Source organism: Streptomyces sp. AHU1 (assembly GCF_045343905.1).
Classification (GTDB): domain Bacteria; phylum Actinomycetota; class Actinomycetes; order Streptomycetales; family Streptomycetaceae; genus Streptomyces; species Streptomyces triticiradicis.
In genome coordinates, this window is record NZ_CP174283.1 from 227,939 (window position 1) to 284,931 (window position 56,993).

The following is a 56,993-nucleotide window of genomic DNA, read 5'->3' on the forward strand; positions in this document are numbered from 1 at the left end:
AGCCGGCCCGTACCCGGCAGCGCGTCCGCCGACGGGCACCGTGTTCAGGCGCCGGGAAGGAACAGACAGAAGAGGTGGCCGTGAGGGTCGCGGAGAACCCTCACGTCCTTCTGGGGCTGATGGTCCTCCAGCGTCGCACCCAGGGCGCAGGCCCGTGCCGTCTCCGCTTCCAGGTCGTCGACCTGCAGGTCCAGGTGCGCCTGCATCTGCTGGACCCCCGGACGCTGCGGCCACACCGGCGGAGTGTGGTCGGTCTCCAGCTGGAAGCTGAGGCCGGGACGTTCTCGCTCCGGATGCCTCAGACGGACCCACTGCGGTTCGCGATCGACTTCCTGCCAGCCCAGCAGGGCCCGGTAGAAGTCGGCCAGGGCGGGAGGATCGGGAGTACCGAGCACAAAGGCACCGAGCGTCGTGGTCATGCCTTCAGCTGTTCCCCCGACATCCGCTCCGACTCATCGACGCACCCTTGTCCGATTCTGACGCCCTGCACGACGACGCCCACCGGCCCCAGGACCGGTACGGCTCTTCTCGCTGTCCATGTGACGGGCCCCTTCGACGGGAGTCCCGGCGGGGCGACAAGCCGACCGGCGGACCGGCGCGCGGAAAGCGAGAGTCCCGACGTCTGGTCAGGCGGAGGCGAAAGCCTCCTCGGGGACGTCGTCGAGGACGAATCCGTTGTCGAGCCGGACGCGGACCGTGACGCGGAGCATCCGTCGCCGGTAGGCGGCCCACTGCTCCTCCAAGGCCCCCACCTGCTCCTCCAGTTGCTTCCTGCTCGCCGGTGGCATCTGGTCGCCGAAGTCGTCGAGGAGCGACTTGAGGCGCAGGTACTCACGGACCTCGTGGCTCTGCTGCCGGTGGTGCTCGTCCACATGCTCGACGGTGCCCTCGACACCCGCCGCCAGGGCCACGGAGGCGGTGAAGGCACCCGTCTCCTCCGGGGGCTCCCCGGCCGGGGTCACCGTCCCGGCCAGCCGCAGATCCGCCGCCAGCCGCACCCGTTGGCCCACGTTCAACGTCATCGGTCCTTCGTCTTCCTCGTCGGTCACCGGCGATCCGGCACCCATGACGACGCCAGGCGCACCGGAGAGAACAGGATCATCCCATCCTCACCTCCGGCCCCGGCACGATCGAGGCCCTCGCGGACCCCGGCGGACGGGGGCGGACCCCAGGTGGGCCCGCAGAGCCCTCACGGAGTCCGCCCCCTGCCGCTCAGCTGTCGGCCCCTGCGGATTTCTCGCCGTGCCGGTCGACGACGGCGCGCCGCAGCACGGCCGTACTGCCCATCAGTGTGTCGGACGTGATGCCCTTCTGCTTGTCGTGGGTGATGAAGCCGCGCGCGCCGAGGAACGCGAGACTGTGCTTGTCGAAGATCCACTCGTCGCGCGTGGCGGAGGAGGCGTCCTCGCGGGTGATGGCGATCCCGTGCCGGCCGGCCACGTCGACGGCGTTCGGAATCTCCTCGACCCCCGGTATCCTCGCCGCCGCCTTGTACAGCGCGGCGGTGTTCCGGGGCGGCATGAGCGTCTGACTCAGCAGGTCGCCGATCAGGGAGAAGACGGCCTGTTCCCTGGACTCCCCGTCGGACACGCGGACGTCGCGGCGCAGCAGGGTGAGCAGGGCGTCGGGGTCCGTCGGCAGCGAGGACAGCCACGCGTACGTGGGGTGGTCGATTCCCGCCGGGACCGCGTCGGAGGACTCGATGGGGATGGTCTCGTCGGGCATGACGGCGTCCTTGCCGGACTCGCGCATCCAGCCGAGGGTCTTGAGCGGCCTGGGGTCCTGCGAGGTCCACGTCTCCACCGTGTGCGGGGCTCCGAGTTCCACGGGCCCTTCGAACGTTCCCTTGTTCTCCACCGTCAGGCTCCTGACGTACACGAACTGGTCGTCCCTGACCGGCGTGGCGTCACTGGCCATGGCGGCGACGGCGATCCGGTTCAGGGTGACGGAGGCGCTCCGGGCGTGGGCGCCGGCCGTCGCGGTCCGGTCCGTCGGCGCGGGACCGTGGCCGCCGCCGGTGACGGTGAGGGTCACGGCCAGCGCTCCGGCCAGCACCGTCGAGGCGAGGGGCACCAGGACGGCCGGACGCGTCAGCCGGCGGCGCGGTGCCGGGGCGGGGGTCGGGTCCGAGGCGGGAACGTGGCCGAGGTCTTGGTCGATCTGCTGCATCAGGACGTCCTTGTAGTGGAGGTGTCGTCCCGGCGGGAGGTCCCATTCGGCCGGCGCGGAGAGCAACTCCAGCGCGTCCTCGGTCCGTCGACCGTCGGCGTTCATCGGGTCTCCTCCTGCAGGAACAGGGCCGCGAACGCGGCCTCACTCTCCATCTCTCCACGGGGGCCGGGAGGTTCCGTCCCCGTGCCGCCCTGCCCGGAGCTGAGCCGGGCGAGCCGTGCCCGGGCGCGCGACAGCCTCGACCGCACGGTGCCGACGGGGACGCCGAGCGTCTGTGCGGCCTGCCGGTAGTCGAGGCCGGCCGACACGCACAGCGCGAACACCTCGCGTTCCTGGCGGCGCAACAGGCCCAGCGCCTGGTGGACCAGCACGAGCCGGCGGGCGTCGTCGATCCGCCCCGCCGTCTCCTCCGCGAAGTCCTCCACGGGACGCGGCCGCGGACTGCGCGCAAGGAAGGCGAGCCGTCGGCGCAGACTCCGGTTGGCGTTGCGCGCCTTGTGCGTGGCGATACCGAGCAGCCAGGGTCCGAGCGGTCCGCCCTCCGGCTCGACCCGCTCCCGGCCGCGCCAGGCGGCGAGGAACGTCTCGGACATGACCTCCTCGGCCTGTGACCAGTCGCCGGTCAGCCGCAGGGCATGGTTGTAGACCGCCCGCGCGTACTGGTCGTAGAGCTCGGCGAACGCCGCCCGGTCCCCCGCCCGTATGCGCGCGCGCATGGATTCCTCTGGTTCTTCATGACTCACACTCGGTACTCTCCGTGCCCCGCCCGAAGTTCCTGTGGCGCGCGTCACGCCCCGGATGCGCGGTGTTGTCCACACAAGGCGGAATCCCGGGAGCTGACGAAGCCGAGGACTCCTTGGCATCCGCACCGGCGACCGAGATCGGACGTGGGCTTCGCCGAAAGGGGCGTGCAGGGGCATCACATCGCCCGGCACCCACGACTCGGCGTGCGCCTTGAGTCCGACGAGCACGCGGTCGAGGCGGACGACGGAATTCAGTACGGCACCGCAGTGGACGTCATGGGTGAGCAGCCGCCCGGCCGAGGCGAGCACGCCGGGGTTGATGCCACGGCAGGCCGGCTGCCTCAACCGGCCTGCCAGTACGGCGACGTCGAGCGGTGGCAGCTCCGGGCGATTAACTCCCACCCCGGATCGGTGAGTTCATGGCGGCGTATCACCCCACCATGATCCACCAACCGATGATCCTTGAAGACGGACCCTGCTGCGGCCGCTGCTCGGAGTTCGCCAAGTTCCGCATCAGATCGGTGGAGACCGTCAGCCATACCCTCCGGGTTGCACGGAAGCGAACCGACAGGAGCGATGCGGCAGACGCCGCCCGCGGCGGCGCTGTCCGCCATCGCCGTGACGAACTGCCGGCCCTCCTCGGTCAGCCGGGGCAGGGCGGTTTCCAAGCCGGGCTTGAAGGGTTGGAAGCTCGGCCGAGTCAGGAACACGTCCTGGATCCCGACCATGGAAACACCTGCGGCCCTCGGCCGCTGGCGGGAGATACCGATGCGGGCGTTCCCCGTAGTGATGCCGTCCGGTCAGACGTACCGGACGGTGCTTGACGACGACTTGGAGGTTGTCCCTGTAGCTGATCGGTGGCTTCGGAATCTGCGGTTCGGGCGGGACCGGGCGGAGCTGACGACGAACTCGCCGCCGCCCGCCCCACGCCCTGAATCGGCCCAGCCCACGTCCATTGACCCTCGACAGAGGTTCTCGCAGGTCAGCTGCATGAAGCCTCGTGGTTCTCCAGAACGGTGCCGACTGACGGGGCCGCAGGGCGGGGGATCTCGGCGAGGAGGATCTCGGCGGCCCGGGTGACATTGTCGGCGAGGACCGCGCGGGCCATGACCGTGCGGGCGGCCTCGGGCATCGTGTCCGGCGGGACGACCATGAGGGAGAAGTGGTCGTTGTCGCCACGGGTGATCAGCACGGTGTCGTCGCCCACCGGGAAGGAATCGAGGTGTACGACCCGGTCGTCGACGACCAGCCGGGTCGGGATTCCGTTCCAGGCCGAGGCGTCCAGGCCGACCCGGGCGATGGGCCCGAGATGCTCGGACAGGGCGGTGATCAGCGGCGGGATCTCCCGCTCGACATCACGTGAGCGCGGCCACCAGGCACCGTCGAGGAGACTCTGCCGGGACCCCGTCGTCTCCAGCCGGAGCAGCGCGGTGCCCGGTCCGACGGCCCGGTGGACCTCGTCCGGCAGGAGACGCGGGGGTGCGGGGATCTGATGAGGAGGGATACCTGAGTCGGTCATGGTCGGTCCGCCCGTCCACGGGCGCTGCCGCTGCCGCCCGGACCGGGTGCCTCGGCGGACGCCGGGCCGGCGGGCGAGGCGACGGCCCCGTTCTTTCACCGTACTCCGGGGGGACGCACGGACGCGCCGCTCCCCGCCGGGGAACCCGATCGGCACCGTCGGCCTCGGACGTACTGTGGACGTACGGAGACATGCCCGGCCCGCTCCGGATGTCCGCGGACGCAGCTCCACTGGGAAAGGACGGTACCGTCTTGGACCGCAACGAGCCCGGAGCAGAGGCCCTGCCCCCGACGGGGTACGCCGAGGTCCGCATCGTCGCCGCCACCCCGGACGCCGCCCGGATGGTCGCCGACGTCCTCCGCCACTGTTTCGCCGGCGGTGAGCAGCGCAGCTATCCCGCCCCGGGCGGGGGGACCCGCCTTCACCTCACCGTCGACACCGCCCGTACCGCCGAACCGACCCGGTCCTGGCTGGCCACCAGCAGGCCCCCGAGCGGCACCGGGTCCCACGCCGAGGAACCCTGAGCGGACGGGCGGAGCCGACGGGCGCGTGGTGGCCCCGGCCCGCCGCGGAGCATCCTGGAAACCGCACCGCGATGTCCTCGGACCGGCCCACGGCGTCGCCCCCGCCGCCTGCCTGGAGCCCCGGGATGACCGTCGGACTGTACGAGGACCGGGATCCCGACCGCTCGGAGAGCTTCGGGGAGATGCTGCCGGGCGGGCTCCTGGACCACGCCCACGCGCTGCCGCCCGACCGAGTGGGATCGGCCCTCGCCGGTGCGGTCGCCGGGCCTCGTCACCCGTGCGACGCGGATTCGATTTTCGTCCCGTGTCCCGGGCTCACCCGCACAACCCCTGGCAAGAAACTCTGCGGTCCGGGTGAGCCAATATCTGTCGCAGCGACGTAAGAAACCGACGTCGGCGGGGTGAGTTTTTCTTGATCGACAGGCGTTGTGAGATTTTCGACCGCACACCGTCGACCGTGCCGTGCTACTGTCGATAGCAGTTGCAGTTGTGGTTCCCAAAAAACTTGCGAGCATCCACCCTGTTCTTACGGGTGGAGTTCTTTTGTATTTCCGGTCATTCATTTTCCGGCGGGGCAATCATCGCGGCGACGCGGGATTCGCACAATGCGGAACCCGAGCACCGTCCCGAAGGAGAATTGACATGGCTACTGGCACCGTGAAGTGGTTCAACGCGGAAAAGGGCTTCGGCTTCATCGAGCAGGAGGGCGGCGGCGCCGACGTCTTCGCCCACTACTCGAACATCGCCACCTCCGGCTTCCGTGAGCTCCAGGAAGGCCAGAAGGTGTCCTTCGACATCGCTCAGGGCCAGAAGGGCCCGACGGCGGAGAACATCGTTTCCGCCTGACACCGGCACGCACGGAGAGCTGGGGCCCGCACCTTGGGGTGCGGGCCCCAGCTCGCCGCTTTTCGGCGCATGACGCAGACGTCCCGGCAGTCCCTGGCGCGTTAGGCCCGCGACCGCACTTCCGGGTCCCGGATAGCCGGTCCGCCTCATTTTCCGACCTCCTGCCGCCCACGCCGATCCGGATCCACACCCGGTCCACGCCCGATCCGCTCCTGGGGCACGCCGACCCGATCCGGGTCGCCCCCGTCCCACGGCCGGTTGCCGGCTCGACGCCCGTTACCGGACCTCGTGCGACCCGTTTTTCTCTTCAACTGCCATTCCCCTGCTTCCAGGATGCCGCCACTTCTCAAGCGTCACATCCCGCGAGAATTCTTCACCGATCCGATTCGGTGCCGAATTTCATTCGGCTCGTTCATGCAATTCTCTGCGCTGGTCGTTCGCTGCAGGAATTCCTTGATACGCGCCCGTTCAAGGAAGGTTCCGCATGAACCGCACGCGCACGAACGATCGCTTCACCCGCACCCGCACGGAGGGCGCCGGCACCCGACGGGGCGGCAGCCGCTTCGGGGCCGCCTCCACCGGCCGGTCCGGCGCTCCCGCCCGGTTGAAGGGTTATGGACGTCAACAAATCTCACCGCGAGGCGAGTTCGCGCTGCCGGTGACGACCACGCCCGCTCTTCCGGCCGTGGAGGTGTTCGCCGAACTCGCCCTGCCGGCACCGTTGCTGGCGGCGCTCGGCCACGAAGGCGTGTCCGTCCCCTTCCCGATCCAGGCGGCGACCCTGCCGAACACGCTGGCGGGCCGTGACGTTCTCGGCCGGGGCCGCACCGGCTCGGGCAAGACCCTGGCCTTCGGCCTCGCGCTGCTGGCCCGCACCGCCGGACAGCGCGCGGAGCCGCGACTGCCGCTGGCTCTGGTCCTCGTACCGACCCGGGAACTGGCCCAGCAGGTCACCGACGCGCTCACCCCGTACGCCCGTTCCCTGCGGCTGCGGATGACGACCGTCGTCGGCGGCATGCCGATCGGCCGGCAGGCCGGTGCTCTGCGCGGCGGGGTGGAAGTCGTCGTCGCGACCCCGGGCAGGCTCAAGGATCTCATCGAGCGGGGCGACTGCCGGCTGGACCAGGTCGCCATCACCGTCCTCGACGAGGCCGATCAGATGGCCGACATGGGCTTCATGCCGCAGGTGACGGCGCTGCTCGACCAGGTGCGTCCCGACGGGCAGCGCATGCTCTTCTCCGCCACCCTGGACCGCAACGTCGATCTGCTGGTCCGCCGCTACCTGAGCGACCCGGTGGTCCATTCCGTCGACCCGCCCGCGGGCGCGGTCACGACGATGGAGCACCACGTGCTCCATGTGCACGCCGCGGACAAGCACCGGACGACCACCGAGATCGCGGCCCGCGACGGCCGGGTGATCATGTTCCTGGACACCAAGCACGCGGTGGACAGGCTGACCGAGCACCTGCTGAACAGCGGAGTCCGCGCCGCGTCCCTGCACGGCGGCAAGTCCCAGCCGCAGCGCACGCGGACCCTGACGCAGTTCAAGACCGGGCATGTGACGGTCCTGGTAGCGACCAATGTCGCGGCGCGCGGCATCCATGTCGACCAGCTGGACCTCGTCGTCAACGTCGATCCGCCGACCGACCCCAAGGACTACCTGCACCGCGGCGGCCGTACGGCCCGTGCCGGCGAGTCCGGCAGCGTCGTGACCCTGGTGATGCCCAACCAGCGCCGCGACATGAGCCGACTGATGGCGGCCACCGGCATCACCCCGCAGACCAGCCAGGTGCGTTCGGGTGAGGAAGAGCTGAGCCGCATCACGGGCGCCCAGGCTCCCTCGGGCGTGCCGGTCGTCATCCGCGCGCTGGTGACGGAACGTCCTCACCGTGGCGCCTCCGCCTCCTCCCGGGGCCGACGTGGCCGCTCCGGCCGGGGTCGGCCCACCGGCACCGCCACGCGCGGCTCCGCCCAGCAATAGTCCGGGTATCCGGCAGTGGCCGGGACCGAGCGGGGACCGGGCCGCGGCCCGGCGGCTCGGCCCCCGGCACGCCGGCCTGCGGATCCCGCTCACCGGTGACCGCGTAACGAAGACAGGTCACCGCGCTCCACACCACACCCACCGCGCAGGAGGCACCTTTTGATGCTCGCTCAGACGCAGCCGTGTTCCGTAGGTACCCTCCCAGCCGTCGTCGCCGACCCGGGTGACGCGTCCGGGCCACGGGTAGGGGGCGACATGACCGTCGAGGTGGCCCTGGCCGTGATGGCGGGCGCTCGTGTCGGGTGTCTCCTCGTGTGCGACGAGGACGACCAGCACACGGACTCGGTCACCGAGGCCCAGCTCACCGTCGTCCGCGCCGGGGCCGCGTACACGGACCGGATCCGTCTGCGCGATGTCCTCCGCCTCTGCCGCGCCCCGGGCACTCTCACCCTCTCCCGCTGAGGGTCCAGCCGTCCCGTCCCCGACCGTCGGTTCCGGCCCCGGCCCCGCCGGCGCTCTCCCGCTACCTGTGAGGCTTCATGCGCTGTGTCATCGCCCGGTTCCCGTTCGACCTCTCCAAGAGTGGAGTGCTGGAGTCGATGAAGGGGATCAAGCCGGAGCCGATCACGGGTGAGTCCGTGATCATCGGCCGCTGCCGTTATCCCGTCAAGCAGGTCGGCGAGGTCATCACCCGCCAGGACCGCCGCGACTTCACGAGCGGGGAAGTGACCCGGGCCATGGCCCGGCTCGGCTTCACCTGCCGCACCCCGGAGGTGGCCGCACCCCCGCGCACGCTCAGCCCCCTCCAGAACGCATCATCCCTGCTCGGCGGCCCCGTCCCGTTCGGGCTCTGAGGACGTTTCCCCTGCGCCAGGACACCATGAGGGCCCGCCGGGACAGACCGGCCGGGCCCTCGTCGCATGTCACTGGTCGAAATGCCTGAAGTCACCCACGGTCCAGGCGCTGACGTCCTTGATCGCGCCCCGATACATTCCGCCGGTCTCGGGGGCCGTTCCCCGCCCCGCACCACCCGCATCCGCCTGGCCCCCAGTCCGCCCTGGCCACAGCCATTCGGTCCTCCAGCACGCGCAGGCGACGGGTCTTGGACGCCACTCCCGCCGGCTCCGGTAACCACCCGGAGCAAGCTTCGAACCCTTCTCCCCGACGGGGGAGGGACAGCCAGTGCCGGATCATGCTCACCCCGGCTTCGAGCTGTCGGATGTGTGCCAGCCGGCCGTACCGGGCCAGCGCCCACTGGTCATGCGTGACCTTCGTCAACGACCCCGTCCACCGCGACGACGACAACCCGTCAGCTCCCGCTTGCGCGCCGCCCACGACTCACTGTTGTGCTCCAGCCCGTCCGGAACAATCCAACTCCACTTACCCCGCCCCATGAACAGACCAACGATCGCCTCACCACATAGGACACCGCCTGAGACCTGGCTCACCTGTCCACGACCTCTTCAGACAGAAAACCTGTCGTTCTTCAAACGGAGTTGGGGAAGAACTCGCGGTCGAGAATCGCGTGCACCACGAGGGGGACGACCCCGCCGAGGTCGCTCAGACGTACTCCGTCGCCGCGTCCAGCAACCAGTCCGCCAGATAGTCGGCGAAGGACGAACGGACCAGTACCCAGAACCCGGCCCTGGGTTCGTCCCGGGCGACCAGGACGACCTGCGTGCGGCCCAGGGTCGTCCGGGCGCAACGGCCGGAGCCGAAGGCCCTCGGATGCAGGTCCAGCGCGCAGCCGTGCGCCAGCAGATCGCGGGCGCGGGGACCTGTCACGAGGAGCGTGGTGCGCTGGGCGGAGACGTCGGTGACGGAGACGGGCTCGTCTCCCGCCGCCTGACGGATCCGGCGCTCCAGGTCCCGTTCGCTGCCGGTCGGGCCGGTCACCAGCCATTCGTCCGGACCGAGCCACAGCACGGTCAGTTCTCCGGCGCGTACGACGGTGCCGGGTTCGAGGGGCAGTTGCAGGCCAAGTGCGAGCCCGACGGCGTCCGCCGCCGCTCCCTTTACGTCGAGGCGCACGTCGATCTGGGCCAGGAAGGGCACTTCGGCCAGCCGGATCGCGCCCCCCGACGTGCGGGTCGCGGCGGCGAGGCGGTCCGCGACCCGCGACAAGGGGCTGCGGAGCGGGACGGTCAGGGCGGTGTCAGCCATCGCGGCGGGCTCCCTCGGGGTCGTAGAGGACGGGCCTGGCGACGGTCACCGGGACCAGTCGGTCACCGACGGGCGCGTACAGCCGCTCGCCGATGCGGTCACGGCCGCCCTTGACCAGGGCGAGCGCGAAGGTCCGGCCGAGGGCGGCACTGCGGTAGCTGGAGGTGACGTGGCCGAGCATCGGGACGGGCGGCGGGGGCAGTTCGCTGTCGGCGACCAGGTGGGTGCCCTCGGGGAGGAGGACGGCCGGGTCCACGGGGAGCAGGCCGACGAGGTGCTTGCGGTCGGGGCGGACGGTGTCGGCGCGGGCGTGGGAGCGCTTGCCGATGAAGTCGGGCTTCTTCTTCGACACCGCCCAGCCCATGCCGAGGTCCTGCGGGGTGACCGTGCCGTCGGTGTCCTGACCGATGATCGGGTAGCCCTTCTCGGCGCGCAGGACGTGCATGGTCTCGGTGCCGTACGGGGTGATGCCGTACGGGGAACCGGCCTCGTGCAGTGCCTGCCACAGGGTGAGTGCTTCCCAGGGCGACACGTTGATCTCGTAGGCGAGTTCGCCGGAGAAGCTGATCCGGCACACCCTGGTCCCGATGCCCGCGACGGTGGTCTCCCGCCATGTCATGAACGGGAAGTCGTCGTTGGCCACGGCCAGTCGGGGTGCCAGCGCGCCGAGGACGTCGCGGGAGCGGGGGCCGACGAGGGCGACGGTGGCCCACTGTTCGGTCACGGACGTGCAGTGGACCCGCAGTTCGGGCCACTCGGTCTGCAGCCACTCCTCCATCCAGTCCAGTACGACGGCCGCGTTCCCGGTCGTGGTGGTGACCAGGAAGCGGTCCTGGGTGAGGCGGATGACGGTGCCGTCGTCGAGGACCATGCCGTCCGGGCGGCACATCACGCCGTAGCGGATCATGCCGACCTTCAGGGTGCTCATCATGTTGGTGTAGAGCAGGTCGAGGAAGACGCCCGCGTCCGGGCCCTGTACGTCGATCTTGCCGAGGGTGGAGGCGTCCATGAGGGCCACGCCGTCGCGGGCGGCGGCGCACTCGCGCAGGACCGCGGCTTCCCTGTCCTCGCCGTCCCGCGGGTAGTACCAGGGGCGCTTCCACTGGCCGACGTTCTCGAAGAGGGCGCCGTGCGCGACATGCCACTCGTGGAGGGCGGTCGTGCGGACCGGGTCGCTCAGGGCGCCGCGGTGACGGCCGGCGAGCGCCGCGAAGGAGACCGGCGTGTACGGCGGCCGGAACGTGGTCGTGCCGAGCGCGGAGACGTCCACGCCGAGCAGTTCGGCGACGACGCCGCCGGCCAGGATCCCGGAGGTCTTGCCCTGGTCGTTGGCGGTGCCCGCCGTCGTGTAGCGCTTGGTGTGCTCGACCGAGCGCAGACCCGCGCCGGCCGCCCGGGCCAGGTCGTCGACGGTGACGTCGCGTTGGAGGTCGACGAAGCGGGGCGAGTCCGGGGCACCGGGGACGGCGTACACGTGCATCGCCGGCGTGGGCCGCGGCCCTGCGACCACCGTCGGCAGGCTGGGCTCCTGCGGGGTGTAGCCCTCGGCCTCGACCGCGCGGGCGCCGGCGGCGGCGCCCTGGGCCAGGACCTCGGCCGGATCCAGGGCACCGCTCGCGCTGCCCGCGACCTCGACCGCCTGCCGGCAGGTGTCCGGCACGAAGGAGCCCAGTGCCTCGTCGTAGCGCAGCGTGCCGCCCGACTGGCTGAACAGGTGGACCACCGGGTTCCAGCCGCCGGAGACCAGCAGCAGGTCGGCCGCGAACTCCCGCTGTCCTTCGGACTCCCCGTACGGGGCGACGGTCACCGCGGTGAGCCGCGCGTCGCCCTTCGTGCCGGTGACGGCGTGCCCGGCGAGCACCTCCATGCCCGCCTGCCGGGCGCGCCGCGCCCACTCCCCCGGTTCGGGGCGGGTGTCGACGATCGCCGCGATGTCCACGCCCGCGGCGGTGAGGTCCAGCGCGGCGTCGTAGGCACTGTCGTTGGTGGTGAGGACGACCGCACGGCGGCCGGGCAGCACACCGTGGCGATTGACGTAGGTACGGGCGGAGGCGGCGAGCATGACGCCGGGGCGGTCGTTGTCCGCGAAGGCCAGCGAGCGCTCGTGGGCGCCGGTGGCCAGGACGACGCGGCGCGCCCGGATGCGCCAGACGCGCTCGCGGGAGACGTGCTCGGGGGCGTCGGCACCGAGGTGGTTGGTGCGGCGTTCGACGGCGAGGAGGTGGTTGTCGTCGTAGTGGCCGAAGACGGTGGTACGGCGCAGGACGCGCACCTCGGGGGCGTTGTCGAGCTGCCCGGTGACGTCCGCCACCCAGTCGAGGTGTTCGGCCGTGCCCAGGAGGCTGCCGCCCGGCTCCGGTCGGTCGTCGGCGAGGACGACACGGGCTCCGCTGTGGACGGCGGCCGCCGCCGCGGCGAGGCCGGCCGGTCCCGCGCCGACGATCAGCAGGTCGCAGTGGGCGTGTACGGCGTCGTAGCGGGCGGGGTCCGGTTCGCCGGCGAGGCGGCCCTGGCCGGCGAGGCTGCTCGCGACCAGGCCGTCGTAGAGCTCGACGGTGGTCGCGGGGAGCATCGGCTCGGGGAAGGGCGCCTCGATCTGGACGACCGCGTTGGGCTCCTCCACTCCGGCCGAGAAGATGCCTCGGGGGCGGCCGAGTCTGATGCTGGTGCCGGCCTCGATGACGCCGTTGGCGAGGAGGGCGGAGGCGAGGGTGTCGCCCCGGAGGCCCTGGTACTCGGTGCCGTCGAAGGTGAAGGTGAGGGGGGTGTCGCGGTGGATGCGGCCGCGGGTGGGGTGACGGAACGGCCGGCCCGCGGCGGAGCCACTGCTGGGGGCGGCACCGCCACCGCTCCCGCCCGTCCCGTCCTGAAGGGGCTCCGTCCCCTTCACCGCCGTCGGCGGTGGAGGGGTCCTGTCCTCGGACTCCCCCGGAAGGGGTACCCCCGGACAGGCCGAGCGCACCGGGCGGGGCCCGGGCGTCGCCGGGCGTTCCTCACCCGACCGGTACACCGCCAGGATCTCGTTCGTGGCCGTGTCCCGTACCGCGTTGAACCACTTGCGGCAGCCCGCCGCGTGGCTCCAGCGCTCGGCGAACGGGCCCTTCGGGTTGTCGCGGAAGAACAGGTAGCGGGCCCACTCCTCGTCGGTGAGGGCCGAGGGGTCCTCGGGGTAGGGCACGTGGGCCTGGCCGCCGTAGTGGAACTCGGTCTCGTCGCGAGGCCCGCACCACGGGCAGGGGATGAGCAGCATGGTCGGGCTCCCTAGTGGGCCACCGCGGCGGCACCGTGCTCGTCGACGAGTGCGCCGGTGGTGAAACGGTCGAGCGAGAAGGGGGCGTTGAGGGTGTGCGGGGTGTCGTGGGCGATGGTGTGGGCGTAGACCCAGCCCACGCCCGGCGTGGCCTTGAAGCCGCCCGTGCCCCAGCCGCAGTTGAGGTAGAGACCGTCGACGGGACTGAGCCCGACGATCGGTGAGGCGTCGGGGCTGACGTCCACGATGCCGCCCCAGGTGCGCAGCACGTGGGCGCGGGCGAAGACCGGGAAGAGCTCGAGGGCCGCGGACATCTGCTCCTCGATGACGTGGAAGGCGCCGCGCTGGGTGTAGGAGTTGTACGCGTCGATGCCCGCGCCCATCACCAGCTCGCCCTTGTGGGCCTGGCTGACGTAGACGTGGACCGCGTTGGACATGACGACCGTCGGGTGCACCGGCTCCAGCAGCTCCGAGACGAGCGCCTGCAGCGGATGGCTCTGGACGGGGAGTTCGATGCCGGCCATGGCGGCGAGGACCGAGGTGTGGCCCGCCGAGCAGAGCGCGACCTTGCCCGCCGCGATGGGGCCGAGGTTCGTCCGGACACCGACCACGCGGTTGCCGACCAGCTCCAGGCCGGTGACCTCGCAGTTCTGGATGATGTCGATGCCGGCGGCGTCCGCCGAGCGGGCCAGGCCCCAGGCCACGTGGTCGTGCTTGGCGATGCCGGCGCGCGGCTGGTAGGTGGCGCCCAGGACCGGATAGCGCACGTCCGGCGAGATGTTGACGATCGGGCAGATCTCCTTGACGCCGTCCGCGTCGAGCCACTCCGCGTCCACGCCGTTGAGGCGGTTCGCCTCGACGCGGCGCACGCTGTCGCGGACGTCCTGGAGGCTGTGGGCGAGGTTCAGCACACCGCGCTGGGAGAAGAGGATCGGGTAGTCGAGCTCCTCCGCGAGTCCCTCCCACAGCTTGAGCGCGTGCTCGTAGATGCCGGCGCTCTCGTCCCACAGGTAGTTGGAGCGGATGATGGTGGTGTTGCGGGCCATGTTGCCGCCCGCCAGCCAGCCCTTCTCCAGCACGGCGACGTCGGTGATGCCGTGGTTCTTCGCCAGGTAGTGGGCGGTGGCGAGGCCGTGGCCGCCGCCGCCCACGATCACCACGTCGTACGAACGTTTCGGCTCGGGTATGCGCCAGAGGAAATCCGGGTGGTCCGGGAGGTCGGCGCCCGGGGTCCTCTTGCCGTCCGGCAGCTCAGCGGTCACCGGCAGTGCTCCTTGTCTCGAGGTCGGCGCTCAGCCACGGAGGCGGGACATGGTCGGGTCGAACAGGGGCTCCTCGGCGACGACCGCCTCGACGCGCCGGTCGAAGTAGCCGATGTGCACGGTGGTGCCGGGGGTGGCGAGTTCCGTCGGGAGCCAGGCGTACGCGATGCCCTTGCCGATCGTGTAGCCGTAGGCGGCGCTGGTGACGTGGCCGACGGCGCGGTCACCGTCGTACACCGGTTCCTTGCCCATGACGACGGACCGCGGGTCGTCGATGGTGAGGCAGGTCAGCCTGCGGCGGACGTCGGTCCTACGGCGCTCGAGGGCGGCCTTGCCGATGAAGTCGCCCTTGTCGAGCCTGACGGCGAAGCCCAGGCCGGCTTCGTAGGGGTCGTGCTCGTAGGTCATGTCGGTGCCGAAGGACCTGTAGCCCTTCTCCAGCCGGAGGCTGTTGAAGGCGCCGCGCCCGGCGATGACGCCGCCCAGCGGCTCGGCCGCCTGCCACAGGGTGTCCCACAGCTTCCGGCCCAGGTCGGCGGTGGTGTACAGCTCCCAGCCCAGCTCGCCGACGTAGGAGAGGCGCATCGCGGTGACGGGGACGGAGCCGATGTGGGCGCGCCGGGCGCGGAAGTACTTCAGGCCGTCGTTCGAGAAGTCCTCGTCGGTGAGGGGCTGCAGGACCTCGCGGGCGAGCGGGCCCCACAGGCCGATGCAGCAGGTGCCCGGGGTGATGTCACGGACCTGGACCGTGCCCCCGGTGGGGAGGTGGCGGGTGAACCAGTCGAGGTCCAGGTTGCCGTTGGCGCCGACCTGGAAGAGGTCGCGGGCCAGCCGGGCGACGGTGACATCGCTGCGGATGCCGCCGTCCTCGTCCAGCAGGAGGGTGTACGTGACGGAGCCGACGGATTTGTCGATCCTGCCGGTGGACAGCCCCTCCAGGAAGGCGGCGGCACCGGGACCTGTGACCTCGAGGCGCTTGAGGGCCGTCATGTCGTACATCGCGACGCTCTCGCGGGTTGCCTGTGCCTCGGCGCCGACGATCGGGGACCAGTGGCGCGCGGCCCAGTCGTTCGGGGTCGGGATGGAACGGCCCTCCAGCAGGCGCGCGTTGGCCTCGTACCACTGCGGGCGCTCCCAGCCGTTCGCCTCCAGGAAGAAGGCTCCCAGCTCCTGCTGGCGGGCGTGGAAGGGACTCGTGCGGATCGGGCGCGGGTCCCCCGACGGCTGGAGCGGGTGCAGGATGTCGTAGACCTCGACGAAGTTCCGGCAGCCGCGGGCCAGGACGTACTCGGGGGCGAGCTGGTGCGGTTCGAAGCGGTTGACGTCGCACTCGTGCAGGTCGAAGGACGAGCAGTGGCCGTCGACCAGCCATTCGGCCATGGCCCGGCCGACGCCGGCGGAGTGGGTGACCCAGACGGCCTCGGCGACCCAGAAGCCCTTGACGTCCGGGGACTCGCCGAGGAGCGGCTGGCCGTCGGTGGTGAAGGAGAACAGGCCGTTGATGCCTTCCTCGATCTTGGCCTCGCGCGTCGCGGGGAGCAGGGAGCGGGTCTCGGTCCAGGCGTCCTCGAAGTCGTCCTCGGTGAACTTCAGGACCGACGGCATCTCGTCGGCCTCGTCCACGGACAGGATGTCGTCGGCGGAGACGGGCATCGGGCGGTGACCGTAGGAGCCGATGCCGATGGCGTCGAAACGGTCGCGGTAGTAGAGGTCGGCGTCCTGGTGGCGCAGGATCGGGCGCACCGCCTCCTCGGTCTGGCCCGCGAGCGCCGGTACCGGTCCGGTCCAGGCGAGTTGGTGGGCGAGCGGGGTGAGCGGGAGGTTCATGCCGACCATGCGGGCGATCTTCGGGCCCCAGATGCCGGCGCAGCACACGACCACGTCGGCGGGGATCTCCCCCTGGTCGGTGAGGACACCGGTGACGCGGCCCTCGCTCTGGTGTACGTCGAGGACCTCGTGGCGGGCGAGGAAGCGTACGCCGCGCTCGGTGGCCCGGCGGATCTGCGCCTCCACCGCGAGAACGGCCTTGGCGAGGCCGTCGGTCGGGACGAGGAGGCCGCCGAGGACCTTGTCCGGGTCGACGAGCGGGTGCCGCTCGACGCATTCCTCGGGGCTCAGCAGTCGGGCCTCGACGCCCCAGGCGGTGATCCAGCCGTGGCGGCGGTGCAGTTCGGCGACGCGCTCGGGGGTGGTCGCCACTTCGAGGCCGCCGACCTGCAGGAAGCAGGGCTTGCCGTCGACCTCGAGGGAACAGAACTTCTCGACCGTGTAGCGGGCCAACTCGGTCATGGTCTTGGAGGGGTTCGTCTGGAAGACCAGGCCCGGGGCGTGCGACGACGATCCCCCGGTGGCGGGCAGCGGGCCCTGGTCGACCACGGTCACCTCGGTCCAGCCGCGCGCGGAGATCTCGTCGGCGAGGGCCGCTCCCACGACGCCTGCTCCGATGATCACCACTCGGGGTCCCGCCATCGCCGCACCTCCGAAATCGAAACCTTCGAGTTGCTTTCTGCGCAACATAATTCAGGTTGCGCAACTCAATGTGCCCGCCGTGAAGTGGGGGTGTCAAGGGGGCCGTGACGTCGGAGAACAGGCCTGAAAACCGCCCGGAACACGGCAATGCCCGGCGGGCGGCGCGCACCTGCACGCACCGCCCGCCGGGCATGTCCGACCGGCCCCTGGCCCCGGCCTACTTGATCCAGGCGTCCACCTTGTCCTTGTTGGCGTCCACCCACTTCTTCGCCGCCGCCTCGTCGGACAGCTTGTCCTGGGCGATGTATTCGGCGACCGTGTTCTGGTCCTCGTTCGTCCAGTTGAAGTTCTTCACCAGGTCGTAGGCGGGGCTGCCCGACTTGGCGAACTTCGAGCTGACGATCTTGTCCAGGTCGTAGACGGGGTAGTCGCAGGCGACCTTCTCCGCGGCGGCGTCACAGCCGGTCGTGTACTTCGGCAGGGAGACCTTCTTGAGCGGCACCTCGGACAGGAACCACTGCGGCTCGTAGAAGTAGCCGATCACCCACTTCTTGTTCTTCTCGGCGTCCCGGAAGGACTGGATGAGCGCGGTCTCGCTGCCCGCGTACACCACCTTGAAGTCCAGCTTCAGGTTCTTCACCAGGGCCTCGTCGTTCGTGACGTACGACGGGTCGCCGTCGAGGAGCTGTCCCTTGCCTCCCGACTCGGACGTCTTGAACTCGGCCGCGTACTTGTCCAGGTTCTTGTAGTCGAGGATGTCGGGGTGCGCCTTGGCCAGCCATGGCGGCACGTACCAGCCGATGATGCCCTTGTTGCCGGTCTCGCCGGCCTCGACGGCGGTCTTCTGCTGGGTGATGTACTTCTTCTTCAGGTCGTCGTGGCCCCAGTTCTCCAGGACGGCGTCGACCTCGCCGGTGCCGAAGCCCTGCCAGGCGATCTCCTCCTTCAGGTTCTTCTTGTTCACCTTGCAGCCGAGTTCGTGCTCGGCGACGTACGCGACGACCGCCGCGTCGGCCTCGTAACCCACCCAGGGGTTGACCGCGAGGTTGAACGTGCCGCACTTGCCCGAGCTGCCCCCGCCGTTCGAACCCGAGGAGGAGTCGCCGACCTTCGCCCCGCCGCACGCGGTGAGGGTGAGGCCGAGGACGGCCAGGCCGGCCGTGCCGGCTCGCCAGTGTCTTGCCATGGTGTCGTGCTCCTTATGCGCCCACGCGACGCGCCGCTGCCTGAGTGATCCGGTCGAACATGACTCCGAGCAGGACGATGGCGCATCCCGCCGCCAGCCCCTTGCCGTACAGCTCTCCCTGCGAGAATCCGGCCACGACGTCGTAGCCGAGGGCCCCTGCTCCCACCAGGCCGCCCACGACGACCATCGACAGCACGTAGATCAGGCCCTGGTTGGTCGCGAGCGTCAGGGCACCGCGCGACATCGGCAGTTGGACCTTGGTGATGATCTGCCAGGTGTTGCACCCGGCGGAGGCGGCCGCCTCCACGGTGGTCTCGGGCACGGCACGGATCCCGTCGGCGATGATCTTCACGGCGACCGGCGCGCCGTAGACGACCGCGGCGACGATGGCCGTGAAACGGGTGGCACCGAACAGCGCGAGGAACGGCACGAGATAGACGAACGGCGGCATGACCTGGGCCGCGTCCAGGGTGGGCCGGATCAGCCGGTCCACGAGCGTGCTGCGCCCCATCCACACGCCGAAGACGACGCCGAGCACCATCACCAGCACCGTGGCGACGAGCGTCGAGGCCAGTGTCGTCATGCCGTCCGACCACACACCCGTACCGACCAGCAGGCCCACGCACACGGCCGTGGTGACCCCGGCCTTCCAGCCGCCGAGCACCACGCCCAGTGCGACCAGCACCGCGCCGACGAGCCACCACGGGGAGTCGGTGAGCAGCGTCTGGAACGGGTTGAGCAGGCCGTTGGTGACGGCGTCACGGAAGGCGTTGGTCAGACCCGACAGGTTGTCCTGGGCCCAGTCGGTCGCGGTGTCCGCCGCACTCGCGATGTGGTGGCCGACCGTGCCGTCCCCAGGGAAGTCCGCCGCCCACACATAGGTGTGCGACAGGTAGATCAGGACCGCCGTGACCACGGCGCCCGCGCCCAGCAACGGCCGCCGCCACTTCACGAAGCGGTTCTTGGAGCGCCGCGCGTTCTCCTCGCGGACGCCGGCCGCGGTCGTGACCCGGTCCAGGACGATCGCCATGACCACGATGGCGAGACCCGCGTTGAAGGCCGTGCCGACGTCGAGCGACTGCAGTGCCTGGAGGACGTTCACGCCAAGGCCCGGCGCGTTGATCAGGGCCGCGATGGTCACCATGGCCAGGGCGGCCATGATGGTCTGGTTGACCCCCATCACCACGGTCCGCCTGGACATCGGCAGCAGGACTTTGAGCAGGGACTGACGGCGGGTGGCGCCCAGGGAGTCGGCCGCCTCGACGGTCGTCCTCGAGACGTTGCGGATGGCGTGCGCGGTGATGCGGATCGTCGGCGGGGCCGCGTAGATCACGGTGGCGATGGTGGCGGACGCTCCGCCGATGAGGAAGAACAGGGTCAGCGGTGCCAGGTAGACGAAGGTCGGCATCGTCTGCATGAAGTCCAGGACGGGCGTCATGATCCGGTTGAACCGGTCCGACAGCCCGGCCCACACCCCGAGCGGGAGCGCGAACAGCAGGGCCACGAACACCGCGGAGAGGGTCAGGGCGAGGGTGTCCATGCTCTCCTGCCACAGCCCCTGCAGCCCGAAGAAGGTGAAGCCCGCCACGGCCAGCAGCGCGACCCGCCAGTTCCCCACGGCCCAGGAGACGTACCCGGCGATGCCGACGACGCCGAGCCAGCCGACCTGCGGGACCGGGCGGGCCCCGGACGGCTGGGAGATCAGGTGCTGGACGAAGGTCACCAGGTTGTCGATGACCAGCCGGATCTCGTTGAAGAAGTACAGGAAGAGCGGGTTGGAGTTGCGGTGGGCGCCGATGGAGTCGTTGAAGTCGTTGATCCACCGGTGCAGATCGGTCAGATCCGCCGCCGCCAGCGGCAGGGTCTGCTTTCCGCGCAGGACGGCGAACAGCACCAGCCAGGCGACGAGGATCGCGCCGATCACCACGGGCCGGCCGACCTTGCGCGCGCCCTCGGCGGGCGCGGCCGGCTCCACGGCACCTGCTTCTCCGGGTTTCCGGGATTCCTCGACGGCGACGCCCATCACGCGCCGCCTTCCCGCCCGGCGACCACCGCGAGGATCTCCTCGTCGCCGACGATGCCGAGCAGCTTGCCGTCCTCGACGACCTTGACGGGCTTGTCGGCCGTGAGCACCGCCCGGGTGGCCTCCTTCACCACGACGTCCGGGCCCAGCTCGGGGCCGTCCAGTTCGTCGCCGTCCTCCCGCGCGCGCATGATCCAGCGCAGGGTGAGTACGTCGCCGCGCGGCACGTCCTTGACGAACTCGCGTACGTAGTCGTCGGCGGGGGCGCCGACCAGCTCGTCCCCGGTGCCGCACTGGACCGTCCTGCCGTCGCGCATGATGAGGATGCGGTCACCCAGCTTGAGCGCCTCCGAGAGGTCGTGGGTGATGAACACCATCGTCTTGCCGACCTCGTGGTGCAGCCGGATGACCTCGTTCTGCATGTCCCGGCGGATCAGCGGGTCCAGCGCCGAGAACGGTTCGTCGAAGAGGAGTACGTCCGGGTCGCCGGCCAGCGCCCGGGCGAGGCCGACGCGCTGCTGCATACCGCCGGAGAGCTGGTCGGGGTAGGAGTTCTCGTAGCCGGAGAGGCCGACCAGTTCGACGACCTCGAGCGCCCGCCTGGTGCGCTCGGCCTTGCTCATGCCGCGGATCTCCAGGCCGAACGACACGTTGTCGACGACCCTTCGGTGCGGCAGCAGCCCGAAGTGCTGGAAGACCATGGAGAACTTGTGGCGGCGCAGTTCGCGCAGGCGCCTGTCGTCCGCGTCGCGGATGTCCTCGCCCTCGAAGACGATCTCCCCCGCGGTGGGTTCGATCAGTCGGGTCAGACATCGCACCAAGGTGGACTTCCCGGAGCCGGACAGGCCCATGACGACGAAGACCTCGCCGGGTGAGACGTCGAAGCTCACATCGCGCACGGCAGCGGTGCATCCGGTGCGCTCCATCAGCTCGCGACGGGTGAGCCCGCACAGCTCCTCGGAGCCTGGTACCTGGTCCGCCTTCGGCCCGAACACCTTCCACAGCTCGCGCACGGATATGACCGGAGTGGGGGCCGAGTCCTGGGGCGTGCCGCGCCGCTGCGGAGCCTCCGTCTGTGCTGGGGTCACGATCGACCTCTCTTCGGCGTTCAGCCGCGGAACCAGTGCTGCGGCCGGGGTTGGATGTTCTGCCAGATGTGTTTGGGCTCCCGGTACTCGTCGAGGCCGGTCGGTCCCAGCTCCCTGCCCACGCCCGAGTGCCCGAAGCCGCCCCATTCCGCCTGCGGCACATACGGGTGGTAGTCGTTGATCCACACCGTGCCGTGGCGCAGTCGCCGGGCGACCCGCTGGGCCTTCCCGGCATCCTGGGTCCAGACGGCGCCGGCGAGTCCGTACTCGGTGTCGTTGGCGATGCGTACGGCGTCGTCCTCGTCGGTGAAGCGCTCGACGGTCAGCACGGGTCCGAAGGACTCCTCGTGCACCACCCGCATGTCCTGGGTGCACGCGTCGAGCACGGTCGGCGGGTAGTAGTGACCGTTCGCGAGGGCGGGATCGCCCGGCCGTTCGCCGCCGCAGCGCAGTACGGCACCCTCCGCGAGGCCGGCGGCGACATACGCCTCGACCTTCTCCCGGTGCCGCGCGGAGATCAGCGCGCCGGTCTCGGCCTCGGGGTCGAAGGGCCCGCCCAGTCGGATCCGCCGGGCGCGCCGGACGACCTCGTCGACCAGGGCGTCATGGACCGAGTCCTCGACGATCAGCCGGGCGCCGGCCGAGCAGACCTGGCCCGAGTGCAGGAAGACGGCCGTGAGGGCGAAGTCGACGGCCGTCTCGAAGTCGGCGTCGGCGAAGACCACGTTGGGGTTCTTGCCGCCGAGTTCCAGCGCGACCTTCTTCACGGTCGCGGCGGCGGTGGCCATGACGCGCTTGCCGGTCTCCAGGCCTCCGGTGAAGGAGACCATGTCGACGGCCGGGTCCTCGCACAGCGGTGCGCCCACCTCGGGGCCCGTGCCCAGGACGAGATTGGCGGCGCCGGCCGGGAGCCCGGCCTCCTCCAGTGCCCGCATCAGCAGGATCGAGGTGGAGGGGGTGAGCTCGCTGGGCTTGAGGACGATCGCGTTGCCCGCGAGAAGCGCCGGGGCGACCTTCCAACCGGCCTGCAACAGAGGGTAGTTCCAGGGGGTGATGAGCCCGCACACACCGATCGGTTCGTACACGACACGGCTGACGGCGTCATCACGACCGGTGTCGATCACCCGGCCGGCATCCGTGCCGGCGATCCCGCCGTAGTAGCGGAAACAGGAGACGACGTCGGCGATGTCGTACTCGCTCTCCACCAGCCGCTTGCCGGTGTCCAGCGACTCGGCGCGGGCGAACTCCTTGGCGTCGCGCTCGACGAGGTCGGCGGTGCGCAGCAGCAGCGCGCCGCGCTCCCGCTCGGGGGTGTGCGGCCAGGGACCTTCGTCGAAGGCCCGGCGTGCCGCCGCGATCGCCGCCTCGGCATCCGGACGCGTCGCCTCGGACACGGTCGCGGCGAGCGCGCCGTCGGCGGGACAGCGGATCTCCCGGCGGCCACCGGCCACGGCGTCGCGCCATTCCCCAGCCACGTACAGGTCTGCCACTCGCCAAGCCCTTCAGCCGTTACGCGTTGCGCATCGTGCATTCCATTGCTTGTGGTGGAACACCTTGGCGAACGCCACAGACCTACGTCAAGGGGTTGGCGAATGACGATTTCACCAGGGACCGCGGCATGAGGGGCTGGGCCGTATCCCGGCCCAGCCCCTTCGTATACGAAGCCGGGCGTCCTCCTGGACGCCGTACCCCGCTCCGGCGATCGGTTCAGTCGCCCGACCGGTCCAGCAGCGCGCGGCGCCACCGTTCGGTCTCGGCGATCTGGTTGAACGTGAACACGTGCAGGCCCGCCACCTCGGCCGAGGGCGCGGTCAGCGCCTTCGCGCTGCGGGCGAGCAGCCGGTCGGGCGCGTAGCCGCCCGGGGTCGCGAACCGCAGGAACGAGGCGCGCCGAGTGAGGAAGCGCGTCGACTCCCCCACCCCGATCCTCGTCGCCATGGCCAGCAGCTTCGCCCGCCGCACGGGCCCCGCCACGCCCACGTGGACGGGCAGGACGACGCCGCGGCGCCGTATACGGCCGACCCAGTCACCCAGCACGCGCGGATCGAAGCAGAGGTTGCTCACGATGTACGTGGCGTGCGCGCGCTTGTCCCACACGGCCTGGATGGTGAGGTCGTCGCGGATGAGCGGATGGCCCTCCGGATGGCCGGTGATGCCGACGCGCGCGAACGGGCTGCCCAGCTCACTCAGCCTGCGCAGCACCGGCAGCACCCCGAGCCCCTCGGCGTCCACCGTCTACCCGGCCTGCTTCTGGGCGTCCCGGTAGCGGTAGTAGGCGGCCTCGGAGGGGGGCAGCGGCTCCTTGCCGAGGATGAGGTCGGCCGCCTTCTCCGCGATCATCATCACCGGCGCGTAGATGTTGCCGTTGGTGACGTGGGGCATCACCGACGCGTCGACGACGCGCAGCCCCTCCACGCCGTGCACGCGCATGCTGGTGGGGTCGACGACGGACATCTCGTCGGTGCCCATCCTGCAGGTGCAGGAAGGGTGCAGGGCGGTCTCGCCCTCCTTTGCCACCCAGGCGAGGATCTCCTCGTCGCTCGCCACGGACGGTCCCGGTGAGATCTCACCGTCGTTGTACGGGGCCAGGGCGGGCTGGTTGAGGAGCTCGCGGGCGACCCGGACCGACTCGACCCACTCGCGGCGGTCCTGCTCGGTGGACAGGTAGTTGAAGCGCAGCGCCGGGTGTTCCCGCGGGTCCTTGCTCTTGATCTTCACCGAGCCGACGGCGTCGGAGTACATGGGGCCGACGTGCACCTGGTAGCCGTGGCCGCCGGCCGGCGAGGAGCCGTCGTAGCGGACCGCGACCGGCAGGAAGTGGAACATCAGGTTGGGGTAGTCCACGTCTTCGTTGCTGCGGGCGAAGCCGCCGGCCTCGAAGTGGTTGGTCGCGGCGGGGCCCTTGCGGAAGAGCCACTGCAGGGCGATGAAGGGCGCGCGCCACTTCGCCATGTACGGCTGCACGGAGACGGGCTGCTTGCAGGCGTACTGGATGTACACCTCCAGGTGGTCCTGCATGTTCTCACCGACGCCCGGAAGGTCGTGGACGACGTCGATGCCGAGCGCGCCCAGTTCCTCGGCGTTGCCGACTCCGGAGAGCTGGAGCAGCTGCGGGGAGTTGATCGCGCCGCCGCAGAGGACGACCTCGCGGGCGCGCACCTGCCGGACCTTGCCGCGGCGCCGGTACTCGACGCCGACGGCCTTCTTGCCCTCGAAGAGGACGCGGGTGACCAGGGCACGGGTGGTGACGGTGAGGTTGGGCCGCTTCCTCACGGGCTTGAGGTACGCCTTGGCGGCCGACAGCCGGCGGCCGCGGCTGACGTTGCGGTCGAAGTGCGCGAAACCTTCCTGCCGATAGCCGTTGACGTCGTCGGTGGGGGCGTGGCCCGCCTCCTGGGTGGCCTTGAGGAAGGCTCCGAACAGCGGGTTCGTGGCGGGGCCGCGCTCGAGGACGAGGGGACCGTCGTGGCCGCGGAACTCGTCGTCGGGTGCGGCCGCGAGGCAGTTCTCCATCCGCTTGAAGTACGGCAGACAGTGCGCGTAGTCCCAGGACTCCATGCCGGCCCCGGCCGCCCAGCGCTCGTAGTCCATGGGGTTGCCGCGCTGGAAGATCATGCCGTTGATGCTGCTGGAACCGCCCAGCACCTTGCCGCGCGCGTGATAGATGCGCCGGCCGCCCATGTGCGGCTCGGGTTCCGACTCGTACTTCCAGTCGTAGAACCGGCTGCCGATCGGATACGTCAGCGCCGCGGGCATGTGGATGAAGACGTCCCACGGGTAGTCGGGCCGGCCCGCCTCCAGGACCAGCACCTGGTTGCGCGGGTCGGCGGAGAGCCGGTTGGCCAGTGCGCTGCCGGCGGATCCACCGCCGACGATGACGAAGTCGTAGTGCAGGGGAGCCATGGTGCCTCGTCTCGCTCGCGCCACAGATACCCGAGGCATGCTAGTACGAGCAGCGCCATACGCACCAGGTTGCGAACAGCGCAACTCACACGGCCTACGTTTCCGTGCCGTTACTTGCGCCGCTGTTGTTTACTACGCGTATAGTTTCGCTGTGAGCAACTACAGTCCAGACGTCGAAACGACGGGTTCGCAGTCCGGCGGCGTGCAGTCCGTCGACCGCGCCATCAGCGTGCTGGAGATCCTGGCCCAGCGCGGCGAGGCCGGCGTCAGCGAGGTGGCCGCCGAGATCGATGTTCACAAGTCGACCGCCTTCCGGCTGCTCGGCGCCCTGGAGGCGCGCGGCCTGGTGGAGCAGGCGGGCGAGCGCGGCAAGTACCGCCTCGGCTTCGGCATCGTGCGCCTGGCCGGCGCGGTCACGGGGCGCATCGACATCACCCAGCAGAGCCGCCAGGTCTGCGAGCGGCTCGCCGAGGAGATCGGCGAGACCGTCAACATCGCCGTGATGCAGGAGCACTACGCGATCAACCTCTACCAGGTGCGCGGCCCCGGGGCCGTCGCCGCGCACAACTGGGTCGGCCAGCTGACCCCGCTGCACGCCACCTCCAGCGGCAAGGTCCTGCTGGCGTATCTGCCCGCCGAGGAGCGCACCGCGCTGCTGGCCGAGGCCGGCCTGAAGAAGGAGACCCCGCACACCCTGACCTCGAGGACGAGGCTGGAGAAGAACCTCGCCGAGGCCCGGGAGCGCGGATATGCCTGGACCCTGGAGGAGCTGGAGGTCGGGCTCCACGCCATGGCCGCGCCGGTGCGCGACCGAGGCGGCGAGGTCATCGCGGCACTCAGCGCCTCCGGACCCGCGTACCGGTTCACCGAGGAGCGCCTGCACGAACTCGCTCCGGTGCTGGTCAAGGGCGCGGAGGAGATCAGTCACCGGATGGGTCACCTGGGCTGACCCGCCCCGCTACGGCCGGGGAGTGCCGAGGCGCTCGTTCACCCAGTCGTGGAAGGCACCGATGTGGTGTTCGCTGGGCACCAGTACCCCGCCCTTGGCGTACATCCGTGAGCTCATCCCGGGCTGCGTGCGCTCGCACGCGTCGAAGTCCTGGCGGTTGACCCGGTCGAAGAGTTCCACGGACCGGCTGACGTCCTTGCCGCCCTCGACGACGTGCGGGAGGTAGAGCCAGTCGCACTCGACGATCGTGCGGCCGACGGCCACCGGGTACATCCGGTGGAAGATCACGTGATCGGGGACGAGGTTGATGAAGACCTGCGGTTTGACGGTGATCGCGTAGTAGCGGCGGTCCTGGTCGTCGGACACGCCGGGTATGCGGTCCAGGCCCTCGGAGCCGTCGACGGTGAAGCCCCGGACCTCCTCACCGAACTCGGCACCGTGGCCGACGTAGTATTGAGCGGCGTAGCCGTCGGCGAACTCGGGGAGCACCTCGGTCAGTTCGGGGTGGATCGTGGCGCAGTGGTAGCACTCCATGAAGTTCTCGACGATGAGCTTCCAGTTCGCCCTGACGTCGTAGACGATCCGCCTGCCGACTGCGAGGTTGCCGATGTCGTAGTGCTCGATGGCCTCCGCGTCGCCGAGGCGGGTGATCACCTCTCCGATGACGTCCTCCTCGAAGGAGGGCGGGTTCTCGGCCAGGCAGACCCAGACGTAGCCGAGCCATTCGCGGGTGGTCACGCCGACCAGGCCGAACTCCGTGCGGCCGACGTCGGGCATCTTCGTGAGGTTGGGCGCCGCGACGAGCTTGCCGTTCAGGTCGTAGGTCCAGGCGTGGTACGGGCACTGGAAGGCACGCTTGACCTCTCCGGCCTCCTCGGCGCAGAGCTTGGCGCCGCGGTGCCGGCAGACGTTGAAGAAGGCACGTACGGAGTTGTCCCGCGCCCGTGTGATCAGGATGCTCTCGCGGCCCACCTCAACCGTCCTGAAGGCACCGGGCGTCGCCAGCTCCGAGGAGCGCACGGCGCAGAACCACATCGTCTCGAAGATGCGCTCCTGCTCCTGGGCGAAGATCCCCGGATCCGTGTAGGAGGAGCCGGGGAGGGTGGCGATCAGACTGTCCGGCAGGCTGGTCGGGATCACGGTGCACTCCTCGGGAAACGTCGTGGAGGGGCCATTCACGTGCCGGGAGGAAAGACTCCGGGCAGTGTCGTACATGGGGCAACGCCGCGCACCATGCACAACCGCGGCATGAGACGACTCAGGGGTCGCGTCAAGAGCTCACGGCCGCGAGCTGCTTGCGCCAGCGGGTGAACAGCCGAGGCTGGTTCATCCCGAGCACGGCGACCGGAACCCCGGCCCGCCGGTAGACGGCCAGGACGTCGCGGTCGTCCGCCGCGCCCGCCTCGATGGCCACACTGTCGGCGGCTGCCGCGTGACCGGCGAACTGGATCTTCACGCCGTACTGGTCGGACCAGAAGTACGGCGGCCGGGGCACACCCGGTTCCACCGCACCGCCCGCCAGCAGCGCGGCGATCGCGGCGTCGGGACGCTCGCGCGCTCCGGTCCAGTGTTCGACGCGGCGGTGGGCGCCCGCGCGGGCGTCGTACCAGTTGGCGCAGTCACCGACCGCGACCACGCCGGCCAGGCCGGTGCGACCGTCGGCGCCGCACTTGACGCCGTTGTCGAGTTCGACGCCGGATCCTTCCAGCCACTCGACGCACGGGCGGGCGCCCACACCGACGACGACGATGTCGGCGGGGACACCGCGGCCGTCCTCGAGCAGGACGGCGTCCACCCTCCCCCGGACTCCGTCCGGGGGGACCCCTGTCCCGCTCCGCCCGTCCCCCCTCAGCCCCTTGACCCCCACACCGCACAACAGCCTTACGCCGTGGTCCGCGTGGAGGGCGGAGACGATGCCGCCCATCGTCGCGCCGAGCGGTCCGGCCAGGGGCGTCGGGGCCGCCTCCACGACCGTCACGTCCAGCCCGAGGGCGTATGCGGTGGAGGCGACCTCGGCACCGATGAAGCCGCCGCCGATCACCACCAGCCGTCCGCCCCGGGCCAGTTCGTCCCGCAGGGCGCGGGCGTCGTCCAGGGTGCGCAGGGTGTGCACTCCGGCCAGGCCCTCGGAGCCGGGCAGAGTACGCGCCGCGGCGCCGGTCGCGATGACGACGCCGTCGGCGCGGACCTCCCGCCCGTCGGCGAGGTGGACGGCGCGCTCGGTGCGGTCGAGTCCGGTGGCACGAGCGCCGAGCAGCCACTCCGCCCGCAGGTCCTCGTCGTCCGCCTCCAGAGAGAGATCCGCCTCGCCGAGGGTGCCGGCCAGGAACTCCTTGGACAGCGGGGGCCTGTCGTACGGGCGGTGGAGTTCGTCACCGATGACGACCAGCCGCCCGCCATAGCCATGTTTCCGCAGCGAGCGCGCCGCCGACAGACCGGCCAGCGAGGCGCCGACCACGGCGACGGTCCTCACCCGGAACCCCCGGCGGGCCGGGTTGCGGCACAGGGCGGCAGGTTGGGGGCGGCCGCGGACAACCGGACGTGGATCACGCCATCCTCGACGACGGCCTCGTGCGTCCGGACCGGGAGCTTGGCCGGCGGAGAGTCGACCGCGCCGGTCCTCAGGTCGAACTTCGAAGCGTGCAGCGGGCATTCCACCTCGCAGCCCTCCAGCCAGCCGTCGGCGAGCGAGGCGTCCTGGTGGGTGCAGGTGTCGTCGATGGCGAACAGCTCGCCGTCCTCGGTGTGGAAGACCGAGACCGGCGGATCGATGTCGAGCCGGTGGGCCTCGCCTCGCGGCAGATCCGCGAGACGGCACGCGGGAATCATCATGACACCTCGGTGCGTATAGCGAAACGGATTGCAGTAAGCGCAACGTCAGTCTGAGGTCGGCCAGAACCCTTGTCAAGGCGTCCACAGGGCACTCCGAGGCGTCCATCATGGTGCGCGACACGGAACTCGATTCACATGGAACAACAACGGCCCACCGGCGCGGCGGTCACCAGGTCAGCAGACCGGGGCTCCCCCGCGCCCGATGCCGACCATCTGCTGACCTGAGCATCATCACGCCTATAACCTGCACAGATACCCAGACGTCAGATCTTGTCCACACAGAGGCGGTTGCCAAGTTGACGCTGTCCCCGGCCACGCAGGCCATACTCGACCGGCGCGCCGCCGATGACGCCCCGGAGGTGGCGTGGCGATGGGAGTCCATGGCCGCCGAGGCCGTGCTCCGACACGGCGGCCCGGCCGATGCGGAAGCGCTCCTCCCGCTGTTCCTCTCGGCGCCCGCCGCGCACGAGGCGCTGGTGCCGGTCCTCGCCCGCCATGGCGACCGGCGGCTGGCCGCGCGCCTGCTGGAGGCGACGGTCGACGGGGGGCGACTGCGTGACGGCGTACCGTCCGACGTGCTCCACGCCGTGGGCCGCCTGGGGTACGCCCCGGCCACGTCCCTGCTGTGGGAACACGTCGACGGCTCACACCACGTGTCGAGGGACGCGTGCCTCGGTCTGCTGCACCTGCCCTGCGAGGATCTGCGGGACGCGATCACCGAGGCGCTGGAGAAGCACGAAGGGGCCGCCCTGTTCCCCGAGTTCCTTCCCGTCCTCACCCCGAAGACCGAAGACCCGGCATGGCTGGACCGGCTCGTCGCATGGGGTGAGAACCACGCCTCGGTCGACTGCAACGGCGGCCTGATCCTGGGGATCTCCCTGCACGGCGACCGTGCGCGCACCGCTTTCACCCGTCTGCTGTGGGACGACCGCTGGGAGGCCTGTGGCACTAGCACCGGATCGGCGCTGTGGACGTACGCGGGCACGCGCGTCCTGGGTCTCGGTCTGCCACAGCTGTACGCCGACCTGCGGGCACGGTTGCGCACCTGCGCCGACCCGGACGTCCGGGGAGACGCCCTCCGGTCGTTCGTCACGCTGCTGCGGCTTCGGTGCGCAGACGTCCGGACCGGCGTGGAGGCGGCCGAAGCCCGGCCCGAGAACTTCGACACGCTCTACGGCGTGCTGTTCGCCCCGGCTCCCGACGACAACGACACGCTGACCGAGCTCGCCGACCGCGTCTTCGGCAGCGACGGCCCTCTGTCGGACGAGGTCCGCGACCTGGAGGACGCCCTCCGCACTGCGGCGGAACACGAGTGGGCGTTGCGCGCGGTCGCCTCGCGCTGACGGACACCGGACACACGTGGTTCCCGACGGTGAAGACGGCGTCGCCGATCAGTGGCTCACCGGACCGCGGGCGCGGGGCCGGGGCGCCACGGGGGCAACCGGGCCTTGTGCACCAGCACCTGGCCCGGTTGCGGACGCCACGGCTCACGCCGCGTACCGCTCAGCTCGTGAAGGTGAAGTACTTCCACGCGCCGTGCGTCGTCGAGTTCACGGTGTCACCCGACGAGGAGTTGACGTACGAGGAGCGGACGCGCGTTCGCCAGCCCGTCTCGTGTGTACCGGTCAGCTCCACCTTGGACACGCCCGTGAGCTCAGCTTGAAGTACTTCGAGCCGTTGTCGTACCAGGTGCCGTTGTATTGAAGTGTTCTCCCTCGTGAATGAGGGAGATTCCTGCCTACCTTGCGGTGGCGGGCTTGACGCCACGGGGACGCCTGACGACTGCCCTCCCGGCAGCCGGGACGAGCGCGTGGCCCCTCCGGTACAGGTGCAGGATGTTCCGGGCCGCGTTCCAGTCGGCGTTGCCGGACCATCCGCAGTCGGGGTTCTTGCACACGAACGTGGCCTGGTCCTTGCGACTGCCCGGTGTGGTGGAACCACATGCCGAGCAGCGCAGGGAAGTGCCGGGGGCGGGAACCTTGTGCAGAGCACCGCCTTGGCGGGCGGTCTTGTACGCCAACATGGTCACGGTGCGGCCCCATGCCTCCTGGCTGATGGAGCGGTTCAGGCCGGACTTCTGGACGACGTTGTGGCCGGGTTCCTCGATGGTGCCCCTGGCGGACTTGACCATGCTCTTGATGTGGAGCTGTTCGACCACGACGATGCTGTACCGCTCGGCGATGTAGGTGGTGGTCTTGTGCTGCCAGTCGACGGCGCGGCGCGTGGCTTTGGCGCGGAGCTGTTTGATCTGGTCATAGGTGTGCTGCAGGCGGCGGGAAGTCTTTTCTCCGCGCCCTCGGTGCTGCTTGCGCCGGGCGGCGCGTCGTTCAAGGCCCAGCAGCTTGGCCTTCTCGGGCGGGTTCAGCCACTTGCCCTGGTCGGCCGTACCGTCGGCAAGACGGGGCGGGCGTCCGTGGTCCTGATGATTGCCATCCGAGAGGGCCAGAGGAAGATTCACCCCGGCATCGATGCCGACGTCCGGGCCGGTGTGTGGCTCCGGCCCGGCTTCGAGGATCTGAACGCGGAAGGAGATGTGCCAGCCGAGCGCGTCCTTGACCAGCCGAGCGCCGGTGATCCGGTCGTCGCCGCGCGCCCTCTTTCCGACCGGGAGTTCCTTGGTCCAGCGGAAGCGGACGCGGCCGACCTTGGGGATGTTGACCATGCCCCAGCGGCGGTGCACACGGGTGATGTTCAGGTCCCGGCCCTGCGGGATGTCCACGGACATCACCGTGCGGTTGCGGACCTTGAAGGTCGGGGCGCCGACCCGGCCGTCCCAGCAGTTGCGCCAAGCCTGGAAGTACGTCTTCAGCACAGCCTGTGCAGCCTGAGCGGGGAGCATGCCGAGCCAGTCGATCTCCTTGCGGGCTTGTCGGATCGCCGCGTCGGCCGCGGCCAGACAACGCTTCTCCTTCGGGAGCATCGACCACCAGTCGTGCAGACAGTTCCACAGAGCGCGGGCCGCATGTGCCTGACCATCCATGAGGAGGGTCTGCCCGGGTGTCAGCGCGAGACGAGCGCGGTGCCCCAACTGCCGCCTCCCATGAACACACTCCGCGCTCACTCCATCACTCTAACGTTTGACTGCTGTCGTCATGGCAGCCTTTTCCGGTTCGAGTCGTACTTCTCCGGAAGCTGTGCGAGGCACCGCCGAGCGCCGTACGCCAGTTCATCGAAAACCAGCGGTACTCCGTGCGATCCGACTGAGGTCAATCATGCGGATCCGTACCTCAAGTGGATGCGCGCATCGTCGGTCTCGCTCCCACACACCCGGATCCGAGCGCTCCCTTCTGCGATGAGACGTTGACGTTGCCACTGGCGGAAGGGTTGGACCATGACCGGCATGAACGACATCGCACCGCAGAGCGGCAGGATCGTCGCCGTCACTGGAGCCGGTACCGGGATCGGCCGGGCAACTGCCCGCGCCTTCGCCGCCGAGGGCGCTCATGTGGTCGCGCTCGGACGGCGTCTCGAACCGCTCGAGGAAACCGCGGCCGGGCATGACCGGATCACACCACTGACCGCCGACATCACCGCCGGGGGCGAGCCCGAGCGGATCATCAGTGCCGTGCTGGAGACACACGGCCGACTGGACGTTCTGGTCAACAACGCCGGCATCGTGCGCAGCGGTGCCCTCGGGACGCTGACGCAGGAGATGATCACTGCTCAGGTCGCCACCAACCTCGTCGCTCCCGTCCTGCTGGCACAGGCTGCGCTGCCGCCGCTGGAGACGTCGGGCGGAGTGATCGTCAACGTCAGTACGTCGGTCGGGCAGCGGGCTTGGCCCGGCAGCTCGGTCTACGCGGCGACCAAGACCGCGCTGGAACTGCTGACCCGCAGTTGGGCGGTCGAGTTGGCACCCCGCGGAGTCCGGGTGGTGGCTGTCGCCCCCGGCGCGATCGACACCCCCATCGGCGAGCACCAGGGCCTGACGCCGGAGCGCATGGCCGCGGTGCGGGAATGGCAGCTGGCCCACACCCCGCTGAACCGGATCGGCCGACCGGAGGAGGTGGCCTGGGCGATCACCCAACTCACCTCACCGGCCGCGTCGTTCGTCACCGGAGTGATCCTCCCGGTCGATGGTGGAGCGGTCGTGGCGTGATAGAAGTGACCCGGGGGTGGGGCGGGGTGCGGATCGGCGAGCTGGCCAGGGCCACTGGGGCGACCGCTCGTGCGCTGCGGCACTACGAGCAGGCCGAGCTGATTTCTTCCGAACGGGCCTCCAACGGCTACCGCGTCTACGACGAACGGGCCGTGGTGCGGGTCCTCAACATCCGCTACCTGCTGGCCGCCGGGCTCACTCTGGAGGACGTGCGCGTTTTCCTTCCGTGTCTGGACGGCGATGTCGCTGCCGCACCGCCCTCGGCCAAGGGCCTGCGGGTCGCGCTGGAACGGCTGGCAATCATCGACGAACGGATCGCCGCCCAGACCGAGGTCCGCGATCGACTGGAGGCCGCGCTACGGGAAAGGGCCGGCCGGGACCAGTGAAGCGGGCGACCGGGACGGCTTGGCGGTTCAAGTGCCCGGCTGCGGAACGAAGTTCAAAAACGTTTCAGTACGCTCCCAGTCATGACCGCGTCTCCGACAGACTCCAGGACAGCCCAGCGCCCGACCGCGTTGTGGGGCGTCTCCTTGGCCTCGCTGGGGGTCTTCCTCGTCAGCTGGGCGCTGTGCTGGACGAACGCGTACGTCGTCAATGACGACCTGCCGAACGCCTGCGGCGAACTGCGCCGGCAAAGCTTCCCGCCAGAGGTGGCCTGCGCCTCCGCCGACGGCACGCTCACCGGTGCGAACGCCGGCTGGCTCGTTGCCCTGTTCTTCGCTTCTCTCGTGGCGTCCCTCTTGCTCACGAGCATGCTGGTGGCGCTCGCGGCCGTCCGCAGGGCGTGAAGCGTACGTCGCCGAGCGCGGGCACAGGGGACGCGGGCGCCTGTCGATCCTTGTGGACGCGGGGTGCGGGGCGGCTGTCGCTCCGCGATGAGTGACGGCAGTCCGCGCTTCCGGTCACCGTGGGGCCGCCGGACGGTGAGGCCCGGCTCCCGGGCTCGTACAACCTTCGTGTGACGATCTTGGTCTCATCGTGCAAGCACCTCGTCCGGCGGGCCGACTCCAAGGGGTCGGCCCGTCGGCGTTCCACGACACAGGGAGGGTTCGTGCCCCGTCGAGAGAGTCGCGCGGACGGACAGCCGTCAGGCCGTGCCTGGTCGTTGTCCCTGGTGGCCGGTCTGCTGACGGTCCTCGGGACACCGCACCTCGCCGCCGCCGAGGAGGACGGACTTCGCTTCGACCGGGCGGTCGAGAAGGTCACCACGATCCCGGGGGCGACGTTCGACCTGCCCGGAGGGTTCACCAACAGCACGGGACGAACGCTCCACACCGTCTATCTGGAGGTTCAACTCGCCGACTACCTCTCCTTCGAGGAGGAGTTCGGCAACTGCTGGTACGAGGAGGACCGCGACACCTTGCTGGTCGACGACATGACCTGTCGGCTGGACGGCACGATGCGGTCCGGCCGGTCCTACGACCTGGATCTCGGCGAGGTGGACGTCGACAACGCGGCGCGCTTCGAGGGCATCCACTACGAAGTGGGCGTCGACGAGCCGCCGAAGGGCGGGCGCCGGGGCACTGGCCGACCGCTGGGCTTCAGCGAGCGCGGCCGCCCGGACCGGTACGTCCGGCCGGCTTCGGACGACTCGGTGTCGACCCGCGTGAACGTCGACAACCCCATCGACTTCGCGCTCAACGAGGTGACCTTGCGCGGCAAGCGGGGAGACAAGGTCAAGGCCGACTTCTTCTTCGTCAACAACGGTCCCGCGGGCACATCGGCCGTCTTCGACGACGAGGAGGACAACGAGACGGCGGTCGTGGTCGACCTGACGGTGCCGCCCGGACTGACGGCCGTCGGGGTCCCCGACTTCTGCCGGGGCAAGGAACGAGGGCACGAGGACCAGGGTGCCCCGGGCGCGTCCCACTACTACTGCTCGCAGAACCGTCTCGACAAGAGCCGCAACATGTCCCCGGGGCAGTTCGAGCACTTCCCCTTCGTGTTCCGTGTCGACCGGGCCGACAACAGGCCCGGCAGGATCGGCATAGCGGAGTCCGCGCAGATCGACGACAGCGACCCTTCGAACGACTCGGCCGCCATCAAGGTCGACATCGCCGGCGCCCCGGCCGTCCCGTCGGCCTCGGGGAGCGGCTCCTCCCCCTTCCCCGTCCTCATCGGCGGCGGCATCGCCGCGGCACTGGCCCTGGGCGGCGGTGCCCTGTGGCTGCGGCGCCGGTCCGGGGCTTCCCGCACCCTCCAGGAGGAGTCCTGATGCATCGCACCCACCGACGCCCCCGGCGTCTCACGCTCGTCGGTACGGCCCTGACGGTCGGTGCCCTGCTGATCACGACACCCGCCGACGCGGACACCACCCGGCCGGACGCCACCACACATCCCCTGGTCGTGGTCATCGACACACCGTGGGAGAAGCTGGTCCCCCTGGACGAGACCGTCCACTCCAACGGCATCTGGGTGTCCAACGTGGGACGGACCGACCTCACCGACGTCACCGTGACGGTCGACGCCTCCGCCCTGAAAGCCGTCTCGGACGACGTGGAGGTGCCCTGCGATCCCGACGGCGACCTGGTCGGCGTCTGCCACGGCATCGGCCCGGTCCGGCGGGGCGTGCCCGTCCGGGTCGGGGCCGTACGCGTCGGCCTCCCGAAGGCCTCGGCCGTGGGCCTGTCCCGCGAGGTGCGGTTCACCGCCTCCGCCGGGGACGGCTCGCACGGCATGCAGAGGTACACGGCGCTGGTCCCGGAGACCGGGCAGGAGTTCGACCGGGCGGCGAACGCCCGCGAACGGCTCGCTCTCGACGGAACGCTGCCGCTGCCGGGCGGTTTCACCAACTTCACCCGAACCGCTCTTCCCGCGGTCGAGATCCTGCTGACGCTCTCACCGGGCCTGTCGCTCACCGAGCGGTTCCGCAACTGCGTGCGGGTGCGCGGAGAGGACCTTCTGACGACGGTGAGCTGCAAGGTGCGGGGCCCCTTCGCCCCGATGGCCTCGTACGACCTCGATCTCGGGGCGGTGCGGGCGCATGCCGACGCCCTGCTGGAGAACATCGAGTACGAAGTGAGGCCGTGGTCGTCCGACAAGTACCGTTCGTTGCCCCACCAGGGCGACAAGCACGAGGGCGACGGTCCCGGCGAACTGACGGCCGTCCCCCGGCCCTCCGTCGCCACGCACCTGCGCACGGACGCGAAGGCGTACGGTCTGCTGAGCACCGCCGTCGACGTGGCCAGTACAGCGGACTTCACCGTCACCGGGGCCACGCTGCGGGGCAGGCCCGGCGACGTGGTGCGGGCGGAGTTCACCGTGCGCAACCTCGGGCCCGGGAGCAGGGGGAGCACGCAGAAGGAGCGCCAGAACGACTACGGTTCGTTGTGGCTGTCCGTGCCTCCGGGGGTGACCGTCGTGCACGCCCCGCGTGACTGCTACGGACACAAGGCCGACCGGCCCACCAAGGGCTACACCTCGGGGGAGCCCGGCCTCGGCCACCCCAAGGGACGGGGTTACAGCTGTGGGGGCACCTCGGGGCAGTACCTCGCGGCCGGGAAGGAGCTGCGGTACGCCTTCGAGTTCCGCCTCGACGCGTCAGGGGACCTGCGGCCCGGTTTCGTCACCACGATGTACCAGGAGGCCGATTCCCGCCCTAAGAACAACACGGCACGCGTCGAGGTCGAGAAGCGGTAGGGACGACGGAAGGATCACTTGAAGCGCCGGCGCTCCGTCCGGGAAGGTTCGTCGGCAGGTGGCCGGCGGCCGGTCGGGGCGGTCCGGCGGACGTTGCCGGCCGGAGGGCTAGAGGGTGCGTCGGCGGTCGTGTTCGGCCGACAGGTCGGCCGCGGCCCGGGTGGCGAGTTCGGCGAGATGGGCGGACCCCCAGGCGTGTGCCGTGCGCTCGGCCAGCGCGTAGGCGTCCGCCGCCCGCCGGTGCTCGCCGAGGAACCGGTACAGGTCGGCGAGCGCGTGCGCGATGGGCCGGCTGGCGTAGGCCGCACCGGCCGCGCCCGCGATCTGGTCCCGCAGCGGCTCCAGGTGCCCGGTGAGCGCCACCGCGCCCGCGTGGTCGCCGACGAGCACGGCGAGCTGAGCGCGGAAGTCCAGTTCCAGGCCGTAGAGATGGTCCCGCATCGGCTCCGGTGACACGGGTACGGCCCGCGCCTCGTCGAGTCTGCCGAGGCGGGCCAGGACCAGCGCCCGGGCCACCGAGACCGGCCCGCCGGCCGACTCGTACACGGCGTGGACCATCGGCTCGATCTCTGCCACGCGGTCCTGGAGGAGCCGCATGCTGATCAGGGCGAGCGTGCGCAGCCCGGTCGCGTGGTGCGCTCCGACCCGCTGGAGCAGGGTGTCGGCCTCCGTGTAACCGGCCTCCGCCGCGTCGAAGCGGCCGGCGACCGCGGCCAGCATGGCGGAGGTCGCGGCGCTCAGCCCCTGCGCCCACACCAGGCGGTAACGACGGGCGAGCACGAGCCCCTCGGCGGTGTGCCGGCGCACCGCGGCGGGGTCGTTGCGGGCGGCGGCGGTCATCGCGTCGAGGTGCTCGCAGACCCAGCGGTAGGCGGGCAGGTCATGGGCGTGCGCGAGGCGGCGCAGCTCCTCGGTGAGCGAGGGCCGGGCTCCGGCGTGGGCCTCGTGCGGCAGCAGTCTCGCCGACGTCATCAACGCGGCGGCCATCAGCCGGGGTTCACCGTTCGCGCGGGCCAGGGCGAGCTGGTCGCGAGCCGCTTCCAGAGCGCGGGGAGCGTCCTCGCCCGCGACCGCGTCGACGAGCACCTGGAGGACGCGGGCACGGGTGGGGCCGTCCAACTCCGTTTCGGTCGCGAGGTGTTCGAGGCGGGCCAGGGCGATCCGGTCGTAGGGGCCGTCCAATCTGCTGCGCCAGGGGGTGGGTTCGGTCCACGCGCCGTAGACCGCCGCCACCAGGTCGCCCCGGTCGGCCTGTTCGGCGAGTTCGACGGCCCGCCGCCGGGTGCGGCGGGCGGCGTCCGTGGCACCGGTGCGGACCTGTGCGCCGAGGAGACGCACCAGCAGCTCGATCAGCCGGTCCGGCGGTGCGTCCTCGCCCGCCGCCGCGGTGTGGGTGTCGATGGCCTGCTGGATCAGGGTGACGGCGACGCCGTGTGCGTACCGCCGTTCGGCGGCCTCGGCGGCCCGCAGTGCGTAGTCGACGGCGAACGGGGCGTCGTCCGCACTGCCCGAGCGTGCGAAGTGATGGGCCAGGGCCGCGAGTTCGCCTGGGCGGTGGAGGCGCAGCAGCCGCGCGACACGGGCGTGCAGCCGGGCGCGTCGTACTCCGGACAGGTCCGCGTAGACGGTGTCCCGGACCAGGGCGTGTACGAACCGGACGCGGCCGGGGCCCGGTTCGGCCAGCAGTCCGGCGGCCAGCGCGGCGTCCAGCCCGTCCAGGACCTCTTCCTCCGTCCCGTCGGAGGCGTCGACGAGCAGGCCGGCCTCCGCCTCCAGGCCCAGTACGGCGGCGAGTTGTACGACGGCACGGGCGGCGTCGGGCAGCAGCGCGAGGCGCCTGCGCAGGACGTCGCGTACGCCCTGCGGCACCTCGGAGACCGCGACCAGAGCCCCTTCGTCGGCGAGGAGACGCGCGCTCTCCCGGACGTAGAACGGGTTCCCGCCGGTACGTTCGGCGAGCGCGGCCACCGTCGCCGGGTCGACCGGCTCTCCGCAGACCGCTTCCACCAGGGTCGCGGTGTCCTGCGGTGCCAGCCCCGCGAGCGCGATCCGGTGCGGGCCGTAGGGGGCCAACTGGGCGAGGGTCTTGAGGAGATGGTCGCCCACGTCCGAGGGCCGGTACCCGGCGACGGTGAGCAGCGGGACCCCCGTGACCGACGCGGCCGTCTCGACCAGGGCCAGCGTCTCGGCGTCGGCGCGGTGCACGTCCTCCAGCAGGACGGCGAGCGGCGTCCCGGCAGCTGCGGCCCGCAGCCAGGCGGCGAAGGCCCGGTGCATGCGGAAGCGGCCGGCCGTCGCCTCGTCCCCGGCGGGGAGGGCCCCGGCGGGGAGGGCCGCGCCGTCCGATTCCCGCAGCAGGACCGCCAGTTCGTCGGGGGCGGCCGGGGGCACCTCGCGTGCGAGCGCGCCGAGCGCCTCCACCCAGGCCCAGGCGGGCGGCGCGCCCTCGTATTCGGGACAGTGCCCGATCACCACCCGCCAGCCGGTCCTCCGCAGCCGGGTGGCCGCCTGGTCGAGGAACGCGGACTTGCCCGCACCGGCCTCGCCGGTGACCAGCACGGTGCCGCCGCGCGGCGCGGCGGCCCGCGCCGCCGCCTCCAGGGCGCGCAGCTCCGCGTTCCGGCCCACGAACAGGCCGGGTCCGGCCGGCGGCGACGCGATACGGGCGGGCGGCGCGGCGGCCGGTTCGGGCACCGCCGCGCGCAGGACGTCGAGGCGTCCGTCGAGCACGGCGCGTTCCAGGTCCCGCAGGGCCGGGCCCGGATCGCAGCCGATCTCGTCGCGCAGGACGGTGGTGGCACGGCGCAGCGAGGCGAGCGCGTCGGCCTGCCTGTCGCAGGCCCACTGCGCCAGGGCCAGCAGCCGCCAGCCCTCCTCGCGCAGTGGGCTGCCCTGGACGAGTCCCTCCGCGTCGTGCGCGGCCTGCGCGGCCCGGCCGGTGGCCAGATCGGCGGCGACGGCGAGTTCGAGGGCCTCGGCGCGCAGTCCGTCGAGCCGGGCCACCTCGGTCGCGGCCCAGGGTTCGTCCGCGTGCCCGGCGAAGGCCGGTCCGCGCCACCAGCCGAGCGCCTCGGCCAGCGACACCCGCGCCTCCTCGGCCGGTGCGCCGCGTGCCCGGCCGACCCGGGTCTCGAAACGCCACGCGTCCACGGCGTCCCCGGGCAGTCTGAGGGCGTACCCGGGCGGGGCGGTGACCAGGACGGCGGCAGGGGTGCGCGGCGGCCGCCCCGGCTCCAGGCAGCGCCGCAGGTTCGACAGATAGGCGTGCAGGGACACCAGTGCCTTGGCCGGCGGTTCGCCCCGCCACAGGGCGTCCGTCATGCGGTCCACGGGTACGACACCGCCCCGGGCGGCGATCAGCAGCGACAGGACGGCGCGCTGCCGTGGAGCGCCCAAGGCGACCGGTGTCCCGGCGACTTCGGCGTCCAGCGGACCCAGGACTCGCAAACGCAGCACGCTCGCGGAATCTACCCGAGACCCGCGTCCGCTCCGTCAACAGACGATAAACGCCCATCGGTTCGGGCATCCGCCGTGCACGGTCCCGGACGGCATCCGTGCGCGCCGACCGGTCGCCAAGTCGGGCGCCAAGTGAACGCCAAACGGGGCGCGTGACGCTGGGGCGGCCTTCGTACGCATTCGATCGTTGGAGCAAGTGAGCATGTCCCTCAACAGCAACCCTGGCGTCTCCTCCACCGCCGGGCGTCCTCATACCCACGAAATGGTCGTGGTGCACCGGGTGTTCCGCCGCGAGTCGGCCACGCTGCCCCGGCTGGTGCGGGCCGTGCCCGAGGGGGACACGGCCCGTGCGGCGCGGGTCGCCGGAGCGTTGCGGGACTACACCATGGGCCTGCACCACCATCACCACGCCGAGGACGAGCTGATCTGGCCGCTGCTGCGGGACCGCGCCCCGCTCGACGAGGAACGGGTGGGCCGGATGCAGCTCCAGCACGAGGAGATCGACCGCACGCTGACGGCCGTGGCCGAGTGGCTTCCCGTGTGGGAGCGGTCCGCCGACCGGATCTCCGGTGAGGAACTGGCCCTGGCGCTGGACGCGCACCGGACGGCGCTGCTGGCCCACCTCGACGAGGAGGAGCGGTCGGTCCTGCCGCTCGTCGCCGAGCATCTGACCGTCGCGGAATGGGACCTGGTCGGCGAGCGGGGCATGGACGGCATACCGAAGAACAAGCGGATGCTGGCGCTCGGGGCGATCCTGGAGGAGGCGACGCCCGAGGAACGGGCCTACTTCCTGGGCCGGGTTCCGCTGATCGGCCGGCTCCTGTGGCGGTCCCTCGGCCGACGCCAGTACGTCGCCCACCGCCGCGCCATGCGTGCCCCGTTGGCCGGGGAGTAGCACGATGCCTCTCCTCGACTCCGCCCCGCTCGACGTCCTGGACGCCTACCGGACCTGCGAGTTCGCCACCCTGGGCCGGGACGGCACCCCGCTCGCCTGGCCGACGGCCGTACGGCGCCGTCCGGACGGGACACTGCTGCTGAGCACGTCCCTGGCCTTCGCCCAGAAGGCGCTGAACATCCGCCGTGACGGCCGGGTCGCCCTCCTCTTCTCCGATCCGACCGGCAGCGGTCTGAAGGAGCCCCGGCAGATCTTCGTCGGAGGGCACGCCGAGTGCCCCGACGAGATCATGACGGGCCCTCAGGGCGCCGAGGACTGCTGGCGGATGCTGTTCGAACGGCAGCCTCACAGCAGGTCGTACGTCCTTCCTCCGCTGCGCCGGGTGATGGACTGGTACTACCTGCGGTTGCTGATCACCGTGACCCCCGACCAGGTCGTGGTACGGCCGCCGCTGCTCGCCGTCACGCGGCCGGCGGCCAAGGGGGACAGCCGGCTGCCCGGCGCCGCGCTGCTCGCGCGCTACCCGACGGCGGTGCTCGCCGCCCGTGACGCCACCGGCGCGCCGGTGCTGGCGCGTACCCGGCCCGTGCCGGCGGCCGGCGGCTTCGCCGTGGACGCGCCGGCCGACTGCGCGGCCGTGCCGGGCCCCGCCTCTCTCCTGGTGCACCGGCACGACGAGCGGCTCGACAACATGCACAACGCGCTCGTACGCGGCGAACTGCGCGCGGCGGAGCGCGGGTTGCTGCTGGTCCCGTCGGGCGTGGTGGAGCCGATGGGTTCGGGCCGTGCGAGCGAGGCGGTGTCCGTGCTGCGTACGACCCGCCGGGCCACCGCCCGCTATCTGCGGCGCCGTGGGCTGGACCGGCCCCAGGTGCGCTGGCGGGAATTCCGGTCCCTCGCCCGGCAGGCGCGGCGGGGCGAGGGGGGCTGACCCCGCGTCCGCTCGGTCGGCACCGCTCGACACGGTCCCCGGCAGCGTGGAACGGACCAGCCCCGGGCCGCGTGCCGGGGCGGTCCTCCCGCACTCGCGCGCCCCGAGTGCGCGGCGACCTGCTGCCCGCTCTCCCCCTCCGGGAACGGCCGGCCAGGACGTCTCTCCGTCGGCGGGCGTGACCTGTGCCCCCGGCCGGGAACCGGACGGGAACCGGACGGGGGCACACCCGGCTCTGCCTCCGGGCCCGGTCCCGGGAGTCGTCCCTCGGTGTTCTCCGCCTGCTTTAACCTGTCGCGTATGAACGCTCCGGGGGACATGATCGACGGACGCTTCGAGCTGGTCGATCGGCTCGGCAGCGGGGGGATGGGCACGGTCTGGCGGGCTCGCGACACCGTGCTGGACCGGAACGTCGCCCTCAAAGCCGTGCACCCCGACACGGAGGCGTCCCCCGCTCTCCGCGAGCGGGTCATCCGCGAGGCGAGAGCGCTGGCACGGCTCAATGATCCGCACGTGGTGACCGTCCACCAGATCGTCGACACGCATCCCCATCCGTGGATCGTGATGGAGCTGGTGCCCGGCCGGTCGTTGCAGGAACGCCTGTCCGAAGGCCTGTTGAGCCCGGCGGAGTCCGCGCGCATCGGCCGTCAGGTGCTCGCCGCCCTGCGTGTCGCCCACGCGGCGGGCATTCAGCACCGGGACGTCAAGCCGGCCAACGTCCTGCTCCGCCCCGACGGCCACGCCGTGCTCACCGACTTCGGCATCGCCGCCCTCCAGGGCGCGACCGCGCTCACGGCCACGGGCGAGCTCGTCGGCTCCCCCGAGTACATGGCCCCCGAACGCATCCGCGGCCACGACGACGACCCGGCCTCCGACCTGTGGTCCCTCGGGCTGCTCCTGTACGTGTGCGTGGAGGGCGTGAGCCCGCTGCGTCGCGTGACCACGCTCGCCACCCTGGCCGCCGTCCTCGACGACCCGGTCCCACCGCCCGTGCGCTCCGGTCCCCTCGCCCAGGTCCTGCAGTCCCTCCTCGTACGCGATCCGGCCGCCCGCCCCGGTGCCGCGCAACTGGACGAGCTGCTGGCCCAGGTCGAGTCGGGTCACACACCGCGGTGGGACCGGCCGACACTGACGGTGGGGCCGGTACCGGCCCCACCCGCCCCGGTATCGCCCGTCCCGGTATCGCCCACCCTGCCGGACTCCCCGCTCCCCGGGCATCCGCACCGGCGTCGCGGAGCCGCCCTCACCGCCGCGCTGGTCGTGGCCGCCGTCGCCGTGACCACGCTGGTCCTCACCCTGTTCCCGTTCGACGACGACAAGGCCGCCGACCGGGCGGGAGGCTCCGCGCCGAACACCTCCGCCGCACCGAACACCTCCGCCGCGCCCGCCACCACACCTCGGAGTTCGTCGCCGCGGCTGAGCCCGAGCCCCGTTCCGACGCCCAGCGAGCCCGCCGCGTCCACCCCCGGCCGTTCCCGGTCCTCGTCCCTCCCGGCGTCCTCGCCCCTCCCGGCCGGAACCGGTCGCTGGATCGCCCAACTGTCCTCCGAACCCTTCTCCTCGGGCACCGCGGCCCGCGACCGGCACCTCGCGGACATCCGTGTCTCCGTGCCCGAAGCGCTCGTCCTGCGCAGCGACGACTACGCGTCCCTGCGCCCCGGCTACTGGGTGATCTACGCGCCCGGTCCGTTCGCCGACAGCGACGCGGCCCTCGCGTTCTGCGCCGAACGCGGCCGTACGACGACCAACAGCTGCATCGGCCGCTATCTCAGCGCCGGTCCGGACGATCGAGCCGGCTGACCGGACCGCGCGAGGGTCATGCGCCCACCGCCCGGTGTCAGACCACGAGTTCGTAGATGCTGTGTGCCGTCAGCCACAGTCCGACGAGCACCGAAAGCGTGACGATCAGCCGCTCCTGGTGTTGGTCCATCCAGCTGCGCAGGGCGTTCAGCCGGGCATGCGCGGCCACCGGCGCCCGGAGCGCGTACGTCTCCATGACGATGAGGCTGAGCGTGGCCAGCAGGCAGTAGCCGGTCAGCGCGATCCAGTCGGCGACGGTGGAGAGGTTCGCGTCGACAGCGGTGGCGGCGCCGGCTCCGACCAGCGCCCAGGGCTGCAGTACCCACGCCAGGCCGGCCGCGGTGGCGGGGGAGGCGTCGTCGATCCGGGCTCTCCAGCGCGGCGGCCCGTGCGGGCGCGGTGGCCGGCGGTACCGGTACGCGCCGTAGAACACCAGCGCCACGCCGATGGCGAGCTTCACGGTGATCGAGGCGGTCGAGGGCGCGGTGTGGAGGTCCGGGGGCTGTCCGCCGGTCAGCAGCATCACGCAGGCGATGACCGCGATCAGGTTGGCCAGCCACGACAGGAGGAACGCCAGGCCCTGGCGGACGCCGCGCCGTGAGGAGAGCAGCAGGATGTAGGCGCTGTTGTGCAGGGGCCCCAGGGTGATGGCCGTACCGATCACGAGGAGGTCGAGGACCATCGGATCAGTCGCTCCTGGATGTCGGGACGGTCTTCCGCCCGTGCCGGGCAGGCCCGTCGGCAGGATCGGGCGGCGCCGGCACGGTGCCGCATGCCGACTCTGCAGGGGCTGATACGGCAGGTCAAGCAGGCTGCGTCCGTGTCCCCGCACGGCCGGTCCTTGTTCGAGTTCGGTGTCGGGCAAGCGGGTGCCACGACCACGTGAGCCCTTTCGACCGCACCACCGGCCGCGTCGGCACCGTCGTCGACGTCCGCCACGGCGCCACCGGCCAGGGCAGGGACCGGCTCCGACACGACCGCGGACAGGCCCGCGGCCGTCGGCTCGCCGCGGGCCTTCCGCGTCGGCGTCTCCGGGGCCGCGGCCCCTTCGGCACCCGCTCGTCCGGAGAGCTTACGAATCGGTGTGCTCGTCCGCCCGCCGGGCCCGCTCCTGGCGGTAGGACTCCGCCCGGGCGAGGTAGTCCCGGTGTTCCTGCTCGGGGTCCGGCGGCAGGTCCGGCACGTCGGTGGTGGCGAAGAACTGCAGCAGGGCCTCGTTCGAGCTCACGGCGAGGTCTCCGGAGCGGGCGAACATGTCCGACTCGTAGCGGGCGGTCGCCTCGTCGAGGCCGGTCACCGGGTCGGGGCCGCACGCCCGGCTGACGGCGTGCGCGAGTTCCGCGCCGTCCAGCATCGCGAGGTTGGCGCCGTGCCCGCCGAAGGGCGCCATCAGGTGGGCCGCGTCACCGATCAGCGTGACCCCGGGCACGTGCTCCCAGGTGAGCGGGGCGGGCAGGGCCCAGAAGGACCGTGGCACGTAGTCGCCGTCGTTGCGGACGATCAACGCGCGCATGGCCGCCGACCAGTGGCCGAACTCCCGCGCCAGGTGGGAGCGGATGCTCTCCCGGTCGGTGAGGTCCACGCCGGCCCCGACCTGCCAGTCCGGTGCGGCGCGGAACGCGATGTAGCCGCGGACCACGCCGTCGCCGTTGCGCTGCAGGATCACCGCGCGGCCGTCGTTGTCGTTGGAGAACATGTGGCCGGCGCCGACGATCGCGGCGACCTCCGGGTGGCGGGAGTCGACCTCGTCGAACCGGGCGTCCAGGAAGCAGACCCCCAGGTGCCGCGGGGTGGCGTCGCTGACCAGGGGGCGGACCTTCGACCACGCCCCGTCTGCGCCGATCACCAGGTCGGCCTCCACGGCGGTGCCGTCCGCGAACTCCAGGCGGTGCCCGCCGTGGCCGAGCCGGGTCGCGCGGACGAGCCGGTGGCCCCAGCGGACGGTGCCGGGCCGCAGGTGGTCGAAGAGCAGGCGGCGCAGCCGGCCACGGTCGATCTCAGGAGCGGCCTCGTCGCCGGGGCCCGGGGTGAACTCCGCAAGGACCGTGCCGTGGTGGTCGCGGCGGGTCTTGGCCTGCCCCTCCGGCCGGGCCTGCGCCATGAAGGCGTCGAGCAGCCCGGCGTCCGCGAGGGCGATCTGTCCGGAGTCGGCGTGCAGGTCGAGCGTGCCGCCGGGGTCGCGGGAGTCCACGGAGTCGTCGGCGTCGTACACGGTGACCTCGATGCCGTGCCCTTGCAGGACGCGGGCGCAGGTCAGGCCGGCGGGGCCGCCGCCGACCACGCAGATCCGGGGTGTGCTGTTCGTCATCGGGACCTTCCCCCTCTTGGGCGGCGCGGGCCGCGACGGGTCGCGGCGGCGCCAACATATGTGTAACCGCTAAAAAAGCGTAACAGCTAAACTTTCTAAGTCGATCCATGAACGCGGTAAGGTGACCGGGTGACCGAGATGGGGCGCCGAGAGCGCAAGAAGGCAGCCACCCGCCAGTCCCTCGCGGACGCGGCACTGCGGCTGTTCACCGAGCGGGGCTACGACGAGGTCGGGGTGCGCGAGATCGCCGACGCGGCCGACGTCTCGGTGACGACGCTCTTCAAACACTTCCCCGACGGCAAGGAGGCGCTGGTCTTCGACCAGGACGTGGACCGTGAGGCGGCCCTGGTCGCGGCGGTCCGTGAGCGCCCCGCCGGCCAGTCGGTCCCGGAGGCCCTGCACCGGATGCTGCTGGGCGAACACTCCCGGCGGGTCCACACCGACCCCCGGTTCGACGACTTCCTGCGCCTGATCGACACCACCCCGGCGCTGCGCGAGTACGCCCGACGGATGTGGCTGCGGCACGAACACGCCCTGGCCGCGGCGATCGCCGACGACGCCGGACTGCCCACCGACGACCCGGGCTGCCGGGCGCTGGCCCACTTCGCCCTGGAGGCGCCCGCCCTCGTCCGCGGGTCCCACGACCCCGACACCGCCCTCGACCGGGTCTTCGACCTGCTCGGAAACGGCTGGACCGGCACCCGCGCCGACTGACCCGCGTCAGTGCCGGGCACTCCGGCGCCCCTCCCCCTTCGAGACCCGCCGATCACCTGGCCGGTGCGGCCGTCAGGGCATGGGACCACCCGGGTGCCGGCCTACGGCATGCCCGAACGCTCCAGCCACGCCCGGTAGGCCGGCGCCTGACGCGCCACCTCCCAGTAGGCCTCCACCAGTTCGTCGTACCCGTGGTCGAGTTCGGCCTCCGAGCGGGCGGCGAGCAGCAGGCGCACTCCTATCGGGTCACCCTGCAGAGGACGGACCACGACATCGGGGCGTGGCAGCGCGGTGGGCTGGCTGACCGTGACGACGTCGCCGGTGGCGGCCAGCGAGTACGCCGTGAGGTAGTCGCCGTGCAGCATGTCGGGTTCGATCCCCGCCTCACGCAGGACCCGGCAGAGGCCGTCCCATTCGCCGTCCACCGTGGAGTCCACCATCCACTGGTCGTCGGCCAGATCGGCGAGGCGCACCTCGGACCGCTCCGCGGCGGGGTGGTCGGGGGCGAGGGTGACGAACTGCGGTTCGCGTTCGATCACCACGCGCAGACAGAGGCCGGGCGGGACGCACAGAGGGCTGCCCTCGACCTCGTGCACGAAGGCCAGTTCGAGCCATCCCCCGGCGACCATCCGCAGCAGGGAGTTCGCGGAGACGTCCATCCGAAGCGTGGGATCGGTGCGGGGAACGCGGGCACGCAACCGGCGCAGCCAGCCCGGCAGGGCCCGGCTCGCCGTGGCACCGATGTGCAGGGTGTTCTCGTCCGCGGCCCGGGCCACCGCGGCTCTCGTCTCCGTGACGATCGCGGCGAGTTCGGTGACGAGCGGCCTGGCGCGGCTCAGCACCGCATGGCCCACTGGTGTGGGACGGCAGCCCGTACCCGCGCGGACGAAGAGCTGCGCGCCGAGGGCCTGCTCGATCCGGCGCAATTGGGCACTCAACGAGGGCTGGGCCACGCCGAGTTCACGTGCCGCCTTGTGCAGGCTGCCCGTGTCGGCGATGGCGCACAGGGCACGTAAGTGCCTCACCTCGAGCTCCACGCGGAAAGGGTAGGGGACCCTCCGCATGACGCACCAGATGTTCAAATCGCTACGAAGTCATACGAGTTGACTCCCTGATAGTTCCGCGCTATCCCCAACTGCCATTACCCACAGCCCCCTTGGCCTCCGCGAGACTCCTGCTGAACCAATCGTTCACCACCCCACACGAACGAGTAGGAGCACCACACATGTTGTCCTCCCGCATGAGGTCGAAGACATCCAGGAGACTCCTGGCTCTCACGCTCGGCTTCGGTCTGGCATCCGCGGCGCTCGGCACCGCGGTCCCGGCGAGCGCCCGGCCTGCCGACCCGGCCCCGGCCGGTTCCACCGCCGTCGCGAGCGCCCGGTACTCCGGCTCGGCCGAAGACACCGCAGGCAACAAGGCGTTCTTCGAAGCCGTGCTGAACTCGGTCGCCAAGAAGCAGGCCGCCAACCCCTCCCTGGCGTCGGTGACCGTCTACTACAACGCCTCCCAGGCGCCGTCCTTCCGCTCCCAGATAGCGAGTTCCGCCTCGATCTGGAACAGCTCCGTGTCGAACGTCAAGCTCCAGGCGACGACGAGCGGTGCGGACTTCACCTACTACGAGGGCAACGACTCACGCGGGTCCTACGCCTCCACGAACGGCCACGGCCGCGGCTACATCTTCCTCGACTACGCGCAGAACCGGCAGTACGACTCGATCCGTGTCACCGCCCACGAGACCGGCCACGTGCTGGGTCTGCCGGACCACTACAGCGGTCCGTGCAGCGAGCTCATGTCGGGAGGCGGCCCGGGTACGTCCTGCACCAACCGCTACCCGAACGCGGCCGAGCGCTCCCGCGTCAACCAGCTCTGGGTCAACGGCCTCGCGAAGGCCGTCGCCAAGCTGAACAAGACGCGCTGACCCGCTGCCCGGCGGGCACTGCCGGCCGGGCGGCTGAACGGTCCGGTTCGGGTCGTGGCCCCACAACACGGCCCGAACCGGGCTCGTCCGGGCGGCGTCGGGCAAGAGCCACGGCCCGTGGCGGCCAAAACACTGGCGGCGGGGGCGGCCGTCCTGAAGTCTGGTCGCACATGCCTGACGGCGGGCTCCTCCCGGGAGGAGTGCCGACACGACGACGGGGTCCGCGTACAGGACCTCGATCTTCCAGCGGTCACGAACGAGGATCGCGAGCCGGGCGGATGCGACCTGCCCGGGGGCAGACTGGTGATGGCGCAGACAGTCTTGATGCTGATCCTGCTGGTCTTGCGGTCCACCCGGCGGCGCCTGAACTGAACGGCCTGGCGTGCGCCGGGGAAGAGCAGGTCGTTCGCCGTGCATACCTTGGTCCGGCAGCTCTCGCCCCGGCCACGCCCGGTGTCACGGGTGCGTGACTGCAGCCGAACCTGCTTCTACGGAAGGGACTTGAGCTGCTTGCGGAGCTTCTTCTGATTCCCTTTCACAATCATGACGTAGTGCGCGTAGCGGCCCGGCAGGTATGTCGCATGCTCGCGCTGAGTGTGCATCGCGCCGCTGGTCACGACCATGCCCGCCAAGCCGGTGAGGGTCTCCCGTAGAGGCCTGAAGACAGGTGACCTCATTGCTCTTCTCGCCCATGTCGAGCGGGGCCAGGACCATTCCGCGGACGGGGTCGCATGCAGCGAGCAGGTGAACCTTCCAGCCCTTGACCCCGCCCGCTCCGCGCAGGCTCTTGCCGTCGACCGCCAGTGCGCGCAGCTGGCCGTCGGTGCCGGGGCGCCGGTCGGCCGGCCAGTCGCCACACCGCTCGGTCCAACGCGTCGCTGTCGATGCGGCCCAGAAGCCGTCGTCCCGTCGTTTCCGCAGGCGCGCACCGCTTCAGGAACAGCGGATCAGGCCGTATGCCAAGGCGCTCCAGGACACAGGACAGGGCGTCAGCGATCCACTCGCCGGCCACCCGCAGGGAGGTCGCCCCGGCCAGAACGGCGCACGCGGTGAGTGCGAGCACGGCGATCAGGGTGTGCCGCACGCTGCGTGGGTTCCGAGGGTCAGGCACCTCGGCCAGTCACTCCAGCAAGCCCGGGTTTTCCTCGGGCACGGCCTCAGGATGCCGGCGGAGTCAGTCAAAGGCGGGCGGCATCAGCGATGATGCTTCGGTAGGCACGGTCTTCCCGTCGGATCATGGAGCGTCGAGAACTCCATGATCTCGGAAGGTGGTGCCTGATACGTTCCGGGACTCATCTAGCTGACAGATCGCCACGGACCGGGCTTCACACGAGAACGCCGAGGGCCTGCTGGTCGGATATCCATCATCGGGACTCCAGCGGGGTTCTGCGTCGCAGCCGACCCTACGGACTCTCTGCCCAGGGCTCCGACACCCGTGTCAGCACCCCAGCTCCGCCGCGCGCTCGCACATCACCTCCACAGCGTCGGGCAGCCGAGGAAGCGGCCCGGGGTGGGCCTCCCGGACGAGTTTCACCGCGAGAAGCCGCCGACCGCCCCTGATCAGCTCGTCCACCTCCTCCCGGACCACCGGCAGCAACGCATCCCAGATCGAGTTCTCCATGCGCCGATCCAAGCAACTCCCCCTCTCCCACCACCACCGAATTGAACGGCACAACCGTGCGAAGACCCGCTCAGTGAGCCCGGGCATCAGCGGGCGATAACCCCACCGCGGGGCCCTTGCATCAGCACCCAAAGAACCTTGTTCCTGCTTTGCATACGGACCGTCATCGGCACATACCAGGGCAACTCACCCAGGGTGCGACTATGCCGAAGCCCCGAAGGGGAGGCACCCATGGTTCATCAAGGAACCTGTATCAGACCCGTCACCGACCTGCGCTTGCCAGGAAGGAGCGATACAAGTGAGGTAGGAATCGACGCGACGGAACGACCCCTATGCCGCGCCGCCGCTCTGCTGTGCCTCTGCGGAACGCGAGAAACCGAGGCAGAATGGGCGATGAATGGACATGGAGAGTGCCAGTTCCCTCGGAAACGGCCGTCCTCTGGATCCGCCTGCTTCAGCCACCGCAGTCGTTGACGCACAGGGGATCGTGACAGGGTGGAGCAGCGGTGCCCAGCAGTTTCTCGGGTACAGGTTCGAGGACGTCGTCGGGCGTTCCGCGGCCGGGCTGCTGGGTCAGAATTCCGATATCCCCGTAGATCTCTCGTCAGCTGCCGAGGGATGGCGGGGAACATCGACGCTGCGGCACCGGGACGGCCACGACGTGGCGGCCGACATCCAGGCATACGCCTCACTCGACCACGAGGGCAGCACGCAGTGGCTCGTCGTAGCCACGCGAATGCAGCGGCCATATCCACGTCCGACGCAACATCTGGATGAAGCCGAGGCCACGACAGAGGAAGCCTTCGCGCAGTGCCACCTTCCCGTGATGATCTACGACGCTGAATTGCGTGCCCTGCGCGGGAGCGCCGGTGCGGTCCGCGCGCTGGGCCTCTCGGAGGAACAGATGCGCGGTCGACGTGTCACCGACATCTTGCCTCCCCACATCTGTACCAAGGTCGAAGAGGGTATGCGCCGGGTTTTCGAGACGGGAGAGCCGGAGCACTTCCAAGTGCACGGCCGACCGCGCCCCGAAGCCCGCGGACACTACTGGGCCGTCACCGTGTCGCCCGTCAGGAACCCGGCAGGGGAGGTACGCCACCTTCAGCTCATGGCGCTCGACATCACCGAACTACGCCTGGCCCGAGAGCGGCTCGCTCTGCTGAACGACGTCAGCACGCAGGTGGGCAGCACTCTGGACGTGATGCATACGGCACAGGAAATGGCCGACATCACGGTGGGTCGACTCGCCGACTTCGTGAGCATCGACCTGCTGGACTCGCTGCTGCGCGGCCTCGAACCCAAGCCCCTCGACGAAGGGCCCATCGGTCTACGCCGTGTCGCACAGCAGTCCGTCCTGCCCGAAGTACCGGAGTCGGTGATCCAGCCCGGAGACGTGGACTACTACCCCGCGTCCTCACCTCCCGTCAGCTGCCTGCTCACAGGCCGCTCGTCACTGCACCGAACCCCGGACGACGCCGTCAAAAGCTGGCAGATTGCGGACCCGGAGCGCGCTGAGAAGGTCCGCTCCTTCGGGATGCACTCGATCATGGTCGTCCCTCTACGCGCCCGAGGCGTCACGCTCGGAGTGGCCGTGCTCGTACGCCACCGGCGTCGGCATCCGTTCGACGACGACGATCTGCTTCTCGCGGAGGAGATCGCCGCTCGCACCGCCGTCTCCATCGACAATGCCCGCCGCTTCACCCGTGAGCGGACCACCGCACTGGCCCTGCAGCGAAGTCTGCTTCCGCAGCACGTCGCCGCCCAGGATGCCGTGGAGGCGGCTCACCGGTACCTGCCGGCTCGCTCCCGGGCTGGGCTCGGTGGCGACTGGTTCGACGTCATCCCCCTGTCGGGCACCCGCGTCGCCCTTGTGGTCGGCGATGTCGTAGGTCACGGCCTACAGGCCTCTGCCACCATGGGGCGGCTACGGACCGCGGTGCGCACTCTGGCCGATGTCGACCTGCCTCCGGAGGAGCTTCTCGTTCATGTCGATGATCTGGTCACTCACCTCAAGACCGAGGTGGGCACCGCACCGGATTCGGAGCCCGACGTCGTCACCGATCTCATCGCAACCTGTCTGTACCTCGTCTACGATCCGGTATCGCGTCGCTGCACCGCCGCTGCGGCGGGCCATCCCCCGCCTGTCATGGTGACACCCGACGGCAGAGCGGAGTTCATCGAGCTGTCTGCCGGACCTCCCTTGGGGGTGGGCGGTCTCCCTTTCGAAACGGCCGAGTGGGAAGTACCTGAGGGCAGCCTCTTGGCGTTGTACACGGACGGCCTCGTCGAGGGCACCGAACACGACATCGACAGAGGTATGGCGCTGTTGCTGCAGCGTTTGGACCAGCCCGCGCTCTCACTGGAAACTGTCTGCGACGATCTGATCGAGACCATGCTCCCTGCGGAACCGTCGGACGACGTTGCCCTCCTCCTGGCACGTACCCGGTTCCTCGGCTCGGACCGGGTCGCCACCTGGGACCTGCCCTCCGATCCGGCGGCAGTGGCGGGCGCTCGGCACGAGGTCTCCCGGTGCCTGACGAACTGGGGGCTCGACGAGGTCACCTTCACGACCGAGTTGGTCGTGAGCGAACTGGTCACCAACGCCATCCGCTATGGCAGCCCTCCCGTTCAACTGCGCCTGATCCGCGGCTCTGCGCTCATCTGCGAGGTGTCCGACAGCAGCAGTACCGCCCCGCACATGCGCCGGGCTCGCCTGTTCGACGAGGGCGGGCGCGGCCTGATGATGATCGCCCAACTGTCCGACCGCTGGGGAACACGGCATATACCGGGAGGGAAAGCGATCTGGGCTGAGATCCAGATACCGAACGAGCAGTCGTGAGGGCGAGCCGTTCGTTGAGTCTCGTGGATGCTGGCACCGGACTCCTCGCGAGCCGAGCGACAGGACTGCGGATCCTTCCGGTCGACAGCTGCGTACCGATCGGCGTCGTATGGACCAGACCGGCAGTCCTTCGTCGAAATCCCCGATCGGGACGAGTGCGCCACCCTCAAGGTCTGGGCAGCAGACCCCACAGCGCAGAAGCGGTCATTTTGGGCCGGACGGCCCCTGGTCATCTGTTCCGCACGGGCACACGCTGGTAGAGGTAGACCCGGTTCAGACCTCGGAGTCATCATGTACGGCAGCCCGAGCATCGTCAGCGATGTCATGACCCACACAGTCGCCGCCGTGGGCAGGCAGGCCCCCTTCAAGGAGATCGTGCAACTGATGCACGACTGGCGGGTCAGCGCCCTCCCGGTGATCGAAGGCGAGGGCCGGGTTGTCGGTCTGGTCTCAGAGGCGGACTTGTTGCCCAAGGAGGAGGTGCGGGACAACCCTGATGTGGCCGACCTCCGACTGCGTCAGCCGGTCGACGTGGCAAAGGCCGAAGCGGCCACCGCGGGCGATCTGATGTCCTCCCCCGTCATCACCGTCCAAGCGAACGCCACGCTTGCCGAAGCAGCAAGGGTCATGGCACGAGACGGAGTCAAACGGCTTCCCGTGGTCGACAAGATCGGAATGCTGGAGGGAATCGTCAGTCGGGCCGACCTGCTCAAGATCTTCCTGCGCGATGACGAGGCGATCGCCGAGGAAGTCCAGCGCGAAATCGTGTCCCCCCTCTTTCCCCCGCCGGCCTCGGCCATCCAGGTGAAGGTGCACGACGGAGTCGCCACGCTGACGGGCAGCACCCACGACACTGCCATGGTCCCCGTGGCCGCACGTCTGGTGCGGGCCGTCGAAGGCGTGGTGGACGTCCAGTTCGACCTCGCCCACGAAAGCCTTGGAACGCGTGAGGCCGGTCGGCCCTGACGACCTCGTGCACGGTCGGTCGTGGCTCAGCGCTCGGGTGGCTCGTCGGACTGTGCATGATAAGGGCCGAGGCGCGTGAGCCACCGAGGGGGAGATCCATGCCGCGTTCCAGTGGCCCTGAGCCGACGGCACCCGGCTCTTGGGTCATGTCTTCTCGGTACGAACGATCACGACCGGACACGTCGCATGCTGTGACACGTGCTGGCTGACGGACCCGAGCAGGGCGCTCGCGAACCCGCCCCTGCCCCGGCTGCCGACGACCAGGGCCTCCGCGCCTTCGCCCGTATGCGGTCGCCGGCCTGCCCAGTCCACCCCTGACATCCACGTTGCGGGCCCCATAGGCGGACCGCCAGAGATGCGCATCCGTCGGTATGACGGACCACGGCGCGTCGTCAGTGCCGGTGGCGCCTCGTCCCGTCGGACTCCACGCTCTCCGACGCGCAGTTCCACTGGGCCGGCCGGTGGCGCTCGGCCCTTCGCTCGACGCACCGCCACACACCGTAGGCTGTGACACAGGTACCGAGCACGGTCTCGCATGCCACCTCGACACCAGCGATCACCGCGGAGTCCGGATTCCCCGACGGCCTTTCGGTCTCCTGCGGCTCGTGGTTCCGTCTCCTACGGCTCGTGGTTCCGCGCATGGGCCCGTCGTACGGAGGCAGCGGCACGGTCGGTCAATGCGGGGAGGGCCGACCGCACCGCTTCGCTCAGACGCGTGCCGAGCTCGACGTCGGCCACCTCCACGGCGTGCACCACCAGCCTCGACGGCAGCAGGTCGAGGGCCTCCGCCAGGGCGAGGCAGTCCCCGAGACCGAAGCCGTGTGTGCTCGCCGTGCCCCGGTGGCAGCCGGCCGCCTCCGCGAGCGTCAGGGTGTGCAGCGCACCCGGCCGGGCCGGCCGGGTGCGCAAGGCTTCCACGACGACCACGGTGTCGGCGCCACGCCACAGATCGAGCAGGCGTCCGGGTTCACCGTCGCTGACCGCCAGGACGGTGTCAGCGGGCACCCGGTCCCGCAATGCCTCCACCACCGCCGGGCCGATCCCGTCGTCCCCGCGCAGAGGATTGCCCACGCCGATCACCACGACCCGGCCGCTCATGTCCGGTCCAGGGTCAGGTCGATGAAGTGTGCGGCGCAGGAGATGCAGGGATCGTGATTTCGGACGACTCGCTCGCAGAGGCGGGCCAGCTCCTCGTCGTCCGCGGCGGGTCCCTCGTTGTCCAGGCGGGTCTGGACCGCCCTGCGCACGTCTTCCTCGATGGCCGTCTGGTTCTGGGCGGTGGGCGGAATGATGCGGGCCGCGGTGAGGGTGCCGTCCCCCGCGAGGGCATAGCGGTGGTACAGAAGACCCCGGGGTGCTTCGGTGGCCCCCGCGCCGACCGCCTCACGCGGCGGGACCTCGACGGCAGGCCGTGGGGGTGGTTCGTATCCGTCGATGAGCCGCAGGGCTTCCTCGACCGCCTGCACCACCTCCACGGCACGTACGACGATGCTCCGGAAAGGGTTGTCGCAGATCGCGCCGCCGTCGGGGTCGCCCAACCCGGCGTTCCGCGCCGCCTCGGCCGCCACGGGATGCAGCCACCGGCCGTTGATCGCGTAGCGGGCCAGCGGGCCGGTCAGGAAGCGGCGGCCGTCCAGCGTGGCTGTCAGGGCAGTGGAGTGCGGTACCTGTCCTTCCCGGACGTGCTCCTCGAAATCCGACACCGGGAACTCGTGCAGCCTCGGGTCTTGTTTCCATGCGCCCATGACAGCGGGCGTCCCGGAGTCGATGGCATAGCGGCCGGGGTCGCGCAGGGCGAGCAGATCGTGGCCGCACACGGCGTCGGGGAAATCGAACGCCGCCACCCATAGGACGGTGTCCAGGGCATCCTCACGGGCCCGCCGAAGCCGCTCCGCCAGGGGTCGCAGTTCGGCGGGTGCCGGCGTCCGGTAGAAGCCGCCCACTCGGATGTTGACCGGGTGGATGGGCCGGCCTCCGAGCTGTTCCAGGATCGCGTTGCCGGCCTGCTTGAGTCTCAGACCGCGCTCCACCGCAGCCCGTTGGTCGTGGGCGAGTCCCACCACGTCCGTGTGGCCGAGGAAGTCCGGGGCGTGCAGCAGATGGATGTGCAGGGCGTGGCTCTCGATCCATTCGCCGCAGTACAACAGGCGGCGCAGCTGGGCGAGGGAGCCGTCCACCGTGACACCGCAGGCCTTCTCAATGGCCTGGCAGGCGCTCATCTGGTAGGCGACCGGGCAGATGCCGCAAATACGTGAGGTGATGTCGGGGGGTTCCGTATGACCCCGGCCGATCAGGAACGCTTCGAAGAAGCGCGGAGGTTCATAGATGCGAAGACGTGTCTCGGTGACCGAGCCGTCCTGGACGCGCAGATGGAGTGCCGCTTCGCCCTCCACCCTGGCCAGCGCGTCCAGCCGTAGCACTCGGGTTCCGCGATGTTTCATGAGGGCCTTTCCGGACGAGGTTCCGTCCTGGCCGGAGGTCTCCCCTGCTCCATCGCCGCGAGTTCGGCTACGGGGGCATATTCCGGCGACGCGGCGTTGAAGGTGCGGAAGACGCGCAGAATGTCGGACTCACTCATCCCGTCGCGGCGCAACTCCGCGACCATGGAGCGCAGATTGGGCTGAACCGTGGGGCCGAAGCAGCCGTAGCACCCGCGTCCGTAAGCGGGGCAGATGGCACCGCACCCGGCGTGCGTGACCGGGCCCAGACAGGGGGTGCCGTGAGCCACGGTGATGCAGGTGGTGCCGCGCCGCTTGCACTCGAAGCAGACGCTGTGGCCGGGTATGCGGGGTTTGCGTCCGGCGAGGTGGGCGGTGATGACTTCGAGGAGCTGGCGGCGGTCGATGGGGCAGCCGCGCAGTTCGAAGTCGACGGTGACATGGTCCGAGATCGCG

At 70.7% G+C, this 56,993-nt stretch carries 49 protein-coding genes and 3 pseudogenes (1 of these 52 cut by a window edge); 19 read left to right on the forward strand and 33 right to left on the reverse strand.

The window, feature by feature from the left end; all coding sequences use genetic code 11:
• Positions 1–44: 44 nt before the first annotated feature.
• From ACICHK_RS01095 to ACICHK_RS01120, 6 genes are all read right to left on the reverse strand, one after another.
• Positions 45–419 carry a VOC family protein gene (locus ACICHK_RS01095; protein WP_406835071.1) on the reverse strand — a complete coding sequence of 125 codons (375 nt, stop codon included), beginning with the start codon at positions 417–419 and terminating at the stop codon, positions 45–47.
• A gap of 207 nt (positions 420–626) precedes the next feature.
• Positions 627–1,022, reverse strand: a complete 396-nt coding sequence (locus tag ACICHK_RS01100; RefSeq protein WP_406835073.1) for a hypothetical protein — start codon at positions 1,020–1,022, stop codon at positions 627–629.
• A 190-nt stretch (positions 1,023–1,212) separates the two neighbouring features.
• Entirely contained in the window at positions 1,213–2,274 is a 1,062-nt protein-coding gene (locus ACICHK_RS01105) for a CU044_5270 family protein (protein ID WP_406835075.1), read from the reverse strand.
• On the reverse strand, positions 2,271–2,888 hold the full coding sequence (locus ACICHK_RS01110) for an RNA polymerase sigma factor (RefSeq protein ID WP_406835077.1): 618 nt from the start codon (positions 2,886–2,888) through the stop codon (positions 2,271–2,273). Before ACICHK_RS01110 ends, ACICHK_RS01105 begins: the two co-directional genes overlap by 4 nt.
• Before the next feature lie 368 nt (positions 2,889–3,256).
• Complete coding sequence (locus ACICHK_RS01115; RefSeq protein ID WP_406835079.1) at positions 3,257–3,643, reverse strand: hypothetical protein; 387 nt, start codon at positions 3,641–3,643, stop codon at positions 3,257–3,259.
• A gap of 254 nt (positions 3,644–3,897) precedes the next feature.
• Positions 3,898–4,434, reverse strand: coding sequence for a DUF5994 family protein (locus ACICHK_RS01120; RefSeq protein ID WP_406835081.1), 537 nt, complete (start codon positions 4,432–4,434; stop codon positions 3,898–3,900).
• A gap of 251 nt (positions 4,435–4,685) precedes the next feature.
• Between ACICHK_RS01120 and ACICHK_RS01125 the strand changes: the two genes are divergently transcribed.
• The 5 genes from ACICHK_RS01125 to ACICHK_RS01145 all read left to right on the forward strand — a co-directional run bounded on the left by ACICHK_RS01125 (position 4,686) and on the right by ACICHK_RS01145 (position 8,639).
• Positions 4,686–4,958, forward strand: a complete 273-nt coding sequence (locus ACICHK_RS01125; protein ID WP_406835083.1) for a hypothetical protein — start codon at positions 4,686–4,688, stop codon at positions 4,956–4,958.
• 642 nt (positions 4,959–5,600) lie between these two features.
• Positions 5,601–5,804, forward strand: coding sequence for a cold-shock protein (locus tag ACICHK_RS01130; RefSeq protein WP_406835085.1), 204 nt, complete (start codon positions 5,601–5,603; stop codon positions 5,802–5,804).
• A gap of 484 nt (positions 5,805–6,288) precedes the next feature.
• Positions 6,289–7,785, forward strand: coding sequence for a DEAD/DEAH box helicase (locus ACICHK_RS01135; protein WP_406835087.1), 1,497 nt, complete (start codon positions 6,289–6,291; stop codon positions 7,783–7,785).
• 255 nt (positions 7,786–8,040) lie between these two features.
• Complete coding sequence (locus ACICHK_RS01140) at positions 8,041–8,247, forward strand: hypothetical protein (protein ID WP_406835089.1); 207 nt, start codon at positions 8,041–8,043, stop codon at positions 8,245–8,247.
• Between the two features lie 77 nt (positions 8,248–8,324).
• Positions 8,325–8,639 carry an SCO5918 family protein gene (locus ACICHK_RS01145; RefSeq protein WP_406835091.1) on the forward strand — a complete coding sequence of 105 codons (315 nt, stop codon included), beginning with the start codon at positions 8,325–8,327 and terminating at the stop codon, positions 8,637–8,639.
• A gap of 155 nt (positions 8,640–8,794) precedes the next feature.
• Here the strand turns inward: ACICHK_RS01145 and ACICHK_RS01150 are convergent.
• The 11 genes and pseudogenes from ACICHK_RS01150 to betA all read right to left on the reverse strand — a co-directional run.
• Positions 8,795–9,146 (reverse strand): annotated as a pseudogene (locus ACICHK_RS01150) (IS200/IS605 family accessory protein TnpB-related protein); the annotation flags it as partial.
• Positions 9,147–9,345: 199 nt separating this feature from the next.
• On the reverse strand, positions 9,346–9,948 hold the full coding sequence (locus tag ACICHK_RS01155) for a sarcosine oxidase subunit gamma (protein ID WP_406835093.1): 603 nt from the start codon (positions 9,946–9,948) through the stop codon (positions 9,346–9,348).
• Entirely contained in the window at positions 9,941–13,198 is a 3,258-nt protein-coding gene (locus ACICHK_RS01160) for a sarcosine oxidase subunit delta family protein (RefSeq protein ID WP_406835095.1), read from the reverse strand. The genes ACICHK_RS01155 and ACICHK_RS01160 overlap by 8 nt, the downstream gene beginning before the upstream one ends.
• 11 nt (positions 13,199–13,209) lie before the next feature.
• Entirely contained in the window at positions 13,210–14,460 is a 1,251-nt protein-coding gene (locus ACICHK_RS01165; protein WP_406835097.1) for a sarcosine oxidase subunit beta family protein, read from the reverse strand.
• A 30-nt stretch (positions 14,461–14,490) separates the two neighbouring features.
• The gene (locus ACICHK_RS01170) at positions 14,491–16,929 is read right to left on the reverse strand and encodes an FAD-dependent oxidoreductase (RefSeq protein ID WP_406835099.1); all 2,439 of its coding nucleotides are present in this window, start codon (positions 16,927–16,929) and stop codon (positions 14,491–14,493) included.
• 217 nt (positions 16,930–17,146) lie between these two features.
• On the reverse strand, positions 17,147–18,115 hold the full coding sequence (locus tag ACICHK_RS01175; protein ID WP_406835101.1) for an ABC transporter substrate-binding protein: 969 nt from the start codon (positions 18,113–18,115) through the stop codon (positions 17,147–17,149).
• A 13-nt stretch (positions 18,116–18,128) separates the two neighbouring features.
• Entirely contained in the window at positions 18,129–20,138 is a 2,010-nt protein-coding gene (locus tag ACICHK_RS01180; RefSeq protein ID WP_406835103.1) for an ABC transporter permease, read from the reverse strand.
• On the reverse strand, positions 20,138–21,226 hold the full coding sequence (locus ACICHK_RS01185) for a glycine betaine/L-proline ABC transporter ATP-binding protein (RefSeq protein ID WP_406835105.1): 1,089 nt from the start codon (positions 21,224–21,226) through the stop codon (positions 20,138–20,140). Before ACICHK_RS01185 ends, ACICHK_RS01180 begins: the two co-directional genes overlap by 1 nt.
• 20 nt (positions 21,227–21,246) lie before the next feature.
• Positions 21,247–22,716 (reverse strand): aldehyde dehydrogenase family protein, encoded by a 1,470-nt coding sequence (locus tag ACICHK_RS01190; protein WP_406835107.1) that lies wholly within the window; start codon positions 22,714–22,716, stop codon positions 21,247–21,249.
• Between the two features lie 217 nt (positions 22,717–22,933).
• Positions 22,934–23,440: pseudogene (locus ACICHK_RS01195) on the reverse strand (5,10-methylenetetrahydrofolate reductase); the annotation flags it as partial.
• Positions 23,441–23,461: 21 nt separating this feature from the next.
• Positions 23,462–25,129 carry a choline dehydrogenase gene (gene betA, locus ACICHK_RS01200; RefSeq protein ID WP_406835109.1) on the reverse strand — a complete coding sequence of 556 codons (1,668 nt, stop codon included), beginning with the start codon at positions 25,127–25,129 and terminating at the stop codon, positions 23,462–23,464.
• A gap of 202 nt (positions 25,130–25,331) precedes the next feature.
• Here betA and ACICHK_RS01205 point away from each other — a divergent pair, with 202 nt between their 5' ends.
• The gene (locus ACICHK_RS01205) at positions 25,332–26,078 is read left to right on the forward strand and encodes an IclR family transcriptional regulator (RefSeq protein ID WP_406841131.1); all 747 of its coding nucleotides are present in this window, start codon (positions 25,332–25,334) and stop codon (positions 26,076–26,078) included.
• A gap of 9 nt (positions 26,079–26,087) precedes the next feature.
• Here the strand turns inward: ACICHK_RS01205 and ACICHK_RS01210 are convergent, their stop codons facing one another.
• The 3 genes from ACICHK_RS01210 to ACICHK_RS01220 all read right to left on the reverse strand — a co-directional run bounded on the left by ACICHK_RS01210 (position 26,088) and on the right by ACICHK_RS01220 (position 28,910).
• Positions 26,088–27,218 (reverse strand): aromatic ring-hydroxylating dioxygenase subunit alpha, encoded by a 1,131-nt coding sequence (locus ACICHK_RS01210; protein ID WP_406835111.1) that lies wholly within the window; start codon positions 27,216–27,218, stop codon positions 26,088–26,090.
• Between the two features lie 130 nt (positions 27,219–27,348).
• Entirely contained in the window at positions 27,349–28,551 is a 1,203-nt protein-coding gene (locus ACICHK_RS01215; protein WP_406835113.1) for an NAD(P)/FAD-dependent oxidoreductase, read from the reverse strand.
• Entirely contained in the window at positions 28,548–28,910 is a 363-nt protein-coding gene (locus tag ACICHK_RS01220; RefSeq protein WP_406835114.1) for a bifunctional 3-phenylpropionate/cinnamic acid dioxygenase ferredoxin subunit, read from the reverse strand. The genes ACICHK_RS01215 and ACICHK_RS01220 overlap by 4 nt, the downstream gene beginning before the upstream one ends.
• Before the next feature lie 296 nt (positions 28,911–29,206).
• Between ACICHK_RS01220 and ACICHK_RS01225 the strand changes: the two genes are divergently transcribed.
• Positions 29,207–30,253, forward strand: a complete 1,047-nt coding sequence (locus ACICHK_RS01225; RefSeq protein WP_406835115.1) for a hypothetical protein — start codon at positions 29,207–29,209, stop codon at positions 30,251–30,253.
• Between the two features lie 160 nt (positions 30,254–30,413).
• Here ACICHK_RS01225 and ACICHK_RS01230 read toward each other — a convergent pair whose 3' ends face one another.
• Entirely contained in the window at positions 30,414–30,554 is a 141-nt protein-coding gene (locus ACICHK_RS01230) for a hypothetical protein (protein WP_406835116.1), read from the reverse strand.
• A 94-nt stretch (positions 30,555–30,648) separates the two neighbouring features.
• Positions 30,649–31,890 carry an RNA-guided endonuclease InsQ/TnpB family protein gene (locus tag ACICHK_RS01235; protein WP_406835118.1) on the reverse strand — a complete coding sequence of 414 codons (1,242 nt, stop codon included), beginning with the start codon at positions 31,888–31,890 and terminating at the stop codon, positions 30,649–30,651.
• Positions 31,891–32,241: 351 nt separating this feature from the next.
• Here ACICHK_RS01235 and ACICHK_RS01240 point away from each other — a divergent pair, with 351 nt between their 5' ends.
• The 5 genes from ACICHK_RS01240 to ACICHK_RS01260 all read left to right on the forward strand — a co-directional run bounded on the left by ACICHK_RS01240 (position 32,242) and on the right by ACICHK_RS01260 (position 36,648).
• Positions 32,242–33,009 (forward strand): SDR family NAD(P)-dependent oxidoreductase, encoded by a 768-nt coding sequence (locus tag ACICHK_RS01240; RefSeq protein ID WP_151467641.1) that lies wholly within the window; start codon positions 32,242–32,244, stop codon positions 33,007–33,009.
• A 26-nt stretch (positions 33,010–33,035) separates the two neighbouring features.
• Positions 33,036–33,395: a MerR family transcriptional regulator gene (locus ACICHK_RS01245; protein WP_406841132.1), complete on the forward strand. Its 360-nt coding sequence runs from the start codon at positions 33,036–33,038 to the stop codon at positions 33,393–33,395.
• 81 nt (positions 33,396–33,476) lie between these two features.
• Positions 33,477–33,797 (forward strand): hypothetical protein, encoded by a 321-nt coding sequence (locus tag ACICHK_RS01250; RefSeq protein WP_406835119.1) that lies wholly within the window; start codon positions 33,477–33,479, stop codon positions 33,795–33,797.
• Positions 33,798–34,060: 263 nt separating this feature from the next.
• Complete coding sequence (locus ACICHK_RS01255; protein ID WP_406835120.1) at positions 34,061–35,224, forward strand: hypothetical protein; 1,164 nt, start codon at positions 34,061–34,063, stop codon at positions 35,222–35,224.
• Positions 35,224–36,648: a hypothetical protein gene (locus ACICHK_RS01260; protein ID WP_406835121.1), complete on the forward strand. Its 1,425-nt coding sequence runs from the start codon at positions 35,224–35,226 to the stop codon at positions 36,646–36,648. Before ACICHK_RS01255 ends, ACICHK_RS01260 begins: the two co-directional genes overlap by 1 nt.
• A gap of 108 nt (positions 36,649–36,756) precedes the next feature.
• On the opposite strand, the gene ACICHK_RS01265 is transcribed toward ACICHK_RS01260, so the two are convergent.
• Entirely contained in the window at positions 36,757–40,104 is a 3,348-nt protein-coding gene (locus ACICHK_RS01265) for a BTAD domain-containing putative transcriptional regulator (protein WP_406835123.1), read from the reverse strand.
• Between the two features lie 202 nt (positions 40,105–40,306).
• On the opposite strand from ACICHK_RS01265, the gene ACICHK_RS01270 reads away from it, so the two are divergent.
• The 3 genes from ACICHK_RS01270 to ACICHK_RS01280 all read left to right on the forward strand — a co-directional run bounded on the left by ACICHK_RS01270 (position 40,307) and on the right by ACICHK_RS01280 (position 43,730).
• Positions 40,307–40,999 carry a hemerythrin domain-containing protein gene (locus ACICHK_RS01270; protein ID WP_406835124.1) on the forward strand — a complete coding sequence of 231 codons (693 nt, stop codon included), beginning with the start codon at positions 40,307–40,309 and terminating at the stop codon, positions 40,997–40,999.
• Between the two features lie 4 nt (positions 41,000–41,003).
• A complete protein-coding gene (locus ACICHK_RS01275) occupies positions 41,004–41,930 on the forward strand; it encodes a pyridoxamine 5'-phosphate oxidase family protein (RefSeq protein ID WP_406835125.1) in 927 nt (308 codons plus the stop codon).
• Between the two features lie 300 nt (positions 41,931–42,230).
• The gene (locus tag ACICHK_RS01280) at positions 42,231–43,730 is read left to right on the forward strand and encodes a serine/threonine-protein kinase (protein WP_406835126.1); all 1,500 of its coding nucleotides are present in this window, start codon (positions 42,231–42,233) and stop codon (positions 43,728–43,730) included.
• 37 nt (positions 43,731–43,767) lie between these two features.
• Here the strand turns inward: ACICHK_RS01280 and ACICHK_RS01285 are convergent, their stop codons facing one another.
• Both ACICHK_RS01285 and ACICHK_RS01290 read right to left on the reverse strand, forming a co-directional pair.
• Positions 43,768–44,412 carry a GAP family protein gene (locus ACICHK_RS01285; RefSeq protein WP_406835128.1) on the reverse strand — a complete coding sequence of 215 codons (645 nt, stop codon included), beginning with the start codon at positions 44,410–44,412 and terminating at the stop codon, positions 43,768–43,770.
• Positions 44,413–44,802: 390 nt separating this feature from the next.
• On the reverse strand, positions 44,803–46,038 hold the full coding sequence (locus tag ACICHK_RS01290; protein ID WP_406835129.1) for an FAD-dependent oxidoreductase: 1,236 nt from the start codon (positions 46,036–46,038) through the stop codon (positions 44,803–44,805).
• 138 nt (positions 46,039–46,176) lie between these two features.
• Here ACICHK_RS01290 and ACICHK_RS01295 point away from each other — a divergent pair, with 138 nt between their 5' ends.
• Positions 46,177–46,752, forward strand: a complete 576-nt coding sequence (locus tag ACICHK_RS01295) for a TetR/AcrR family transcriptional regulator (protein WP_406841133.1) — start codon at positions 46,177–46,179, stop codon at positions 46,750–46,752.
• A gap of 101 nt (positions 46,753–46,853) precedes the next feature.
• Here ACICHK_RS01295 and ACICHK_RS01300 read toward each other — a convergent pair whose 3' ends face one another.
• Positions 46,854–47,789, reverse strand: coding sequence for a LysR family transcriptional regulator (locus tag ACICHK_RS01300; protein WP_406835130.1), 936 nt, complete (start codon positions 47,787–47,789; stop codon positions 46,854–46,856).
• 203 nt (positions 47,790–47,992) lie between these two features.
• Between ACICHK_RS01300 and snpA the strand changes: the two genes are divergently transcribed.
• On the forward strand, positions 47,993–48,673 hold the full coding sequence (gene snpA, locus ACICHK_RS01305; protein ID WP_406835131.1) for a snapalysin: 681 nt from the start codon (positions 47,993–47,995) through the stop codon (positions 48,671–48,673).
• A gap of 488 nt (positions 48,674–49,161) precedes the next feature.
• Here the strand turns inward: snpA and ACICHK_RS01310 are convergent, their stop codons facing one another.
• From ACICHK_RS01310 to ACICHK_RS01320, 3 genes are all read right to left on the reverse strand, one after another.
• Positions 49,162–49,305: a hypothetical protein gene (locus ACICHK_RS01310; RefSeq protein ID WP_406835133.1), complete on the reverse strand. Its 144-nt coding sequence runs from the start codon at positions 49,303–49,305 to the stop codon at positions 49,162–49,164.
• A 41-nt stretch (positions 49,306–49,346) separates the two neighbouring features.
• Positions 49,347–49,784, reverse strand: a complete 438-nt coding sequence (locus ACICHK_RS01315; RefSeq protein ID WP_406835134.1) for a transposase family protein — start codon at positions 49,782–49,784, stop codon at positions 49,347–49,349.
• Positions 49,785–50,111: 327 nt separating this feature from the next.
• Positions 50,112–50,294 carry a hypothetical protein gene (locus ACICHK_RS01320; protein WP_406835135.1) on the reverse strand — a complete coding sequence of 61 codons (183 nt, stop codon included), beginning with the start codon at positions 50,292–50,294 and terminating at the stop codon, positions 50,112–50,114.
• A gap of 397 nt (positions 50,295–50,691) precedes the next feature.
• On the opposite strand from ACICHK_RS01320, the gene ACICHK_RS01325 reads away from it, so the two are divergent.
• Positions 50,692–53,133, forward strand: coding sequence for a SpoIIE family protein phosphatase (locus ACICHK_RS01325; protein WP_406835136.1), 2,442 nt, complete (start codon positions 50,692–50,694; stop codon positions 53,131–53,133).
• A 291-nt stretch (positions 53,134–53,424) separates the two neighbouring features.
• Positions 53,425–54,099 carry a CBS domain-containing protein gene (locus tag ACICHK_RS01330; RefSeq protein WP_406835137.1) on the forward strand — a complete coding sequence of 225 codons (675 nt, stop codon included), beginning with the start codon at positions 53,425–53,427 and terminating at the stop codon, positions 54,097–54,099.
• A gap of 144 nt (positions 54,100–54,243) precedes the next feature.
• On the opposite strand, the pseudogene ACICHK_RS01335 reads toward ACICHK_RS01330, so the two are convergent.
• From ACICHK_RS01335 to ACICHK_RS01350, 4 genes and pseudogenes are all read right to left on the reverse strand, one after another.
• Positions 54,244–54,378, reverse strand: a pseudogene (locus tag ACICHK_RS01335) (universal stress protein); the annotation flags it as partial.
• Between the two features lie 339 nt (positions 54,379–54,717).
• Positions 54,718–55,197 carry a hydrogenase maturation protease gene (locus ACICHK_RS01340; RefSeq protein ID WP_406835138.1) on the reverse strand — a complete coding sequence of 160 codons (480 nt, stop codon included), beginning with the start codon at positions 55,195–55,197 and terminating at the stop codon, positions 54,718–54,720.
• Positions 55,194–56,540, reverse strand: a complete 1,347-nt coding sequence (locus ACICHK_RS01345) for a Ni/Fe hydrogenase subunit alpha (RefSeq protein ID WP_406835140.1) — start codon at positions 56,538–56,540, stop codon at positions 55,194–55,196. The genes ACICHK_RS01340 and ACICHK_RS01345 overlap by 4 nt, the downstream gene beginning before the upstream one ends.
• A protein-coding gene (locus tag ACICHK_RS01350; protein WP_406835141.1) for an oxidoreductase crosses the window boundary here: on the reverse strand, positions 56,537–56,993 show its 3' portion. 422 nt of this gene lie beyond the right edge of the window; the window shows 457 of its 879 coding nt (coding positions 423–879); its start codon lies off the right edge, out of view — the gene reads right to left on this strand; the stop codon is at positions 56,537–56,539. Before ACICHK_RS01350 ends, ACICHK_RS01345 begins: the two co-directional genes overlap by 4 nt.

Bases quoted from the DNA above. Each gene is read 5' to 3' on its own strand.
- ACICHK_RS01095 (WP_406835071.1), bottom strand. From the start codon at position 419: ATGACCACGACGCTCGGTGCCTTTGTGCTCGGTACTCCCGATCCTCCC.
- ACICHK_RS01100 (WP_406835073.1), bottom strand. From the start codon at position 1,022: ATGACGTTGAACGTGGGCCAACGGGTGCGGCTGGCGGCGGATCTGCGG.
- ACICHK_RS01105 (WP_406835075.1), bottom strand. From the start codon at position 2,274: ATGAACGCCGACGGTCGACGGACCGAGGACGCGCTGGAGTTGCTCTCC.
- ACICHK_RS01110 (WP_406835077.1), bottom strand. From the start codon at position 2,888: ATGCGCGCGCGCATACGGGCGGGGGACCGGGCGGCGTTCGCCGAGCTC.
- ACICHK_RS01115 (WP_406835079.1), bottom strand. From the start codon at position 3,643: ATGGTCGGGATCCAGGACGTGTTCCTGACTCGGCCGAGCTTCCAACCC.
- ACICHK_RS01120 (WP_406835081.1), bottom strand. From the start codon at position 4,434: ATGACCGACTCAGGTATCCCTCCTCATCAGATCCCCGCACCCCCGCGT.
- ACICHK_RS01130 (WP_406835085.1), top strand. From the start codon at position 5,601: ATGGCTACTGGCACCGTGAAGTGGTTCAACGCGGAAAAGGGCTTCGGC.
- ACICHK_RS01135 (WP_406835087.1), top strand. From the start codon at position 6,289: ATGAACCGCACGCGCACGAACGATCGCTTCACCCGCACCCGCACGGAG.
- ACICHK_RS01140 (WP_406835089.1), top strand. From the start codon at position 8,041: ATGACCGTCGAGGTGGCCCTGGCCGTGATGGCGGGCGCTCGTGTCGGG.
- ACICHK_RS01145 (WP_406835091.1), top strand. From the start codon at position 8,325: ATGCGCTGTGTCATCGCCCGGTTCCCGTTCGACCTCTCCAAGAGTGGA.
- ACICHK_RS01155 (WP_406835093.1), bottom strand. From the start codon at position 9,948: ATGGCTGACACCGCCCTGACCGTCCCGCTCCGCAGCCCCTTGTCGCGG.
- ACICHK_RS01160 (WP_406835095.1), bottom strand. From the start codon at position 13,198: ATGCTGCTCATCCCCTGCCCGTGGTGCGGGCCTCGCGACGAGACCGAG.
- ACICHK_RS01170 (WP_406835099.1), bottom strand. From the start codon at position 16,929: ATGGCGGGACCCCGAGTGGTGATCATCGGAGCAGGCGTCGTGGGAGCG.
- ACICHK_RS01175 (WP_406835101.1), bottom strand. From the start codon at position 18,115: ATGGCAAGACACTGGCGAGCCGGCACGGCCGGCCTGGCCGTCCTCGGC.
- ACICHK_RS01180 (WP_406835103.1), bottom strand. From the start codon at position 20,138: ATGGGCGTCGCCGTCGAGGAATCCCGGAAACCCGGAGAAGCAGGTGCC.
- betA (WP_406835109.1), bottom strand. From the start codon at position 25,129: ATGGCTCCCCTGCACTACGACTTCGTCATCGTCGGCGGTGGATCCGCC.
- ACICHK_RS01220 (WP_406835114.1), bottom strand. From the start codon at position 28,910: ATGATGATTCCCGCGTGCCGTCTCGCGGATCTGCCGCGAGGCGAGGCC.
- ACICHK_RS01235 (WP_406835118.1), bottom strand. From the start codon at position 31,890: ATGGATGGTCAGGCACATGCGGCCCGCGCTCTGTGGAACTGTCTGCAC.
- ACICHK_RS01240 (WP_151467641.1), top strand. From the start codon at position 32,242: ATGACCGGCATGAACGACATCGCACCGCAGAGCGGCAGGATCGTCGCC.
- ACICHK_RS01250 (WP_406835119.1), top strand. From the start codon at position 33,477: ATGACCGCGTCTCCGACAGACTCCAGGACAGCCCAGCGCCCGACCGCG.
- ACICHK_RS01260 (WP_406835121.1), top strand. From the start codon at position 35,224: ATGCATCGCACCCACCGACGCCCCCGGCGTCTCACGCTCGTCGGTACG.
- ACICHK_RS01270 (WP_406835124.1), top strand. From the start codon at position 40,307: ATGTCCCTCAACAGCAACCCTGGCGTCTCCTCCACCGCCGGGCGTCCT.
- ACICHK_RS01275 (WP_406835125.1), top strand. From the start codon at position 41,004: ATGCCTCTCCTCGACTCCGCCCCGCTCGACGTCCTGGACGCCTACCGG.
- ACICHK_RS01280 (WP_406835126.1), top strand. From the start codon at position 42,231: ATGAACGCTCCGGGGGACATGATCGACGGACGCTTCGAGCTGGTCGAT.
- ACICHK_RS01285 (WP_406835128.1), bottom strand. From the start codon at position 44,412: ATGGTCCTCGACCTCCTCGTGATCGGTACGGCCATCACCCTGGGGCCC.
- ACICHK_RS01290 (WP_406835129.1), bottom strand. From the start codon at position 46,038: ATGACGAACAGCACACCCCGGATCTGCGTGGTCGGCGGCGGCCCCGCC.
- ACICHK_RS01295 (WP_406841133.1), top strand. From the start codon at position 46,177: ATGGGGCGCCGAGAGCGCAAGAAGGCAGCCACCCGCCAGTCCCTCGCG.
- snpA (WP_406835131.1), top strand. From the start codon at position 47,993: ATGAGGTCGAAGACATCCAGGAGACTCCTGGCTCTCACGCTCGGCTTC.
- ACICHK_RS01320 (WP_406835135.1), bottom strand. From the start codon at position 50,294: ATGGAGAACTCGATCTGGGATGCGTTGCTGCCGGTGGTCCGGGAGGAG.
- ACICHK_RS01325 (WP_406835136.1), top strand. From the start codon at position 50,692: ATGGACATGGAGAGTGCCAGTTCCCTCGGAAACGGCCGTCCTCTGGAT.
- ACICHK_RS01330 (WP_406835137.1), top strand. From the start codon at position 53,425: ATGTACGGCAGCCCGAGCATCGTCAGCGATGTCATGACCCACACAGTC.
- ACICHK_RS01340 (WP_406835138.1), bottom strand. From the start codon at position 55,197: ATGAGCGGCCGGGTCGTGGTGATCGGCGTGGGCAATCCTCTGCGCGGG.
- ACICHK_RS01345 (WP_406835140.1), bottom strand. From the start codon at position 56,540: ATGAAACATCGCGGAACCCGAGTGCTACGGCTGGACGCGCTGGCCAGG.